Source organism: Solimonas terrae (assembly GCF_011067135.1).
Classification (GTDB): Bacteria; Pseudomonadota; Gammaproteobacteria; order Nevskiales; family Nevskiaceae; genus Solimonas; species Solimonas terrae.
Window position 1 is genome coordinate 230687 of record NZ_JAAMOW010000006.1, and the last position, 55917, is coordinate 286603.

Consider the following 55917-nt stretch of genomic DNA (forward strand, 5'->3'; position numbering starts at 1 on the left):
CGGTCCGAATTCGCGTATCGCCGCGAGCGCCTTGTGCAGCGTCTGCCGATAGCGCTCGGCGGTGATCGTCTCGGGCAAGGGCAGATTGAGATTGGCGCCCTCGCCCGCCAGCTGGCCGCGTTCATCGGCAAAGCCCGAGCAGTGCGGATACGCCGCCGGCGGTGCGCCGTGGATCGACACCGTGAACACGTCGGCGCGCTCGTAGAAGATGTCCTGCTGACCGTTGCCGTGATGAAAGTCGAGATCGAGGATCGCGACGCGCCCGTACTGGCTCAGATACTCGGCCGCGATCGCGGCGTTGTTCAAATAGCAGAAGCCGCCGAACACGCGGCGCTCGGCGTGATGACCGGGCGGGCGCACCAGCGCATAGGCCAGATCAAAGCCCTCGAACAGCAGCTCCGCCCCGGTCAGCGCGCAATCGACGGCGCCGCGCGCCGCTCGGTAGACGTTGGCATTGAGCGGCGTGAAGGTGTCCGTGCAGTAATAGCCGATCTGCAGTTCCAGATCCTTGGGCGGGCGCTGCAGATTGCGCACCGGAAAGATCACCGGATAGATCGACTTGCCCGGCGGCAGCTGGATGCAGGCATCACGCAGGTAATCGAGATAGGCGCGCGTGTGCACCTTCAGCAGCAAGGCCTGCGGCGCGTGCCGGGCCTCGACGCGTTTGAACAGCCCGGTCTTGTCGAGTTCTTCGAGGATCAGCGGAATGCGCACCGGCGCCTCGACATAGCCGCGATCACGAATGTGGTGGATGTCGTGATCGGCGTTGACCAGCAGGGCGATGCGACCCGGCCCTTCGGCTGGCGTGGCCGGCGCGCTGGCGACGCGACGCTGGTAGCGCGGCGGCCGCAGCTCGGCGATGTCGCTTTTGAAGGATTCCGCGACCTTGGCAATGTCGGCCGCCGGGATCAGATGCGCGTACTTGCGCTCGAGGATCGCGCTGACGATCGGCTGCAGCACCTCGCGTCGCAAGGGCTGCGTGCTGCCGAGCGCGTCGTACATCAGGTAATACAGATCCTGATCGCCCTCGAACACCGGCGTGTCGTAGGCGTTGTCGGCAATCGGCCGCGCGCCGAAACGCTCGTAGAACTTCAGGCGCTGCCGGTTCTGCGCCAGCTTGTCCGGATCGCGGATGACGGCCGGATCGTCGACCGAACATTCGAAGAACAGACCGAGCGCGCCGCGCGCGGCCGCTTCCTCGCGCACGCGCTCGTACAGCCCGCCTCCGAGACCGCCGCCGGTCACGTCGGCCCCGGTCGAGATCAGTTCGAGGAAGACCGCCTGCACGTCCGGCATGTGCAGCAGCATGGCGAAGCCCTTGACCTTGCCGAGTGCACTTTCGGCCACTAGCAGCACCGACTGATAGCGGTACTGGAACGGATCGCGCAGCTGCAGCGGAATCTTGTCGACATCGCGGTTTTGCGCGCCGGGAAACTGCGCCCGCAGGATCTCCTGCACCTGCGCGATGACGTCGCGGTTGGCGACACTGTGGTCATCGTGAATCTTGCGTATGCGCAGCATCGACACACTCCGCAGCGGATGGCCTTACGTTACGGCCTGTTAACGCTATGGACGATCGCTGCGTTGCTGCCAGCAATCGCGCCAGGCAAGGCAGGAGCCGCAGGGCTTGGTGGCGCCAAGCGCAAGGCTCGTAACGTCGCATGGCGCGATTGCTGGCGCAACCCGAATGGGGCGGGGCCGTTTTGGCGCAGCGATTGCCATCGCGTTAACAGGCCCTAGCGCAACGGCCGCGATTCCGGATGCCGTCCTGCCAGCTGCCGGACGCCATTTTCCGGGCGTTTGCCGGCGAGCGGCGGCTTCGGCGAGACTCGGCGTCCCGATAATCAGAAAGCAGGAGAACGCAACATGGCAGCAGTGGGATATGTGTGCATCGGCACCAACGATTTCGACCGCGCGACCGCCTTCTACGATGCCCTGCTCGGCGAGTTCGGCGGCAAGCGTTTGATGCCGACACCGAAGGGTCTGATTTACCAGCTCGGCGGCGGCGCGATGGTCATGATCACCCGACCGTACAACGATCAGCCGGCGACGATCGGCAACGGCAACATGGTCGCGTTCAAGGCCGACGACAAGGAACAGGTCGCCAAGTGGCATGCCAAGGCGCTCTCGCTCGGCGCGACCTGCGACGGCGCTCCCGGCGCGCGCGGCGGCTTCGGCGAGTTCGCGTATTTTCGCGATCTGGATGGCAACAAGCTGGCGGCGTTCTGCCTGGGTTGATGCGGCAGCCGCTTGAAAGGCGCCAGGCGCGCAGCCAGGACGCTGCGCGCCGTGCGCATTCGGGGCACTGCCGTCTGCGGGTGCGGAATGACTACCGCGCCTTGCGCCCCGCCTTCGCCATTTTCGTGATCAGGCGTCGCGCGTTCTCCGCGCAATCGATGTCCGCGGGCTTGGCCTGAATTTCACGGAGCAATCGCCGCAGGTCCTTCTTGTTGCGCGCGAGCTGCCGCTCCGCCGCTTCGATGTTCGCGATCTTCGCTTCCAGCGCGCCGATCAGTTCATCGTGCCGCCAGCCCGTCAGGTCGGTCGGCAAGACGCGCTGCACCTCGTCGAGAGAAAACCCCGCCAGCTGCGCCGAGCTGATGATCTTCAAGACCAGCGGCGCGTCCGGCGCGTACTCGCGGTAGCCATTGGGCTGGCGCGATATTCTGCCCAGCAGGCCCTTCGCCTCGTAGAAGCGAATCGTCGAGGGCGCCAGACCCGTCTGTTCTGCCAGCTCGCCGATTTTCATGTTTTCCGTCTCTTGACCTTGAAGCTGACTTTAAGGCTAATGTTTCAGTGATCCCTGCATCAAGAGCCCCGAATGAAACTGCTGGCGCCGCTCGAACTTCCCAACGGCACGATCATCCCCAACCGCCTCGCAAAAGCCGCGATGGAGGAAAACATGGCGGACGCCGATCACGCGCCATCGGACGCCCTGATCGCGCTTTACCGGGCCTGGGCCGAGGGCGGCGCCGGTCTGATCATCACCGGCAACGTGATGGTCGATCGCCACGCGATGACCGGGCCCGGAGGCGTCGTCCTCGAGAATGACCGCCATCTGGACCGCTTCCGGCGATGGTCGGCGACCGCGCGCGCCGGCGGCGCGCAGGTCTGGATGCAGATCAATCATCCGGGCCGGCAGATGGCGGCGGCGCTGGGTCAACAGACCCTCGCGCCTTCAGCCGTGCCGCTCGATCTGGGTTCCTTTTCCAGGCGCTTTTCGGTTCCGCGGGCGATGTCCGGGCGCGACATCGCGTCGACACGATCGCATTTCGTCGCGAGTGCGCTGCTGGCCGAGCAGGCCGGCTTCGATGGCGTGCAGATTCATGCGGCTCACGGATATCTGCTCAGCCAGTTTCTGTCGCCGCTGACGAATCTCCGCAGCGACGACTGGGGCGGCAGTGCCTGCAGCCGCGCACGCCTGCTGGTCGACATCGTTCGCGACGTACGTGCGGCCGTGCGGCCGAAGTTCTCGGTGTCCGTGAAGCTCAACTCGGCCGACTTCCAGCGCGGTGGCTTCAGCCCGGACGACGCCAAGGAAGTCGTTCAATATCTGAACGCGCTGAAAGTCGACCTCATCGAACTGTCGGGCGGCAGCTACGAGGCGCCGGCGATGCAGGGACAGGCGAGAGACGGCAGAACCCTCGCGCGCGAGGCGTACTTCCTCGAATTCGCCGAAGACATCGCCTCCGTCGCGCGCATGCCGATCATGGTGACCGGCGGCATCCGCCGCCCGCAGATCGCCGAGCAGGTTTTGAACAGCGGGATTTCCGTCGTCGGCATGGCGACGGCGCTGGCGCTGGACCCGCACCTGCCCTCGGAATGGATGGCGGGCCGCGACCTGGCCCCGACCCTGCGCCCGATCGAATGGAAGAACAAGCCGCTCGCCGCGACGGCGTACATGGCTGTGGTCAAGCATCAATTGCGCCGAATGAGCCTGGGCCGCCCGACGGCACCGGAGGTTCATCCGGTTTGGGCACTGGTGCAGCAGCAGGCACTGACGGCAATGCAGACCAGGCGATATCGCCGCTGGACGCAGTCGCTGGCCGAGGCACGGCAGAAGTCCCAATAGGGTCCGGCTCCGTTCTTCCGGGGAACACCGGCGATTCGGCGTCAGGGTATCCAACTGCGCGACGGGAGCAGCCCGGAATGACGGAGCGCATGATGCTGGCGATCGCCACGCTCACTCCAGCTACCGGTCCCGGCGGTCACTTGCCTTGGCGATCGTCGTGCGCAGTCTCGGCGCTCTCCAGCCTGACCTTGTCGCCCTCGACGAGCTTGCGGACCACGACAAAGAACACGGGCACGAAGAACACGGCGAGCACCGTTGCCGTCAGCATGCCGCCGATCACGCCGGTGCCGATCGCGTTCTGGCCACCGGAGCCGGCGCCGGTGGAAATGGCGAGCGGCATGACGCCGAGAATGAACGCGAGCGAGGTCATCAGGATCGGGCGCAGGCGCTGGTGGGCGGCATGCACGGTCGCTTCGATCAGGCCCATGCCGCCGTCGTAATTGGCCTTGGCGAATTCGACGATGAGGATGGCGTTCTTCGCGGACAGGCCGATCGTCGTCAGCAGACCGACCTGGAAGTAGACGTCATTGCCGAGGCCACGCAGCAGCGTGGCGAGCACGGCGCCGATCACGCCGAGCGGCACGACCAGCATCACCGACACCGGAATCGACCAGCTCTCGTACAGCGCGGCGAGACAGAGGAACACGATCAGCAGCGAGATCGCGTACAGCGCCGGGGCCTGCGCGCCGGAACGGCGCTCCTCGAATGACAGGCCGGTCCATTCGTGGCCGATGCCGGCAGGCAGTTGCTTGAGCAGGTCTTCCACTTCCGCCATCGCCTCGCCAGTGCTCAGGCCCGGCGCGGGTTGACCGAGGATCTCGGTCGCGGAGATGCCGTTGAAGCGTTCGAGCTTGGGCGGACCGTAGGTCCAGTGGCCGCTGGCAAACGCGGAGAACGGCACCATCTCGCCGCTGGCGTTGCGCACGTACCACTGACCGAAATCATCCGGCGTCATGCGGGACGGCGCGTCGCCCTGCACGAACACGCGCTTGACGCGGCCACGATCGATGAACTGGTTGACGTAGGCCGAGCCCCAGGCGGCGGACAGCGTCTCGTTGATGTCGCTGGTGGCAAGGCCGAACGCGCGCGCCTTCTCCCAGTCGATGTCGACCTTGTACTGCGGCTCGTCGGACAGACCGTTGGGGCGCACGCCCACCAGCTTCTTGCTCTTGGCGGCGAGGCCGAGGAACTGGTTGCGCGCCTCCATCAGCCTGGCGTGGCCGAGGCCGGCGCGATCCTGCAGCTCGAAGTCGAAGCCGGTGGCGTTGCCGAGTTCGGTGACGGCCGGCGGTGCGACGGCGAAGATCTGCGCGTCGCGATACGACGCGAAGTGCTTCATGACACGGCCCGCGAGCGTCTGCACCTTGTTCTGCTTGCCGGAGCGTTCCGCCCAGTCCTTGAGGCTGACGAAGGCCATGCCGGAATTCTGGCCGCGGCCGCTGAAGTTGAAGCCGCTGATCGTGAAGATCGACTTCACCGCCTGCTTCTCGTCGTTGAGCAGGTATTCGCGCACCTGACGCAGTGCTTCGTCGGTGCGTGCGACGGTCGCGCCGGGCGGCGCGGTGACCTGCACGAACATGATGCCCTGGTCCTCGTCCGGCAGGAACGCGCGCGGAATGCGCGTGAACAGCACGCCCATGACGACGATGATCGCCAGATAGATCAGCAGCACGCGGCCGCTGCGCTTGAGGAAGCGCTGCACGCCGCTTTCATAGCGGCGATTGCCGGCATCGAACTTCTGGTTGAACCAGCCGAAGAAGCCGTGCCGCTCGTGCGTCTCGCCCGCCTCGACGGGCTTGAGTATCGTCGCGCACAGGGCCGGCGTGAAGATCAGCGCCACGAGCACCGACAGGCTCATTGCCGAGACGATGGTGATCGAGAACTGCCGGTAGATAACGCCGGTGGAGCCGCCGAAGAACGCCATCGGCAGGAACACCGCCGACAGCACCAGCGCGATGCCGACCAGCGCGCCGGTGATCTGCGTCATCGAGCGTCGCGTCGCTTCCTTCGGCGAGACGCCTTCCTCGGCCATCACGCGTTCGACGTTCTCGACGACGACGATGGCATCGTCGACGAGCAGGCCGATCGCCAGCACCATGCCGAACATGGTCAGCGTGTTGATCGAAAATCCGGCCGCCGACAACACGGCAAACGTGCCCAGCAGCACGACCGGCACGGCGATGGTCGGGATGAAGGTCGCGCGCAGGTTCTGCAGGAACAGATACATGACGAGGAAGACCAGGACGATGGCCTCGAACAGCGTCTTGATCACTTCCTCGATCGACAGGCGCACGAACGGCGTGGTGTCGTACGGATAGACCGCTTCCAGACCCGGCGGAAACTGAGGCCGCAGGCTGTCGATCGTCGCACGCACATTGTCGGCGGTGTCGAGCGCGTTCGCGCCGCTCGCCAGCTTGATGGCGATGCCCGACGCCGGCTTGCCGTTGAACTGCGCGTTGATCGCCTCGCTTTCGCCGCCCAGCGCGACGCGCGCGACATCTTCAAGCCGCACCTGCGAGCCATCGGCATTGACGCGCAGCAGGATCTTCCTGAAGTCGTCGATCGAGGTCAGGCGCGTCGGGCCGATCACCGTCGCATTGAGCTGCTGGCCCTTCACCGCCGGCAGGCCGCCGAGTTCGCCCGACGAGATCTGCACGTTCTGCGCGGCGATCGCGTTTTCCACGTCGACCGGCGTCAGCTGGAAGCTCTCGAGCCTGGCCGGGTCGAGCCAGATGCGCATCGCGTACTGCGTGCCGAAGACCTGGTAGTCGCCGACGCCGGCGGTGCGGCTGATCGGGTCCTGCACATGCGAGACGATGAAGTCGCCGATGTCGGTGCGGCTCATGCTGCCGTCGGTGGAAACGAAGCCGACGACCAGCAGGAAGTTCTTGGTCGCCTTGGCGACACGGATGCCCTGCAGCTGCACTTCGGTCGGCAGCTGCGGCGTCGCCAGCGACAGCTTGTTCTGCACCTGCACCTGCGCGATGTCCGGATCGGTGCCCTGCGAGAACGTCAGCGTGATCGTCATGCTGCCGTCCTTGTTGCTCTCGGACGAGAAGTACATCAGGCGATCGATGCCGGACAGCTGCTGCTCGATGACCTGCGTCACCGTGTTCTGCACGGTCTCCGCGGACGCGCCGGGATAGCTGACGCTGATCGAGATGGACGGCGGCGCGATCGCCGGATACTGCGCGACCGGCAGCGTGCGGATCGACAGCGCGCCGGCCAGCATCAGGATGATCGCCACCACCCACGCGAAGATCGGGCGGTCGATGAAGAAGTTGACCATTGCCGCTTACGGCTTCCCGGCTGGCGCAGCGTCCGGACCGGCCGCGTCTTCGCTGCCGCGCTCGACCGGTCGCACTTCGGCGCCCGGCTTCACCTTCTGCAGGCCTTCGACGATCACCTTGTCGCCGGCCTGCACGCCGTCGGTCACCAGCCACTGATCGCCGACCGTGCGCGCGGTCGTCAGCGTACGCAATTCGACCTTGTTGCCGTCACCGACCACCAGCGCCGTCGCCTTGCCGGTCGGATCGCGCGTCACGCCCTGCTGCGGCACCAGCAGCGCGTCCGGCGACACGCCTTCCTGGATCGTTTCCTTGACGAACATGCCGGGCAGCAGCAGGCCGTCGCCGTTCGGAAAGATCGAACGCAAGGTGACGGAACCGGTGCTCGGATCGACGGTGACTTCGCTGAACTGCAAGGTGCCGGCGCTGGCGTAGTCGCTGCCGTCTTCGAGTTGCAGATGCACCTCGGCCTGCCGGTCGCCGGCTTTCTTCAACTGGCCGCTCGCGAATTCGCGTTGCAGGCGCAGCAGCATCGTGCTCGGCTGCGGCACATCGACATAGATCGGATCGAGCTGCTGGATCGTGGCCAGCGCCGTACTCTGCCCGGCACTGACCAGCGCCCCTTCGGTGACACCGGAGCGCCCGATGCGGCCACTGATCGGCGCCAGCACGCGCGTGTAGACGAGTTTTATGCGCGCGGTTTCGACCGCCGCCTTCGCCGACGCCACGTCGGCCTTCGCGGCATCGCGCGCGGCGACCGCGTCCTCATTGCTCTGTTCGCTGACCGCCCTGGCGTCGAGCAGAGCCTGGCTGCGCGTGGCGGCGGACTCGGCCGACTTCGCCGTCGCCTCGGCGCGCGCAAGCGCGGCACGCGCGCTGTCGTACTGTGCCTGATAGGGCGCCGGATCGATCAGATAGAGCGGCTCGCCGGCCTTGACCATGCCGCCTTCGGTGAACGTGCGCTTGCGGATCACGCCATCGACCTGCGGACGGACTTCGGCCGTGCGATAGGCGCTGGTACGCCCGGACAGCACGGTGGTCAGCGGCACCGCCTGCGGCTTGAGCGTGACGACCGTGACCTGGGTCGGCGCGGGCGGCGGCGCGTCGGCCTTCTTGCCGCACGCGCCGAGCAGCAGGGCGACGCTCAGGGCGCCGGCCAGCGACGCCAGACGACCGCGACGCGCCAGTGGGAAATCGATGATGGGCATGGCCTCGTGCGTCTGACTGGGAGGCGTCGAAACGAGACGGCGTCGTACGCGCGCGCGCTTCACCGGCTCACGAACCGCAGTCAGTGTGCCGACGCGACGGCCAGACGGCAAATTTGATTAGCCGGCACCGTTCGGCACGGCGTTTCGGCGAATCGCGGCGACGAAGGTCCGACCCGCCGGCGGCTGCCGGACGGCACGGGTGGATTCGCGGCTAGTCGCGCTCGGAAACGAAGGCCGCGCCGTGCGGCAGCGGTGCGCCACGCCAGACCTTGTAGAACGGCGGCAGTTCGAGGATGAAGGTCGCGAGCACGCCGATCGCCGTCAGCGTCAGCGCGATCTGGTCGGCGAGATAGCGCAACTGCAGGGTTGCCAGCAGCAAGGCGACGACGACGAGGCTGGCGACATAGCCGCCCACCGACATCGCCAGAAACTGGCGACGGTCGTTCTGGTCGACGTCGAAACGGAACAGGAAGACCGCAACCGCATTGCGGGGGAAATGCACGCGGCTGCCGCTGGCGAGCGCGCCGCTCAGATGCCCCCACTCGTGGACGAAGTACGCCGACACCGGCAGCAGCAGGCCGGCAACGATCGCGACCGCCATCGCGGACGCCGCGCCCGCATCGTGCAGCGCGTGGCTCCATTGCCAGAGGAAGATGCTGAGCGCGATCACCAACAGATCGCGGAGCACGAGCGAGACCGGCATGCGGGAATCGTCTGCGTTCATCGCGTCATCCTCCGACGAGGTTTCAGGCCGGCGGCAGCTTCTTGCCGTGCTTGGCCAGGTAGTGCGCCGTGATGTTGGGCGGCTCGGTGAACGGCGTGACGATCTCGAACACGCGTTCGTAGGTCGCACGCTTGATCTTCCACTGGCCGTTCTGCTTGACGTAGGTGTCGCGGTAGAACGAGGTGCCGTCGGTGTAGATCTTGTTGCGCAGATCGCAGAACCAGTCCTTGAGATACCAGACGCCGGTCGCCTCGGTCGGTGACTGGAAATCGATCTCCGGATGATTGACGTGATGCACGGCGATCGCATCGGCATGGAACGCGTTCGACAGCGCTTCGATGATGGTGTCGCGGCCCTGCGCCTCGAACACGTAGCTGCCGCCGACATAGCGCACGCTGGCGTCTTCGGTGAACAGATCGCGGATTTCGGTGAAGTTGGCGGTGTCGATGCAGCGGCAGTACGCGTACTTCAGGCGCTTGATCAGTTCGATATCTTCGAGCGGCAGGGACATCGTGACTCCTCGTCTTGTGTTGTTCGGCTGAGGGCGACTGTCGCGCGAAGCCGGATGCGCAGCCTCATGCGTCCGGACGAACCGTTGTCGGCCATTCCAGGCCGCAAGAGCGGCGCTCGTCTAGACGCCGAAGCCGCCCGACACGTTGATCTGCTGGCCGGTCACGTAGTCCGCCGTCGCCAGATAGACCGCGGCGTTGCCGATGTCCTCAGGCTGGCCCCAGCGCTTCAGGCACAGCAGCTTGTGGGTTTCGTCGATCCAGGCCTGATCGAACACGCCGCGCTTCGTCAGCTCGAGGAACATGCCGGCCTCGATGACGCCGACCAGCACCGAATTCGCACGAATGTTGTGGCGGCCTTCTTCCTTGGCGATGCCCTTGATGAAGGCCTCGTTCGCCGCCTTCGGCACCACCGACAGGCCATCGCGCGGCGGAAACCAGACGTGGCCGGCCGAACCCAGGTGCACGTAGGAGCCGCCGCCGGCTTCACGCATTGCCGGCAGCGTCGCCTGCACCGCGTGATAGAAACCGTGAACCTCGATGTCGATCGAGCGCTTCCACAGCGCCTCGTTGGCTTCCGCCAACGGCACCTGCTCGACGACCGGGCCGGCTGCCCAGACGACGGTGTGGATGCGGCCGTGCGCCTTCAGCACGTCGGCGACCGTCGCCTTGACCTGCGCGGCCTCGGTCACGTCGGTGGCATGCGTCGTCACCTTGCGACCCAGCGCGGCGATCTCGCCGGCAACGCGCTCGGCGACCTCCTTTTTCGAGCGATAGGCGATCGCGACATCGGCGCCGGCCTCGGCAAAGGTCTTCGCCACGCCCTGGCCGATGCCCCCGCTGCCGCCGAACACCAGTACCGCACCGTTCGCGAACTTCGCCATGCCGCTCTCCTTTATCCGTTCATGCAATGGCGCCGATCATGCGCAGGCCGGTGCCGGCAGGGCCTCCCCCATAGGGACGAGCGCGGGGTACCTCTGCAAGCGGACGAAGCGCGCGGCGGTACAGCGGTCGACAGTGGCGTTCCGCTCGCGGCGAGCGCCGCGCAGCGTGACGCTCAGAACCGCAGCCAACGACACCGGACCCCGAGGAGCCTGCCGTGCAGGAATTGCAGAACAAGGTCGCCATCATCACCGGCGCCGCCAGCGGCATCGGCCGCGCCGCCGCAATGCGCTTTGCCGAGGAAGGCGCGAAGCTGGCGCTCGCCGATCTCGATGCCGCGGCCGGCGCCGCCCTGGTTGCGGAACTGCGGTCGTGCGGCAACGACGTCTTTTTCCAGCGCACCGATGTTGCCGACGCCGCGCAATGCCAGGCGCTGGTCGATGCCGCCGTGACGCATTACGGCCGGCTCGACTGTGCGTTCAACAACGCCGGCATTTCCGACGGCCCGATCCCGCCGGGCACGATCGACTACCCGCTGGCGCTCTGGGACCGCATGATCGCGGTCAACCTGTCCGGCGTGTTCTACGGCCTGCGTGCGCAGATCCGCGCGATGCTCGCCAACGGCGGCGGCGCGATCGTCAACACCGCGTCGATCGCCGGACAGATCGGGCTCGCCGGCATTCCCGGCTACGTCGCCGGCAAGCACGGCGTCGTCGGCCTGACCAAGACCATCGCCGTCGAATACGGCGCGCAGAACATCCGCTGCAACGCCGTCGCCCCCGGCTTCATCGAAACGCCGATGATCGAGCAGGTGATGGCCGTACCGGCGTTTCGCGACATGGCCGCCAGCACGGTGCCGGCGGGTCGCGTGGGCAGCGCCGAGGAGATCGCCAACGTCGTGGTCTGGGCGTGCTCGGATCGCGCGTCGTACGTGAATGGCGCGGTGCTGGCTGCCGACGGCGGCTTCCTCGCGCGCTGAGCTTTTTGCGTCAGGCGCGCGGACGCGCTTCAATCGAGGCCCGGTTTCCGAACGAGGCTCGCCGATGACACCCGTTGCCCAGCGATCACGCGGACAGATTCTGCGCAGCCGCGGCATCGGCACCCGCATCGGCACCCTGATCGGCGTCGGCTGGCTGGCTTACGGCTTGAGTCTGCTCGGCGGTGTCGCGCGCATTCCGATCGCGATCGTCGGTCTCGTGATCGCCGCCGTGCTGCTGCAGCGCGCGCGCCGCCTGCTTGCCGCAAGCCGCGGCCTGCCGGCGCCGGACGCGGCGCAGCGGATGGCGAACCGCAGGGTCTGGGTCCGCTTCTGGATCAACTTCGTGTTCGAGATCGTGCTGCTGAATCTGGCGATCAACCTGCTCGCAGCGCCGTCGCTGCACGTCTACTGGATACCGGCGATCTCGCTGGTGGTCGGCCTGCATTTCCTGCCGATGGCGCGCTTCCTCGACGTGCCGTCGTACTGGGCCTGCGGCGGCGCCATGATGCTGCTCGCCGCCGCCACCGCGCTGGCGCTGCACCGGGACTGGATGGCACCGAACCTGCTGGTGGCAACCGAAGCGATGCTCAACGCCGCCATCCTCTGGGCCACTGCCCTGCACGGGCTGCGCGCGATCGCGGCCGGGCGCCCGCCGGCGACGGCGGACTGACGCGCGCACGCCGCCGTGCGCTAAGCTGCTCGCGGGCATCCACGGCCGGAACTTTCATGGAGATTCGGGTCGACGATCTGCGCGGTTCCGAGATCATCCAGCTGCTGCTCGATCATCGCCAGAGCATGACGCTGCACTCGCCGCCGGAAAGCATTCATGCCCTCGATCTCGACGGGCTGCGCCAGCCGGAAATCACATTCTGGAGCGTCTGGCGCGACGGTGCCCTGCTCGGTTGCGGCGCGCTCAAGCAGCTCGACGCGGCGCACGGCGAGATCAAGTCGATGCGCACCGTCAGCGCCCATCTGCGCCAGGGCGTCGCGGCGCGGCTGATGGAGCACCTGCTCGACGAAGCGCGGCGCCGCGCCTATCGGCGCCTCAGTCTCGAAACCGGCAGCGCCGCGGCGTTCCGGCCGGCCCATGCGCTGTACGCGCGTTTCGGCTTCAGCTTCTGCGGGCCGTTCGCGAACTACATCGAAGATCCGTACAGCGTGTTCATGACGCGCAGCCTGTGATCGTCGCTGGCACAAGGACGCGCCATTTGCGGTTAAATGATTGTCCCCATCGAATCCCGACAGCGAGAGCCCGCGTGAGCAGCGATACCGACAGCAAGGTCAAGGCCACCGCCGAGCGCATCATCGAACTCGGCAAGGAAGTCGAAGCGCCGGGTCAGGCCGTGACCGGCGACACGTCCATGCAGCGTGCGCGCACGGTGCTGGGCGCCTGGCTCGACGGCATGCGCGGCATCGTCGTCAATCCGGCGCTCGGTCGCGTCACGGTGATCCATGAAAACGGCGACGCCTCGTCGATCGCGTCCGCCGAGCTGGCGTTCCGCCTGAGCGCCGCCGGCATCACGCAGCTGGGTTGAGCCGGTGCCGCATCCCTTGCGCCAAATGACCCGCTGCGGCTGACAGCCGGGTCCTTGCCGATCCCGAGGTCCAGCGCGTGTCGAACAACAGTCCCATCTCTGCCGCCGTTGCCGCCGCGATCCAGAGCGGCAATCCGATCGAGGCGATCAAACGCGTGCGCGAAGAAACCGGGCTCGGCCTGCAGGAAGCCAGGGCGCTCGTCGACGCCCATGTCGCCGGTCGAGCCATGCCGTCGCCGTCGGCGGCAGCACCCGCATCGGACTTGCCGCTGCAGGCGATCCTGGCACTGCGACAGGGCCGGCGCATCGACGCGATCCGCGCCGTCCGCGAGCAACGGCGCATCGGTCTGAAGGACGCGAAGCAGATCGTCGACGCCTACGTCGACGAGCATCCGGAACTGCTCGCCGGACTCGGCGCCATGCGCGGCACGCTGTGGCGAAAGTTCCTGTTCGCGATCATCGCAACGGCCCTCGCGATCGCGTGCTATTGGCGGTTCGCAACCTAGGCGACGCGCCATGCCTGCCCGCCTGCCGGAATTCGCCGCGTTCGTACTCGATCAGCTGTCGCCGATCCCGTCGCTCAGTCATTCGCGCATGTTCGGCGGCATCGGCTTGCGTGCCGGCGAAACCTTCTTCGCGATCCTGATGAGCGGCGAACTGTATTTCGTGGTCGACGAACAGACACGGCGCGAATACGAGGCGCTCGGCAGCGGAGCTTTCACCTACCAGAAGAAGACCGGCCTCGGCATCAGCCGGCGCTACTACCGGGTGCCGGCCGAAGTGCTCGATGAGCCCGAACGCCTCCTGGCATTTGCCAGCGCGTCGATCGCCGCGGTCCGCCGTGGCAAGGCGCCCGCTGCCCGGCGCAGCCGTCGCAAGACCTGAGAAACTTCCGAACGGGTCCGTCGTCGCGAGATCGCGAAGCGACCGTGGCGATCCGGAAGCATCGTTCGCGCCGGGCGCCGCGGGATTGCGTCGTCGCCTTCGTCTTCCCGCAACGACGAAGCCGGCGTGATTCAGCCCTTCCCTGCCGCGCATCGTGGCGCGAGCCGACCGTCATGCCGGCACGCGCGCAAGGCACGGTATCTCGCACCGTGCCTTGCGCGCGATGCTCAGTGTCCGTGTCGTGACGCCGCGTCCGGCGAGAACATGTCGGCGCTCAGGCCGCCCTGGTTCAGCTGCCACCACTGCTTCGATTCGTTGACGAGACGATCGACGTAGTACGCGTTCGCAGTCAGGTCGTGATAGATCGCGATACCGGCCTGGAAGCCCTCGATCGCCGGCGAGTAGAAGTAGTTGACCATGCTCGCGCGCCAGAGCTGGCCGCGCGCGTCGTAGTTGTCGACCCACAGCGCGTGCCAGCTGTCTTCGTCGACGTAGAAGCGGCGCTTCGCGTAGATGTGTCGATAGCCCTGCTTGACGGTCGCCTCCAGCACCCAGACCCGGTGCAGCTCGTAGCGCATGTATTGCGGATTGACGCTGCTCGGCGGCAGCAGCTGGTCGTAGCGGACCGCCGGATCGTTCTGCTTGAAGCTGTCGTACGGCACGTAGATTTCCTTCTTGCCGAGCAGCTGCCAGTCGTAGCGTTCGGGCGAGCCGTTGAACAGGCGATCGTCGTCGACCGTGCGGAAGCCGCCGGCACCCTGCGGCGTGTCGAAGCCGAACTCCGGCGCCTGCCGCACACGACGTGTGCCCGGGCTGTAGAACCAGGCCTGACGGTCGATGCTGTTGTCGTTCGGCGTCCAGCCGAGCGTGATCGCACCCTTGTCGCGCTCCGGCAGCAAGGTTTCCGAATAGAAGTACGAATTCACTTCGTCCTGATTGCTGCCGCGATGTTTCGGGTCGTTCCAGACCGACAGGATCTTGTAGACGACGCGGCCCGGTGCGCGATTGCCGTTCGGATAGACGACGAACTGGTCGAGGATGCCCTGCTCGGTCCAGGCGCGATGCGGGTTCTGCATGTTGGTCTGCGCTTCGAGCCCGTCACTGGGGAACGGAAACGGAATGCCACCGGTCGTGCCGGTGAAGCCGAGACCGTCGTGCACCAGCTCGGCGCTCGTCGCGTTTTTCCTGACCGCGTCACAAACCCAGTCCGGATAGCGGAAGTCGCGATGGCTGGCGTAGACCGGCATCGTGAAGGCTTTCGGATAGCGCTTGAGCAGCGCCTTCTGACCCTCGGTCAGCCGCTCGGCATACTGCGCGAGATTGTCGCTGTCGATCGTGAACAGCGGCTTTTCGTCCGCATAAGGCCCGGGGTTGTAGCCGTTCTGCGTGGCGCCCGGCCACGCGGCGCCGAGCCACTTGCCGCTGTACGCGGGAATCGAGCCGTCGGCATTGCCGGCGCGCTCGGCACCCATGCAGGTCAGCTTGTCGCCGCCGAGTTGTGCGGCCTGCTCGGCCGATACCTTCGCGAATGCGCTCTGCGCAGCCAGCGTGCCGAGCACGATCGCGGCCAGCGTGTACATCATTTTCCTGGTCATGCTGTTCATCTCCGGGCGATCAGAAGCTGTACTTGAGGTTGATCGCCATGTAGTCGCGATCGGCGTACGGACGCTTGGCCGCGTTCGCCGAACCGAGGAAGGCGTTGTAGCTGGCGCCGATCTGCAGGTTCTGCAGGTAGGTGAAATTGCCGGCGACGCTGGCGCGCATGTCGCCGTCGCCGTACAGGCTGCCGAAGGCTCCGGCCAGCGCCGGCGTGCCATGCAGCAGCGAGAACGTCAGTGGCAGCGCCAGATCCCACTGCGAAAAGACATTGCGATAGTTCAGCGTCGCGATGCCCGACACCGCCCAGGCGTCGCGGTCATTGCTGAGCGTCTTGCTGCCGGACGCCGCGTCGACACCGGCCAGATGCAGATAGCCGGCTTCGCCGACCAGATCGATCTGCTGCGACAGCGCATTCGGACTCATCGTGTAGATCGACGAGACCAGCGTCTGCACCAGCTTGCCGCGCGTCGCGGTCGGGCCGAGCGCGGTGTCGACCAGCACGGTCGCACCGTCGCGCCAGTTCACTTCGCCGGCGACATTCGCCGCGCCGAGCCGCGTCGAGAAGCTCGCCGCCGCCATGTCGATGCCGTCGAAGTAGCGGATGTGGTACGACACCGGCGCATAGCTGCCGGGCGCGACTTCGGCGACATCCAGCAGCACGGCGGGATTGGTGTCGTGATAGCGCAACCAGTACAGACCGAGATTGGTGGCGCCGGTCAGCTGGGCCTTGAGGCTGAGACCGTATTGGCCGCCATCGCTCGGTCGCTGGTCGTGACCGCGCGGGATGTCGTAGCCATAGGCGACATGCAGCAGCCGTGCGCCGGGACCGACCACATCGCTGGTCGAGAAGTATGCGCCGGCCGGTTCCAGTTCGGTCGGCTGATATTCGAGGTGGTAGTACGCGGCGAGGCTCAGGCCACCGGCGAAGCTGATCTGCGTGAAAACCTGATCGACCGGCAGCAGGATGTTCTTGACCTCGACGCCCGGCACGTTGGCCTTGGTCGCGTCGGCCGGCCCCTGCGCGGACGCGATGCCGGAGAAGAACAGGCTTTCGCCCCAGGCGACGACCTGACGGCCGACGCGAAGATCGACGCCGGTGCTGCCGAAACGGTGATCGGCCCAGGCATAGGCGTCGAGCAGCCGCACGCGACCGCCGTCGTACTTTCGCGCCTGTTGCGTGTAGCGATCGTGCTCGCCGTCCTTGTTGACCGTGTCCGGTGAATCGTTGTCGTTGCGGCGATGGTAGACATCGTCGTAGAACGCGTCGCCGCGCAACACGGCGCCGACATTGCCGTGCGTGAGGAACAGCTCGCCAAGCGCGCTGACGCGGTCGTTGATCAGGCTGCCGGCCTTGAAGTTGCGATCGCCGTCATCGCCATTGGCTGTCGTCGGAATGCCGGTGGCCGGATCGACCGGCCCGTCGATCAGCGCCGGGGCGCGACCCCCGGTACGCATCGCCAGCGCATAGCCCAGCGTCAGCGTGTACTGCGCGTCGGTGTCGCCCGGCAGATCGAACGATCCGGCCTGTGCCGCGTCGATGCCGGCGACGGCGATCAGCGACGCGGCGAGCCGCGCGATGATCGTGCGTGACGACACCGGCGGATGTTTCATGATCATGATTTTCTCCTCCTGCCCTGTTGGCGCCGCGAGCATAGGAGCGGGCTTTGCGACGCATCCTCGTCTGAACTGAGATATGTGAAGTGACGAGCGGCGGCGCGCCGTCGCCATGTCTGCACTCGGACGAGGACGCCGCGCAGCACGCCGCGCAAGCTGCCCGACAGACCTGCCGCGGGAGCGCGCAATGAATGTCGACGCTGTGCTGATTCCGGTTCCGGCCCTGGGCCCGGCACTGGCCGTGCTGCAGGAGGTGCTGGCGCTGCCGCTGCGGTTTCGCGACGGCGATCGTTATGCCGCGCTCGACGCCCGGCTGAAGCTCGCGCTCGCGACCGGCGACGAGTGCATGGGCAAGGCGGCGGCGCTGGTCGTGCGCGTCGCCGATGTCGACGCCGCACTGCAGCGCCTGCTCGACGCAGGCGCGCGACTGCGTCGGCACGCGGAACAGGGGCCGCACGAGCGCCGCGCGGCCGTGTCGCTGGCCGGTCTCGACATCGTGCTCAGCCAGCCGGCCTCCCGGCCGCAGGTCACGGGAGCATGAGCATGGGAACGGCATCCGGCTTCGACGCCCGCGCATTCCGCAGCGCGCTCGGCAGCTTCACCACCGGCGTCACCATCGTCACGACGCGCGATCGCGACGGCGCGCCGGTCGGCATCACCGCCAACAGCTTCAATTCGGTTTCGCTCGATCCGCCGATGGTGCTGTGGAGCCTCGCCCGGTCGGCGCGCAGCCTCGCGAGCTTCGCGAATGCGACGCACTGGGCGGTGCACATCCTGTCGGCGCAGCAGGAAGCGCTGTCGAATCGCTTCGCGAAAAGCGGCAGCGACAAGTTCGCCGGGCTTGCTGTCGAAGCAGGTCACGGCGGCGCGCCGCTGCTCGCCGGCTGCGCCGCGCGCCTGCAATGCCGCAGTGCGTTCCAGTACGAAGGCGGCGACCATCTGATCTTAGTCGGCGAGGTACTCGACTTCGACAGCTGCGAGCTGCCGCCGCTGGTGTTCCAGTCCGGTCGCTACGCCTTCGCCGCACGTCGCGCCGGTCAGCTCAGCGCCGCCGCCGATGCGTCGCCGGCGATCTGGCGCGAGGATCATCTCGGCTATCTGCTCGGCCGCGCCTGGTTCCAGTTCTACGGTCGCATCCGCGCGCGCCTCGACGCGCACGGCCTCTCGGACGCCGACTACTTCGCGCTGACGACACTGGTGCTGCAGGACGGCGCCAGCCTGGAAGGACTCAACGAGGTGTTCGCCTATTCCGGCGTGGCCGCGTCACGCGAGCGTCTGCAGGACCTGGCTGTCCGCGGTCTGCTGGAGACGCGCGGCGCACACGACGCACCGCGTTTCCACATGACCGAGGCCGGACGCCGGCTGACGCTGGAACTGATCGCCGCCGCCGACGCGATCGAAGCCGACGCATTGCAGGCCTGTGGCAGCCTGGAAGCCGAGGCACTGCGGCATTCGCTGCGGCATCTGATCCGCAGCACCGATCCCGGCCTGCCCGATCTCTGGACGCCCGACTCGCAGCGAGCCGCGCCATGAACGACGAGCCCCTGCAGATCGACGGCGGCGTTGCCGTCATCACCGGCGCGGCCAGCGGCATCGGTGCCGGCCTGGTCCGCCACGCGCTGTCGCTCGGCATGCGCGTGGTCGCCGCCGACGTGGTCGCCGACAAATTGCGTGCGTCGGTCGCCGGCCTCGACGGCGAGGTGATCGCGGTGCCGACCGATGTCACGCGGCCGGCGTCGGTCGATGCACTCGCCGACGCGGCATGGCGCGCCTTCGGTCAGGTCGACCTGCTGTTCAACAACGCCGGCATCATGGCCACCGGCTTTTCCTGGCAGATCGAAGCGGCGCGCTGGCAGCGCCTGCTCGACGTCAACATCGGCGGCACTGTCAACGGCATCCGCAGTTTCGTGCCGCATCTGCTCGGCGCCGGACGCGCCGCGCAGATCATCAATACCTCGTCGGTCGGCGGCTTTCTCGCCAGCCCGCTGATGGCGCCGTACTCGGCGACCAAGTTCGCGATCGTCGCGCTGACCGAGTCGCTGCGCAGCGAGATGGAAATGCTGCAGGCGCCGATCGGCGTGTCGCTGCTCGCGCCCGGCCCGGTCATCACCGGCATCTTCGACGATCCGTTCGGCGCCACCGTCGATGCAGCCAGCGAGGGCTTCGTCGCGCAGATGCGGACCATGACACAGCAATACGGGGTGACACCGGACGTGTTCGCCGCACGCGTGTTCACGTCGCTGCGCAGACGCGAGTTCTGGATCGTGCCGCAGCCGGAGGCGCTCGACGACGCACTGCGAGCGAAGACCGACGGCATTCTTGCGCGCCGCAATCCGACGCTGCCGGCGTGGTGAGCGTCAGGCCGGCACGAACAGCACGCTGACATCGCCCGGCATCGGCAGCTCGACTTCGCGATCGCGCTTCAGGCCGAGACGGCGCAGCAGGCGCATCGAACGTTCGTTGTCCGGCATGGTCAACGCGAGCACGCGCGTGATGCGGAGCCGGGCGCGGGCATCGGCGAGCACGGCGGCGGCGGCCTCGAACGCATAGCCCTGCCCTTCGTATCCGTGAAGAAAGGCAAAGCCGATATCCGGTGCATCCAGCGCCTCGCGCCTGAGCAGCCCGCAGATGCCGATCGGCGCCGCGCTGTCGTCGAGCACCACGACATACAGGCCGTAGCCGTGCCGCCAGTAATGATCGCGAAGCTTGCCGATGTAGCCGCGCGCGTCCTCCGGCGTACGCACCCTGCGGTCGCCGATGTAGCGGATGAAGCCGGGCTCGTTGAGCAGCGCGATGATGAAGTCGGCGTCGCCGTCGGCCGCCTCGCGCAAGTGCAGGCGCGCGCTGCGGATGATGCTTTTCGGCGGGGTTGCGGAGCGCTCGGTCATGGCGCGTCAGCATGCCTGAGACGTGGACGCCCGCCCAGCGAGCGGTTCAGCGGGTGATGATCTTGATCCGCTCCAGCCGCGTGGAGGCGATGCGCCAGCCGTCGGCCGTGCGCCGGTAGCGGTCGTGATAGCAGCCCCAGCCCTGCAGCTGCGCGAACGGCAGCGACGAGCGCGCGCGGTCCTCGACCCAGATCCGGTCGGTCATGCTCCAGCGCGCATGCGCTTCGTCCGCCGAATCGACGACGATCTCCGGCATGCTGCCGGCGTGCGCGGTGACGCAACCGTCGAGCACGCCCAGGGCGTTGCGCACGAACGCATCCGGATCACGCTGCAGCAGCCGCTCGTCGCCGTCGGGCGACTCGCTGCGGAAATCGGTGACGGCATCGTCGGTGAAGACACTGCGCAGCAATGCGGCGTCCTTGCTGTCGACGCCGCGGAAGTAGCGTGCCTTGAGCTGGCGGATGGCCTCGATCGCGACCAGTCGTTCGCTGTCATTCATCGGCTTCTCCCGGTTCAGGCGGCTTCGATCATCTGCTGCGCCTGCATCACGGCAGCGATGATCGCCGGCCGCACGTCATGTCGGCGATAGCCGAGCAGGGCCTGCTCGCCGGCGTCCGGCTCGTAATAGAACAGCGTGCCGCGGCCGGCATAGAGCATCGAGTCCGGCAGCAGGGGGTGTTCCTGATCGAGCGACGGCACGATTCGCGGCTTGCCGACGGTCTCGAAGAACAGGGACAGGTAATCGGCGAACGTCCAGTTCTCGTCGCCGACCAGATACGCCTTGCCCGATTCGCCGCGCAGGAGTGCGCCGGCGATCGCTTCCGACAGCGAAGCGGTGGAAATGAAGTTGACGCCGCCGGCCGGCGCATAGACCGGCATCGGGTCCATCTGGCCGAGCGCGTAACGCGTGTAGTAGTCGAACATGCCGACATGCAGGCCCGGCACCGAACCGACCACGAACGGCGCGTTGACCGAGCATACGGCGAAGTCGCCGGTCGCCAGCGCGCGCGCGCCTTCGTCGGCGAGATGCCGCGAGCGCACGTACGGAATGCGATCGACAAGTTCCGGTTTCACCTGCGGATAGAAGCTGCCGACCAGCACCGCGCGACGGACGCCGGCCTCGCGCGCGAGCTTGAAGAAGCGCGGCACGCCGTCGATGTTGGCGCGCTGCCAGTGCGCGGCTTCGTCGGCGTTCTTGTCGAGATGACGGATGTCGTTGCCGGCAGCGAACACCAGTGCATCGAAGCCGGCCAGTTGCTCGCGCGTGAAGTCGCCGGCGACGTAATCGCCGAGCAGGATCGGCAGTGCGGCGAGTGCACTTTGCGCTTGAGCGGATTTGCGTGCCGCAATCGTCACGTCGTGACCAAGGCTTTGCAGATGCAGCGCGGCATGGCCACCGATCAGGCCGGTGCCACCGACGACGAGAATCTTCATGGCAGTCTCTCCTTCGTGCTTCGCAGCTCAAAAGCTTCAGCCGTTCGTCCCGAGTGCCGCGCCGCAAGGCGCGGTGTATAGAGGGCGCGCGCACGCCCCTCGATACGTTTCGCTACGCGAAACACTCGGGACGAACGGGTTCGTATGTCGCATTGGAGGCGCGCTGCTATACGCGCTGCTGCGCCGCGTTCAGACCCGCCTGACGGCCGAAGAAGGTCGCGTCGGCGAGCGACATGCCGGAGCTGTAGCCGGCACCCCAGCGCGGCAGGCCGCTGGTCGTGCGGCCTGCGGCGTAGAGGCCGGCGATCGGTTCACGGCTGGCGTCGAGCACTTCGCCGCTCGGCAGGGTTTCGAGGCCACCGAGCGTGAATGTGAAATAGGTGCAGTAGTCGATGCGGCAGTCGAGCGCGACGAACGGCGGCTTGTTCAGCGGCTTGAGCCATTTCGCGCCCTTGCGGAACAGCGGGTCCTCGCCGTTCGCGGCATGGCGGTTGTACAGCTCGACCGTTGCCATCAGCGCGCCTGCCGGTAGTTCCAGTTCCTTTTCGATTTCCTGCCAGCTGTCGCCGGCTGCGCCGATGCCGATCTTGGCGAACTCGCCGAACTCCGGCTCCCCGTAGGTTTCCTGATCGGCGAGCACGTAGAAGCGCGTGCCGCGCTGCTGCAGGATCATTTGCGCGGTGCGGCCGTGATAACAGTCCTCGTTGATGAAGCGCTGGCCCTGCTCGTTGATGAAGATGCCCTTGATCAGCGATTCCGGCGGATACCAGGGCAGGGTCACGAAGCCTTCGTTCATGTGGATCGCATGTGCACCGACGCTCTGGCCGAGCTGGATGCCGGAGCCGTCATCGACGGTGCCGATCGGCGTGTTGGCGCGCGCCAGATGCGGCGCGTGCTGCTGCACGAGGTGCCTGTTCATGATGAAGCCGCCGGCGCAGAGAATGACCCCCTTCATGGCGCGCACGAACTGGTCGCGACCTTCGCTGCGGATCACCAGGCCGACGACGCAATGACTCGCATCGACGATCAGCGCAACGGCGCGCGCGTCGAAGCGCACGTCGACCTCGAGATCGGCGACGCGCTTGGCAAGCACGTCCATCAGGTACTTGCCGCCGCCGAGGCCCATCCATTGCGGCGTGTGGCCGCGCGGGCAGGGCTTCGCGCTTTCGCAGAACGGCCAGGCTTCCTCGCTGCCGCTCCAGATCAGGCAGTCGTCGGTGAACGGCTCGACGACGCGGGTCGGAATGAACGAGTTCTTGTAGACGACGCCCTGCGCGACCAGCCACTCGAAATGCGCGAGGCTGTGGTCGGCATAGAGGCGGCACTTGGCGGCATCGGCATCGGGGCCGCCAGCCATGCGCAGGTATTCGTAGAGATCATCGCTGCTGTCCGTGAAGCCGGCGCTGCGCTGGATCGGCGTGCCGCCGTTGCCGCCCATGTAGATCTCGCCGCCGGACAACGCCGAGGTGCCGCCGTGCCCCGAAGTCGCCTCGAACAGCGTGACTTTCGCGCCGGCATTCGCCGCCTCGATCGCGGCGCTGGCGCCGGCGGCGCCGAAGCCGACGATCGCGACCTCGGTCTGCAGGTCCCAATGTGCGACGTCGCTGGCGCGGCAGGGACGATGGCGCGAATAGCCTGCGCTGGATGCCTCGGTCATGCGGCTCTCTCCTCGGTGTCCGCACGTGTTGCCGCGGCGGATCGTGCATCGCAGCCTAATCGCCCGGCACGCCGCAAAAATCGCTCATGCGGATGAGGTCGTCGCTTTTGCGGGGGCGGCGCGCGCCGCGACCCGCTCCGGACTTCGGCTTCGCGACTTGCGTCGCTCCTGCACGAGCGGTTCGGCAACGGCGCGGGCCTGTCGGAGCGGCGCGAGCCACACCCCCCGCGCTTCGGCGTCGCCGATCGCCGGCGACGAATTCGCTACAGTCGTCGGTGCGCGGGCGGATCGCCGCGCGTCGTCACCCTGAAGGAGAAAGCGCACATGAGCCTGCTGCTGTCCGGTCTGCACACGCTGATCGGCCTGGTCGTGATCGTCAATCCGCTGCTCGGGGTGTCGGCGATCGCCGCGCTGACGGCCGGCGACAGCCGAGCGCATCGCGCCGTCACTGCGCGCTACGCGGCGATGACCATCGCGATCGTGCTGATCGCCTCGGCGCTCGCCGGCGAATTCCTGCTGTCGCTGTTCGGCATCGGCATTCCCGAATTCAAGGTCGGCGGCGGTATCCTGATCCTGCTGATGGCGATCTCCATGCTCAATGCGCGCATGGGCAATACCCGTCACACGCCGGAGGAAGCCGACGAGGCGGCCGACAAGAATCAGGTCGGCGTCGTACCGCTCGGCATTCCGCTGCTGGCCGGCCCCGGCGCGATCAGCTCGGCGATCATCTACGCGCAGAAGGCCGGCAGCATCTGGGGCATGGGCGTGCTGTTGCTCGACATCGTCGTGGTCGCCCTGCTGACCTGGCTGGTGATGCGCTCCAGCGATCAGCTGACCCGCGTGATCGGCCAGACCGGCATCAACATCGCGACCCGCATCATGGGCCTGATCCTGTCGGCGATCGCGATCAGCTTCATGGCCGCCGGCCTGAAAACCCTGTTTCCGATACTCGGCCAGTCCGGCGCCCCGCTCTGAAGGGACCTGCGCGGATGCGTCGCGAAGGCCACGGCGATCCGGACAGGCGCCGTGCAAACGACGCCTGCGGATCACCCCGGCCGGCTCGCCGAGCCGCTACGGTGCGTAGGCGTAGAAGTCGGCGATCGCGCTGCCGTTGTCGACCACGACATGGAAAGCCGCGTTCGACGCGTCCGGATCGAGGTAGGCAATGCCGTCGTAGTCGCCGTCGGCCGGACCGCCGCTCGCGGCGCAGCCGCTGAAGTTCAGCGCCGCCTCCGCAGCAGCAGCGAGATCGGCACCGGCGATCGTGCCGCCGACCCGGCAACCGTCGGCCGCCGCGGTCAGCTTGCCATCCGGTGCCAGCGTGAAACTCGTCACCGCCGTGCCGAGCAGCGCGCGGTACGCGGTCGCGGCGGCCGGCATCGTCCAGGCAGCGATCGTCAGCGGCGCATCGAGCGCGCCGGCAAGCTGCAGATCGCCGGTCGCCCGCGGCACGCGCTGCCACGCCGACGCCCCGTCGCGGCGACGGTAGATGACATTCGCCGCCGCGTTCGAATCGTCGGCGAACACCACGTAGGCCGCGCCCTTGCTGCCGACGAACTCGGTGCCGTCATGCGCTGCGCTGTCGCCGTCGACGACGATCGCGTGCGCGCCGGCTGCCAGCGCCGGCAGCTCGGTGCGGAAAGCGGGCGCGTGCCGGTCCTGGCTGCAGGCGATCAGCACAAGCGGCAGCAGCGCCGGCACGGCGCGCCGTGCGAGAACAGTCGGGTTCATGGCAGTCCCCTTCAGTTCGCGCTGTCGAGCAGCGACTGCAGGCGGATCCTGACCGGATCCTCGTTGCTGCGCCGCGCCTGCGGCACGCCTTCGAAGACGGTGACCGGGATCGCGCCGTCGGCCAGCACGTTGGCCTCGGAACTCGCAGCGGTGTCGTCCGGCAGCACGACGCCGCTCGGCGGCGTGACGTTGCGGGTGACGATCGACACGCCCGGATACGGCGCTCCGGCACCGTACTGCACGGCGTTCGGGCTGTCGGCGAGGCTGGCGTAGAACACCGGCTGGTAGTCGGTCGCCAGACCCATGCGCGCGAACCGGAACTTCAGGCTCGATGCAGTGCCGGCGGCGAAGTTCGGCACATTGACGTTGAGGCCGACGCCGGGCGGCAGCAGGCGGCCGTCGCTGCCCTTGCCGGCGTCGAGCTGCGCGACCAGCCTGACGACCACGTCGGCCAGTTCGTACTCGCTGGCATCGTCGGTCAACGCGGTATACGAACGGCCATTGGTGCTCGCGGCGCTGACGGCGATCGCCGGGATGCCGCGGTTCACCGCATAGACGGCGTTGTTGAAGGTGCCGGAAGACGGATTGATCATGCCGAGGTTGCCGCCCTCGTTCGGCCCCGAGATCACCAGGTCCGGCTGCCCGCCCCAGCGCTGCGGCGCGACCACATCGAGGCCGTACAGCAGCGCCATCACCGGCGTGCCGTCGACGTAATGGATGTCGGCATCGTCGGCTTCGCTGCCGACGCCGGGCGCGCCGGCCTTGACCGTGCCGAAGCGCGTGTCCCGGGTCAGCGGCGTGATCGGCTGCAGGAAGTTCATCGCGCCACCCTTGCCGCTGTTGTTCTGCGCCGGCGCGGACACCACCACGTCGTAGCCGGCGGCCTTGAGCTTCGCGTACAGCGCATGGATGTTGGCGCTCTCGAAACCGTCGTCGTTCGACAGCACGATGTTCAGTGCCCAGCTCGGCGCCGACAGCGTGGTGCCGAGCAGCAGGGCGGCGGCAGCCAGCCAGCGCGAGGCGCGCGGATGGCGAATGGAATCTCCCGGCATGTCTCTCTCCCGTTCTTTTTGATGGAGACGGCCGTGCTCCGGCCGTCGGTCACTACCTTACGTCTGCGGCATCGGACGTCCCTGTCGAATGCCGGCCATGACCCGGGCCGATGCGGCCAGCGGCGCGCGCCGCTGGCCGATTGCACCCGGCGCGGGCCCGTTTCAGGCGGCGCGCCGCGTGCCCGGCTGCTTGCGGAAATGCGGAATCACGTGCGTGCCGATGTTCTTCAGCGTTTCGAGCTGCGCCCATTGCGGCACGCTGCCCATCTGGCAGATGAAGAGGATCTCGTCGGCACCGGCATCGATCAGGCGCTGCACGTAGCCGATGCAGTCCTCGACCTTGCCGTAGGCGTGGTTCGGATTGAGCAGCATCATGGTCGGATCGGAGAAGTCGATCTCGACTTTCTCGGACGCGAAGCTGGTCCTGATCACGGCCTTGCCGGCCGCGTCGTGCGCGGTGATGTCGTCGCTCCACTGCGCCGGGTCCGGACGCGGCGCGCCGGTGTACCAGTGCGCGAGCGACTCCATGAAATAGCGCTGACCCTTGATGCCGATCTGTCGCGCCTTGACGCCGTCGTCGAGCACGATCGTCGGACACAGCGCGGCAAGATGCCGGTGCGGGCGAAAGCCGACCTGATCTTCCGGCTTGCGCGTGTTCCAGGCGCTTCGATAGACCTCGTTCTTCTTCGCCACGTCATCGGGCCCGCCGAAGCCGAGCACCAGCGCGCCCATGCCGCGCTGGCCGGCGCGCGTCAGCGTGTCGGTGTTGGTGCAGGCCAGATACATCGGCGGATGCGGGTCCTGGTAGGGCTTGGGATGCACCGGCCGCTTCGGAATCTTCACGAACTCGCCGTCGTGCTCGATCTCGTCCTGCGTCATGATCTTCGGGATCAGGTACATCGCCTCGTCGATCTGCGGATTCAGCGTCGCGAGGTCGTAGCCGAAGGTGCCGGATTCCTGCTGCGTGCCGCCTTTGCCGACACCGAAATGCACGCGGCCGTGACTGAGCAGGTCGAGTGTCGCAATGCGTTCGGCAACCTTGACCGGATGATTCATCGCCGGCGGCAGGCAGATCACACCATGCCCGAGATGGATGCGGCTGGTCTTGCCGGCGAGAAACGCCAGCATCGTCTCCGGCGCACTCATGTGCGAATAGTTCGTCAGCGCCGTGTGCTCGACGCACCAGACCACGTCGAAGCCCATCTGCTCGGCCAGCAACACCTGTTCGACGGTGTCGTCGAACACCTTGCGATCGCCGGCGCGGGTGGCGTCGGTGGTCTGCGCTTCGTAAATCAGTGAAAACTTCATGGCGGGCTCCTCCGGGAATTCGGCGCCAGTGTGAAGAGCCCTCGGCTCGCAAACTTCGTCCGCCGCCATATCTGCATCCGGACGAGACGCGCGCCGCCGACGCGCCGCGACAATCGCCGCTCCCGTCACCGGAAGCCGCTCATGTCGTCCGCATCGCAACCCGATCCCCAGGTCCAGGCCCTGCTTGCCGCGACGGCCGGCATGCCCGAGCCCGACTACGCGACGCTGACCGCGCCGCAGCTGCGCGCGGCGCTGGCGGCGAGCCCGGCGATGTTCGCGCCCGGCGATGACGTGGCCGAGATCCGCGATCGCACGATCCGCGTCGCGAATGGCGATCTGCGCCTGCGCTTCTATCGCCCGCACGGCGATGCGCGCTTGCCGGCCGTGCTGTATTTCCACGGCGGCGGCTTCGTCAGCTGCGGCCTCGACACGCACGACAACATCTGCCGCACGCTCGCCGCGCGCAGTAAGGCCTTGGTGGTTTCCGTCGATTACGCACTGGCGCCGGAAGCGCCGTTTCCGGCGGCCGTCGAGGATGCCTTGTTCGCGCTCGACTGGCTCGATGCGAACGCGGCGAGCCTCGGCGTCGATGCCGCGCGTATCGCCGTTGCCGGCGACAGCGCCGGCGGCAATCTCGCGGCCGTGCTCGCCCAGCTCGCGCTACGCAGTGGCGCGCGGCTGCGTCATCAGCTGTTGCTGTATCCGGTGACGGATTGCGTGGCCGAAAGCGAGACCTACGCGCGCTACGCCAGCGGCTATTTCCTGACGCGCGATGCGATGCGCTGGTATCGCCGCCAGTATCTGGTCGACGCGAAGAACGCACATGATCCGCGCGCCTCGCCGCTGCATGCCGGCGATGTCACGGGGGTCACAGCCGCGACCATCGTCACCGCCGAGTTCGATCCGCTGCGCGGCGAAGGCGAAGCCTATGCGCGCAAACTCGAAGCCGCGGGTGTCGCCGTCGACTATCGCTGCTGGCCGGGCATGGTGCACGGCTTTGCCAGCATGCTCGGCGTGATCGACGCGGCCGACGCCGCGTTGACGCATGCCGCGCAGCGTCTGCGCGCCGCATGGCGTTGAGGACAATCGCCGCGCCGCGACGTCGGGGCGCCGGAACGGCCCGCGGCGAGGGCTTCGTGGCGCACCGTCTCCCCATCGCACGGCGATGGGGAGACGTTTCCACTTCAGCGCCGGAGGCCGGGCACTGGCAGCAGGCACATCCGAATCAATAGCGGCCGGGCTGGCGCGCCATCGACACGAGACTGTCGCCGATGTCGGCAAACAGCGCGGCTCCGGTTGCGGCGATCAACAGCGAGTAGAGGATGGTCATGGCGGAACTCCGTTCGGGGAAAAGCTGACGGACGTTAGTATCTCCAATATTGAGTTATTCGTCAATATTGATTTGAACGCCACTATAGAAAGAGACGGCAATATTGACTGGCGTGCCAGCCCACCCGAAGATCGCGCCTCGCATACGGAGAATTCGCGATGGCGGAATCGCTGACGCGCGGGCACAAGAAGCGGGCCCGGACACTGGAAGAACTGCTCGAGGCGGCGACGCGCGTGTTTTCGCGCAAGGAGGCGATCCTGACGACGTTCATGGAGATCGCCGACGAGGCGCGTGTCGCCAGCGGCACGGTGCACAACTATTTCAAGAGCAAGGAAGAGCTGATCGAGGCAGCGGCGGTCAAGCTGGTCGATCGCATCAACGGCCCGGCCTGGCGCGATTGCGAGCGCATCGAGGACCCTGCCGCGCGACTCGCCACCATCGTCAAATCGACTTTCCAGCTGATGGCCGACGACCCGGACTGGGGCGCCGCGGTGCTGCGGCTGGTCGACGCCACGCATCGCACCACCGAAAAGCTGACCAACCTGATCCCGGATCTGCTCGCCGAGGGCCGCCGCAGCGGTCGCATGACGTTCCGCGATCCGGCGGCAGCACTGAACGTGGTCGCCGGCTCGATCCTCGCCGGCATGCGCAGCGTTCACGCCGGAGCCGCACCCGGCCCGCTGGGCGAACACCTGACCGAACACGTCCTGCTCGCGCTCGGCCTCAAGGCCCGCGACGCCCTGCGCATCGCACAGGACACGCGCGCGGCGGGCGCCACCGTCGACGCGCGTCCGGCCAGCCGGAAAGGACGCTAGGGCCTGTTGACGCCCTGGCAGCACCCCGCCGCCGGACCGTTCGGCGGCTTATCTCCATTCGGACGAGGAGGCGCCGGCGGCGCCCGCTATGCTCGGTCGGGTGGGCGTTCCGGGACTGGCGCGCCCGGCAGGCACCGGCCGACGCAGCCGGCGCGAGGAGATGAAGATGGTGCAGATGACAGCGGCGGCGAAGGCCGGCAAAGCACGGATCGAGGCGATACCCGGCATGCCCGTGCCGCAGGCGCAGCAGCTGGTCGAGTTCGAGCGGCTCAACAGCGTGTTCACGGCGATCTATGACGGCGCCAGCGAGGACCCGCCGCTGCACAGCTCGCTGCAGACCCTGCGCGAAGTGTTCGATGCCAAGCACACGACCCTGATCCTGCGACCGGCCACCGCGCAGAACGCCGGCGCCATCATCAATACCGATACCGTCAATGCCCACGCGTCGGAGTCCTATCGCACGCATTTCTACGCGCTGGACCCGTTCGTCGGCCTGCCCGACGGCGAGGTCGTGACGCCCGAAGAGCTGATGGGGCCGCGCTGGTCGAAGTCCACGTTCTATCGTCAGTTCATGGAACCGGTCGCGGTCGGTCATCTGCTCGGCGCGGACCTGCGCATGGGCGGCGGCAGCGAGTGCCGCTTCCGCGTCTCGCGCGGCATCGACGCTCTGGCGTTCACCGACGACGACAAGCGCTTCTGCCGCGTGCTGCTGCCGCACCTGAAACGCGCGATCCAGCTGCACACGCGCATCGACGATCTGGAAAGCGAGCGACAGCTGTTCGCCGGCACGCTGAACCGCATGCAGCTCGGCACCATCAGCATCACGCGCGACGGCACGGTGCTCGACCTCAACCCCGAAGCGCGGCGCATCCTCGAACAGCGCGACGGCCTGCTGCTCAGCGCCCAGCACCTGAGCACGGAAGGCGCGACCGAACGCCGCGAACTGCAACGCGTGCTGCGGACCGCGCTCGCCGACCAGAACGATGAAGGACCGGCTGTGATCGACGCGATCTCGGTGACGCGGCCGTCCGGTCAGGCCAAGCTGTGTCTGGTGATCCGCCGCGTGCCGCAGGGCATCAGCCCGGAAAGCCGGCAGCGGCCGGCGGCGATCGTGTTCGTGCGCGATCCGGAAGCCACGCGCCTGAACGGCGCCAACGAGGTCGTCCGTCGTCTGTTCAATTTCACGCGCATGGAAGCGGCGCTGGCCCTGCATCTGGCCGACGGCCTGACGCTCGACGAGGCTGCCGAGAAACTCGGCGTGCGGCGCAATACCGCACGCACCTATCTGCGCTTCATCTTCTGCAAGACCGGCGCGACGCGACAGACGACGCTGGTGCGGATGATGCTGAACAGCGTCGTGTCGCTGGCCTGAGCCGGGCGGGCGCGATCGAGGCGCGGCGGCGGTGGCCGAGCCGGCATGTCGATTTCATTTTGTCATTGCGACCCGCCGGCAGCGGCGAAGCGATCCAGGTACGTCACTCGATCCGGCGGAGCGGCCGGATTGCGTCGGTGCGATGCACCTCGCCATGACGGTGCATGGGGTTCTGCGGCGGCGCGCTACGGCGCAGCACTGATCGTGCGAAAGCCGATGTGCACCGTCGGCAGGTCGGCCTCCTGGCCCTGTCGCGACGACGCGCGTGCGCGTACGCAGTAGTTGTCGGCGCACAGATACGAGCCCCCCTTGATGACGCGCCGCGGCGCCGTACCGCGCGCCGGCATCGCCGCCATCGCCGCGGTCTCGTCCGCCGTCGCATGGCCGTCGCGATAGACGTCGGTGGTCCATTCCCAGACGTTGCCGATCATGTCGTACAGCCCGTCCGGGTTGGCGGCGAAGCAGCCGACCGGCGCGCGGCCGGTGTAGCCGTCCTCGCCGCGGTTGTCGAGCGGAAACAGACCCTGCCAGAAGTTGGCGAGCGGATGGCCCCGCGCGTCGCGCAGCGCACGGTCGGCGTGTTCGTTGTCGCGGCCGGCCTTGGCGGCGAATTCCCATTGCGCCTCGCTCGGCAGTGCGCGCCCGAGCCAGTGCGCGTAGGCGAGCGCATCGGCATACGTGATATCGACGACCGGCTCGTTCGGCGCGCCGGCTTTCACGCCGTCAGGTCGGTGCCAGTTCGCATCGCGGCGCAGTTGCCACCAGCGGCCCGCATTCAGCGCATCGGCATCGTTCGCATCGGGTATGGCAAACACCACGGCACCGTCGCGCCGCTCGGCGTCGCTGACATAGCCGGTCGCCACGACGAAGCGCGCGAACTGCGCATTCGTGACCTCGGTGCGATCGATCCAGAAGGGCGCCAGCCCGGTCGCGACCAGCGGCCGTTCCTCGGCATAACCGCGAAGGCTGCCGAGTTCGAAGCGGCCACCGGCGATGTATTGCATGCCGGCATGCGGTCCGTCGCCGGGGGGCAGGCCGTCATAGGCGGCGCAGCGCTGCGGCGTGCCGAGTGCCGCCGCCGGCGGGGCGGATGGTGATGCCTCGTGCCGGGCGCGCAGTGCGGCGACGGCGGCGAACATCACGGCGGCGAGCGCCGCCAGCACGCGCCACTTCATTGGCCGATCGGGATGAGCTGCGGCGGAACGGTCGGGTTGATCGCATCGACGCGCTCGACGTATTGCGCCCAGGCCTGCGTCAGCTTCTGGACCTCTTCGGGATTGTCCGCGGCGACATCGGTGGTCTCGCCGCGATCGGTGTCGATGTTGTACAGCTGCCATTGCCGCGGCAGCAGCAGCGCGGCGCTCGGGAAGAACGCGTTGGCGATCCGCGTCATCTTCCATGGACCCTGCCGCACATAGCGCTGCGCCGCGACTTCGTCGGCAAACACCGCGTCGTCCGTGTGCGCGGCGCTCGCGCGGCCCGTCAGCAACGGCAGCAGCGACGTGCCCTCGATCGGCGAGAGGCTGCGGCCGTCGTATTCGCTGTCCGGTGGCGCGACGCCGGTGAGTGCCAGCACGGTCGGCACGATATCCGTCAGCTGTGCATAGGCGCCACTCGGCGCCAGCGATTGACCGCCGGGCATCTTGACGATGGTCGGCACCGAGATACCGCCTTCGGACGGAAAGGACTTGAACAGGCGGAACGGCGCCGTGCCGACTTCCGCCCAGCGCGTCGAGCGGAAGATGAAGGAACCCTGCCGGCCGTAGTTGGCCAGCGAGTTGTCGATGTCGAGGTTCAGGTTGCTGTCGACGAACGGGATGAAGCCGTAGCCCATGCCGTCGGCGCCATTGTCGGAGAAGAACACGATCATCGTGTTGTCGTATTCGCCGATCGACTTCAGGTAAGCGATGAGGCGGCCGACGTTGTCATCGAGATTGGTCAGCATCGCCGCATAGACTTCCATGAGGCGCGCCTCGCTGGTCTGCTGGGCGGCCGTCAGTGCCGACCACGGCGTATTGGTCAGCACGCCCGGCTGGCCGAAGCGGGTCATCGTCACTTCATCGCCGGGGCTGGGCTTGAAGTCCTGCGGGATGATGCCGAGATCCTTCATGCGCTGGAGGCGCGCGTCGCGGATGGCGTCATACCCGGCGTCGTAGACGCTCTTGTAGCACTTGGGCGTGCCTTGCGTGCAGTCGAGATACTTTGCCGGCGCCTGCAGCGGGAAGTGCGTCGCCTGAAACGGCAGGTAGGCGAAGAACGGCTTGCCGTCGCCATGCGCGGCGCCGATGTACTGCATCAGCTTGTCGGCGTAGTAATCGCTGGAGAAATAGTCGTCGGGCAGGCTGACTTCCTGTCCGTCTTCGTAGTGCGGCTCGTAGACCGGATAGGGCGGATTGGTCGCAAGGCCCGGCTTGTAGCCGGCCGGGGGCGCGAAATTGCTGGCGTAATCGGCGTTTGGATCGAGGTAGAAGGCGTGCTCGAATCCCTCGCCCTGCGGGCCCACGCCACCGATGCCCCACTTGCCCGCCATGTACGTGTGATAGCCGGCGTCCTTGAGCATCTGCGCGATCGACAGACCGCGCGGATCGAACTGGCCCGCATAGTTCGGATTGCTCGCACCCGTGTACAGCAGCTTCATGCTGCCCATCTCGCCCATCCCGACCAGGTGATGATCGGCGCCGGTCAGCAGTTCGACGCGCGAGGTCGCACACAGCGGCGTGGTGTGGAAATTGGTCAGGATCTGGCCGGCGCGCGCCAGCGCATCGAGATTCGGCGTCTGGATCTCGCTGCCGAAGGCGCTGATGTCGGAATACCCGACATCGTCGGCGAGGATCACGACCACATTCGGTCGCGCGTTCGCGCTGCCGCCATGGCCGCTGCCGGCATCGTCACCGATGCTGCTGGATTGCCCGCAGGCGGCCAGCAGCAGACAGGCCGCGATCGGCAGCAGCTGACGCCACGCGGCGCGGACTCGTGAAATTTCCCTCATCGCTCTCCCCCGGACCCGTCGTCGCGCCGCCGATTCACGGCCGCTCGCAACGGATATCTGTTGATCCATCGTCCTGCGCGCTTTCGCGTCCGCCAATCTACGGCTGTACTGGCCACGCACGGAAGGGGCGCGGCGACGAACCCGCCGGGGGCAAAGCGGCCATCAGGCCGGCATCGCCCGGCCGCGCGGCGCAGACCCGGTCCAGCGCTTGTACGCGCGGCGCAGTTCGCGCTCGTCGCTGTAGCCCAGTTCGAGCGCCGCCGCGGCAACGCTGCAGCGCGGATCGCCGAGCAGCACCTGTGCGCGCTCGGCGCGCAACTCGTCGTGCAGCGCGCGGAAGCTGCTGTGTGCGTCGGCAAGACGCCGTCGCAGGGTGCGCTCGCCGATCCGCAATTCGCGTGCGGCGTCGGCGATGCGCGGGTTCCGGCCGAGCCGCGGCCGCAGCCATGCGCGCAGCGCTTCGACGACATCGTCGTGCTCGGACGGCGGCGGCAGCCGCGCCTGCAAGAGACGCAGGCTCTCGGCGTGCGCGCTCGCGCTGTGCGTCGCGATCCGGCGACGCAGGATGGCCGGGTCCGAATACAGGCGATCGGCCGGCGCGTTGAAGCGGATCGGACAAGCGAAATAGCGGTGGTAGTCGGCGACGCAACTCGGTTCGCCGTAGCGCAGTTCAAGGCGCAGCGGCCGGTAGTCGGCACCGGCCAGCGCGCGCACCACGACCAGTGCGCTGCCGAACAGCTTCTCGCAGAGAAAACGTTGCAGGGCCGGCTCGGCGAAGCGTTCGATGCCTTCGAGGACCAGCTCGCCGTTGCGGACGAAGCAGCGCACGTCGGTCAACGCGCCGGCCGCTGGGTAATATTGTTCGCCGACGCGCGCGGCGGCCGTCAGGTCCGGCGCCGCCATCAACGAAAAGCCGAGCACGCCGAGCGACGGCAGCGTCAGCCGCGCGGCGGCTTCCAGGCCGAGCGGCGCGTCGGGAAATTCGCGCAGCGCTTCCTGCACGATCGCGACGACATTGGCGTACGACAGGCGCCCGTCGGGATCGGCGCAGATCGCGGTGCGCAGGCCGGCGGCGGCAAACCAGCGTTCGGGATCGGTGCCGCGTGCGCGCGCCGCTTCGATCAGGCCGGCGAGATTCGCGGCTCGGATGTTGGCGACCCGGTACGCCGGCTGGCCGCCCAGTTGCCCCCGCCATTCCGCCGCGCCGGCCATCACGCTTTCAGCCCTTGTTGACGGTCGCGGCGTCGAGAAAGGCCGGGCGCTCGCCGCCGCCGTGCAGCAGCAGATTGCTGCCGGACAGGTAAGCCGCAGCCGCGGACGATACCCAGACGCAGGCGGCACCGACGTCGGCCGGCATCGCCATGCGCCGCATGGGGATCGTTCTCTCGACGGCAGCGATGCCCGCTGCATCGCCATAGTGAAGCTCGGCCTGTTCGGTCAGCACCGGTCCCGGGCTGACGGCGACGACGCGCACCTTCGGCGCCCATTCGACCGCGAGTGACTGCACTAGGCTCAAGGTCGCCGCCTTGGCCGCGCCATAGGCCGCCGTACCCGGCGACGGGCGCAGCGCGCTGACGCTGCCGATGAACACGATGGTGCCGCCGTCGCGCGCCTGCATCAGTGCATTGGCTTTCTGTGCGAGATGAAATGGCGCCAGCAGATTCAGTGCAAAGATCTTCTCGTGGAAGCGCGGCGAGGCCTTGTCGGCCATCGCGAACGGCGCACCGCCGGCATTGTTGACGAGCACATCGAGCCGGCCATAGCGCTCGGTGATCTGCGTAAACAGAGCATCGACAGCTGCCGTGTCGCGAATGTCGACCGCAAGAAATTCCGCTTTTCGGTCGCCGACCGCCGGCAATGTTTCGGGCGCCTCGCGCCCGCAAACCAGCACCTGATCGCCATTGGCGAGAAAGCTTTCGCTGATACCGCGGCCGACGCCCTTGGCGCCGCCGGTGACGAGGATGATGCGTTGCGGGTTCGACACGGGATTCCGTCCTCTGGCTCACCGCGATTGTCGCCCAGATGGCGCGCGGCGGAAGTCGTCAGCTTGGACGAGCCGCGGCGGCTCGCGCGGGTCAGGCCGAGCGCGTGAGGCGATGCCCCGATGTCATGGCTTCATGCGCTCACCCAAAAGGACGAAGAGTCGCAGGGGGCCGCTGCGGGACCATGCACGCCTGCGCCAACGCGCCCCGCCGAAGAACGCCCCGAACATGAGCAAACCCGTTCCCGAAGGGAAATACGCCACGCTGCCGAATGGCTACCGCATCCACTATCTCGACGAGGGCCAGGGTCCGGTCGTGGTCTTTCTGCATGGCTCCGGTTCCGGCGCCTGCGGTTACTCGAATTTCAAGGGCAACTATCCTGCGCTGGTGAAGGCCGGTTATCGCGTGATCCTGCCGGACCTGATCGGTTACGGGTATTCCGACAAGCCGGCCGACGTCGAATACCCGCTGTCGTTCTTCATCGAATGCGTGAAGCAGACACTCGATGCGATCGGCGTTTCCAAGTACACGCTGATCGGTAATTCTCTGGGCGGCGCGATCGCGCTCGGTTTTGCGCTGGCGCATCCGCAGAACGTCGAGAAGCTGGTGCTGATGGCGCCGGGCGGCGTCGAGGACCAGCCGGACTATTTCAAGATGCCGGGCATGGCGGTCATGAAGGAAATCTTCATGTCGGCCGAACCGGTGACGCCGGCACGCCTGCGCTATTTCATGGAAAACGCGCTGGTGTACGACAAGGCGCACATCGATGACGAACTGGTCGCCGAGCGGCACGCGCTGATGCTGACGCAGAACCCGCAGGTCGTGAAGACCATGGTCGTGCCGAACATGACCTCGCGCCTGCCGGAGATCCAGTGCCCGGCACTCGGCTTCTGGGGCATCAACGAAAAGATGATGCCGGAGACCGGCATCCTCAAGCTCGCCAAGGGCGTGCCGAATCTTCGCATGATCACGGTGCCGAACTGCGGCCACTGGGTGATGGTCGAACATCGCGAGATGTTCAACCGCGCCGTCATCGATTTCCTGAAAAATGACTGAGCCGATGCGCATTGCAACCCTGCCCGTTCGTCCCGAGTGCGCCGCGCAGCGGCGTGTATCGAGGGACGCACCCCGGCCCCTCGATACACCGCGCCTGCGGTACGGCACGCGGGGCGAACGCGGCCGGCCGGGCGATGCGACCGTGGGGACAGCATGAGCCTTCCCCAGACCCGCATCGTCGAACTTGGTGACGAGTTGTTCGATGCGCTGCGCGCGCGCCGTACGCTGGCACCGCTGATCGAGCGCGTCGCCGGCATCGACATCGACGATGCCTACAACATCTCGCTGCGTTTCCTCGAGCGGCGGACGGCCGACGGCGAACGCGTGATCGGCAAGAAGATCGGCGTCACGTCGAAACCCGTGCAGGACATGCTCGGCGTGCATCAGCCGGATTTCGGCTTTCTCACCGATCGCATGCAGGTGGGCAACGGCAAGGTCATCAGCATTGCCGGCAGCGGCCTGATCCAGCCGCGCGCCGAAGGCGAGATCGCCTTCGTGCTGAAGAAGGATCTGAAAGGTCCGGGCGTGACCGAGGACCAGGTGCTCGATGCCACCGACTACGTGCTGCCGTGCTTCGAGATCGTCGACTCGCGCATCCACGACTGGAAGATCAGGATCCAGGACACGGTGTCAGACAATGCATCCTGCGGCGTGTTCGTCATCGGCGACGATCGCGTCAAGCCGCACGCGCTCGACCTGGCCACCGTGAAGATGGACATCAGCAAGAACGGCGTGCATATGGCCTCCGGTCTCGGCTCGGCCGTGCAGGGTCATCCAGCGACGGCGGTTGCCTGGCTCGCCAATACGCTCGGTCGCTACGGCATTCCGTTTCTGAAGGGCGAAATCATCCTGTCCGGTTCGCTGGCGCCGCTGCTGCCGGCGGTGCCGGGCGACCGTTTCCACATGACGCTGGCCGACATCGGCGAAGCGTCGATCGGCTTCGAGGCTTAATCGTGTCCAAGATCAAGTGCGCCATCATCGGTCCCGGCAACATCGGCACCGACCTGCTCTACAAGCTGCAGCGCTCCAAGGTGCTCGAACCGGTGTGGATGGTCGGCGTCGATCCGACGTCCGAAGGTCTGGCGCGGGCGCGCGAACACGGCCTGAAGACCACCGACAAGGGCGTCGACGGCATGCTGGCGCACGTCAAGGCCGATGGCGTGCAGATCGCCTTCGACGCGACCAGTGCCTACGTGCACAAGGAAAACTCCGACAAGCTCAACGCACTCGGCGTGATGATGATCGATCTCACGCCGGCCGCCATCGGTCCGTACTGCGTGCCGCCGATCAATCTGAAAGAACACGCCGGCAAGCGCGAGATGAACGTCAACATGGTCACCTGCGGCGGCCAGGCGACGATCCCGATGGTCTACGCCGTCTCGCGCGTGCAGAAGGTGAAATATGCCGAGATCGTCGCGACCGTGGCGTCGAAGTCGGTCGGCCCGGGGACGCGCAAGAACATCGACGAGTTCACGCGCACGACAGCCGGCGCGGTCGCCAGGGTCGGCGGCGCCGATGAAGGCAAGGCGATCATCGTCATCAATCCGGCCGAGCCGCCGATGATCATGCGCGACACGATCCACTGCCTGACCGTCGACGCCCCGAAGCAGAAGGAGATCGAGCAGTCCGTGCAGGACATGCTCGCCGAGGTGCAGAAGTACGTGCCGGGCTATCGGCTCGTCAACGGCCCGGTGTTCGACGGCAACCGCGTGACGACATTCATGCAGGTCGAGGGGCTCGGCGATTTCCTGCCGAAGTACGCCGGCAATCTCGACATCATGACGGCCAGCGCGACCCGCACCGCGGAAATGTTCGCCGAGGAAATCCTCGCCGGCCGGCTGACGCTCGAAGCGGTTGCGGCCTGAGATGAACGCATCGATCGAAGCGGACCTGGCCGCGCGCATGCTCGAAGCCGAAGCGCTGTGGCGGCAGGGCGATGCCCGGGTCACCGCCGGCGAGGGTGCCGAGGCATACCGGCTCTACACGCAGGCGCATGACCTGATCATGGACTGCCCGTCGCTGCACGAGCGGGCGCATCGCAAGCTCGCCCGCGTCTCGGCGCGGCATGGACACCGCGGCGAGATCATCATCGACAAGTTGCTCGTCTGGCTGGCGCCGCTCGGTGTCTTCGAGGCGATCGCCGCCGCCCAGCGTTCGACGGTCGCCGGACTTGCGGCCTGCCGTCGTCGCATTGCTGCCACTCACTGAAGAAACCGACATGAGCACTCATCTCGAAGGCATCCAGATCAAGGTTCACGACATGTCGTTGCGCGACGGCATGCATCCGAAGCGCCACCAGATCACGATCGAACAGATGAAGTCGATCGCCCGCGGTCTCGACGAGGCGGGCTGCCCGCTGATCGAGGTCACGCACGGCGACGGCCTCGGCGGCGCGTCCGTCAACTACGGCTTCCCGGCGGCGACCGACGAGGAATATCTGCGCGCGGTCATCCCGCTGCTGAAGAAGGCCAAGGTTTCGGCACTGCTGCTGCCGGGCATCGGCACTGTCGATCACCTGCGCATGGCGGCCGATTGCGGCGTGACGACGATTCGTGTCGCCACGCACTGCACCGAAGCCGACGTCTCCGAGCAGCACATCAATCTCGGCCGCAAGATGGGCCTCGACACCGTCGGCTTCCTGATGATGGCGCACATGATCGAGCCGGCGCAGCTCGTCGAACAGGCGCTGCTGATGGAAAGCTACGGCGCGAACTGCATCTACGCGACCGACTCGGCCGGCTACATGCTGCCGGACGACGTCACGGCGCGGATCGCCCTGCTGCGCGAGAAGCTCAAGCCGGAAACCGAAATCGGTTTCCACGGCCATCACAACCTGTCGATGGGTGTCGCCAATTCGATCGCGGCGGTCGCCGCCGGTGCGCGTCGCATCGACTGCGCCTGCGGCGGTATGGGCGCCGGTGCCGGCAACACGCCGATGGAAGTGTTCGTCGCGGTCTGCAATCGCATGGGGATCGAGACCGGCGTCGACGTGTTCAAGATCAGCGATGTCGCCGAAGATCTCGTCACGCCGATCATGGATTTTCCGGTGCGCATCGACCGCAACTCGCTGACGCTGGGCTACGCCGGCGTCTATTCGAGCTTCCTGCTGTTCGCGCGCCGCGCCGAAGCCAAGTACGGCATCCCGGCGCGCGAGATCCTGCTCGAGCTCGGCCGCCAGAAGATGGTCGGCGGCCAGGAAGACATGATCGAGGACACCGCCCTGACGATGGCGCGCGAGCGCGGCCTGCTGAAAGCCAGCGCCGCCTGAATCGGCACGAAGTCGCCCGTCCACGAACCGGTGGGGCCGTCCCCCGGCAACGTTCGTCGCCCGTTTGCGCCCCCCGGCCTGCGGGTCGCCTACGGTGGCCGCTCGAACTTTCCGAGTCAGGCCCATGCGTCCCGTTCCGCTGTTTGCCGCGCTGTTCTGCACCACCGTTCTGCTGACCGCCTGCGGCGGCGGCGGCCCGAGCGCAACGGCCGAGGGTGACGTCGGCGGCGGCGGCACCACGGGAAGCACCGCGGGCGGATCGACGACCGGTGGCGACACCGGTGGCAGCACCGCGGGTGGTGACACGACCGGCGGGGCGACCACCGGCGGCAGCACGACCGGTGGCGACACCGGCGGAACCACCACCGGGGGCACAACGACGGGTGGCAGCACGGCCGGCGGCGATACGACTGGCGGCACGACAACTGGTGGCAACAGCACGGGCGGCGATACGGCCGGTGGCGCGACCACGGGTGGATCGACGACCGGCGGCGATACCACCGGCGGGACCACGACCGGCGGTTCGACGACCGGCGGCAGCACGACCGGCGGCGACACGACGGGTGGCACCACCACCGGCGGAACCACCACGGGTGGCGATCCCGGCACGCCGCCGAGCTACGACTGGTCGGCGCTCGGCGCGACACTCGACGGCTATGTCAGCAGCGGCCAGATCCAGGGCTACAGCTTTGCACTCGACGTCGGTGGCGAGACGGTCTACACGCGCGGCGGCGGCAACCTGCCAGCCAATGCGATCATCCCGATCGCGTCGGCCGCCAAGGCACCGTCGGCGGCAATCATCCTGTCGCTGGTCGACGACGGCCTGCTCGATCTCGACACGCCGGTCGCACAATATTTCGGCGCGACGTTCGACTGGCCCGCCGACAAGGCGGCGATCACGCTGCGCATGCTGCTCAATCACACGTCGGGGTTGCCGTTCAGCTCGCCCTGTCTCGACGACGACAGCACCACACTGGAAGCCTGTGCGCAGGAGATCGCCCATACCGATCTCAATTTCCGGCCGGGCGCGTTCTTCGGCTACAGCGGCGCCGGCTATCAGCTTGCCGGCTATCTGGCGACGGTAGTCAGCGGCAAGTCCTGGGGCACGCTGGTCGACGAGCGTCTCGCAACGCCGCTGCACATGCGCTATTTCAGCTACGGCACCAGCGACAATCCGCGCATTGCCGGCGGCTTGATCACCTGCGCCGCCGATTACCTGAAGTTCACCCAGCTCTACCTCGACGGCGGCGGCGCGGCGGTATCGGCAGCGCAGACCGCCCTGGTCCAGGACGATCAGGCGGCCGGCCTGCCGGTCTACTACAAGCCGGTGCCGGCGAGCAGCGGCCTCAACGGCTACAGCTTCGGCTGGTGGATTGCCGATCCCGGCAATCATCCGGGCAGCGCCGGACCGGAGCTCGGCGATCCCGGCCTGTTCGGCACGACGCCGTGGCTGGACTTCGACCAGCGCTACACGGCGATCATCCTGATCACCAGCTCCACCGATACCGGCATCGCCATGTGGAACGACGCGCGCCGCGACATCCTCGCGCAGCTCACCTCACCATAGCCGCGCGCACGGCGGCGGTTCAGCTGACGCTGGCTACAGTCCGGCGAAACCCGACTCGTGTTTCGCCATGCGCCCACGCCTGCTGCTGTCCGCTTCGATCGCGCTCGCCGTTTCCGTCCTGTCCGCCTGCAGCGGCAACCAGGACGGCGAGCCCCAGCCGGTCTATGACTGGTCCGCGCTGGCGACGACGCTCGACAGCTTCATCGGCAACCGCAATGACGAGGTCAGCGGCTACAGCTTCGCCCTGCGGGTCGGCGGTCAGACCGTGTTCACGGATGCCGGCGGCGATCTGACGAGCGATTCGGTGGTGGCGATCGCCTCGGCGAGCAAGGCCCCTTCGGCCGCCGTCATCCTGAGCCTGGTGCGCGACGGCAAGATCGATCTCGACGTACCGGTCGGCAACTACATCGGCAATGCGATCAGCTGGCCCGCCGACAAGGCCGCGATCACGATGCGCATGCTGCTGAACCACACCTCCGGCATCCCGTTCAACTCGCCGTGCATGGACGATGACAGCACGACACTGAGCGCCTGTGCCCAGGAGATCGCCGATACGGATCTGAACTTCACGCCGGGCACGAAGTTCGGCTACAGCGGCGCGGCGTACCAGATCGCCGGACTCGTCGCCGAGCAGGTCAGCGGCCAGTCATGGGCGACACTGGTGCAGCAACGCCTGACGACGCCGCTCGACATGCCGAGCTTCACCTACGGCGATACCGGAAATCCGCGTCTCGCCGGCGGCGCGCTCTGCAATGCGGCCGACTACCTGAAGTTCACGCAAATGATTCTGGACGGCGGCAAGGTCGGCAAGACCCGGATTCTCGATTCGTCACAGATTGCCGCCATGCAGGTCAACCAGGTCCAGAATCTGCCGGTGTTCTATTCGCCGGTGCCGTCCGACAGCGGCCTCAATGGCTACAGCTTCGGCTGGTGGATTTCCGACGATGCGAATCACCCGGGCAGCGCCGGCCCCGAGCTCAGCGATCCCGGCATGTTCGGCAGCACGCCGTGGCTGGACTTCGATCAGCGCTACACGGCGATCATCCTGATCACGAGCTCGACCGACACCGGCATTGCCATGTGGAATGCCGTGCGGCCGGACATCCTCGACCAGCTCAACGGCACCGGCAGCAGCGGCGGCTGAGGCCGACGGCTCCGATCCTCGATCGGGGCCGTCGTGTCGCCGATTACCAGCGTGTCGGTTTCGGATTGCGCGTGTCGAAGCCTGTCTGGTGCCAGTACGGATAGACCGGTTCGCGACGACTGGCGGCATCGAGCGTGGCGATCTGTTCGGCGCTCAGCTGCCAGCCCAGAGCGCCGAGATTCTGCTGCAGCTGCGCCTCGTTGCGCGCACCGATGACGATGTTCGACACCGTCGGCCGCTGCAGCAGCCAGTTCAGCGCGACCTGCGCCACGGTCTTGCCGATCTCGCCGGCAACTGCATCGAGCGCATCGACCACCGTGTACAGGTATTCGTCATCGACCGGCGGACCACCGGCCGCGCCGCCCTGCGCGATGCGACCGTCGCCGGTCGTCTGACCGCGCCGGAGCTTGCCGGTCAGACGTCCCCAGCCGAGCGGGCTCCAGACCATCGTGCCGATGCCCTGGTCGAGTGCCAGCGGCATCAGCTCCCACTCGTAGTCGCGACCGATCAGCGAGTAGTAGCCCTGATAGCTGACATAGCGCCCCAGACCGTAACGCTCCGATGTCGCCAGCGACTTCATCAGATGCCAGCCCGAGAAATTCGACGCACCGATGTAGCGGATCTTGCCGTCGCGCATCAGGTCGTCGAGCGCGCGCAGCGTTTCCTCGACGGGTGTCATGGCATCGAAGCCGTGCATGAAGTACAGATCGATGTGATCGGTGCCGAGCCGCCGCAGACTGTCTTCGCAGGCGCGGATCAGATGATGCCGCGACGACCCGACATCATTGACGCCGTCGCCGGTCGCGAAGCTCGCCTTGGTCGCGATCAGACTGTCGTGGCGACGCCCCTTGATCGCCTGGCCGAGAATTTCTTCGGACGCGCCGGCCGAGTAGATGTCGGCGGTGTCGAAGAAGTTGAGCCCGGCAGCAAGGCTGATGTCGACGAGGCGACGCGCACCGGCGACATCGGTCGCCCCCCATTTGGCGAACATCTCGCCGACACCGCCGAACGTACCCGTGCCGAGACTGAACACCGGGACCTGCAGGCCGGAACGGCCGAGCTGTCTGTATTCCATCGTGCTTCCTTTGCGGATTTCCGGGGGATGGCGTTGCGCAACGCAACGCTGTACCGATCGGTAACATCGACAGTGTACGCGCAGTCGCGACGAATTTCAGCGGCGTCCGCCAGCCAGCGCGGATGCCACGATCGGCGCCCGTCGTGCACTGCGTGAAGGCGCTGCGCGCCGGACGTCACCGCAGGCGGCGCGGCGCGCCAGAAGTCAGCTGAATCAGCCGAACCTGCCAGGGCAGCAATGCGTCGCCGATCTTCGGCTGCCCGCAATGTCGGCCGTCAATGCGGGCGCAGGTGCGGAGCCGTCACGCGGCAGCCGCGCGACAAGCGGCACCTGCCTGCGGCGAGGTCACGGCATGGAGCCGGCGACCTCGCCGCCCCCGCCCCTCAATGCACCTGCGCGTGCTCGCGCCATTCTCGGATCTGCCCGTGATGACGCTGCGCTTCGGCGTACTGGCGCTCGAGCAGTGCATGAATCGCCGGCGGTGTTTCCTCGTGCACCGCCGTGGCGAGGCGATACTCGGCTTCATCCTCGTCACGCTCGGTTTCGTCGAGGATCACCTGCTCGTCACGCCCCAGCGCCGTCGCCTTGAGATGCATCCAGGTGCGGTGCAGGGTATGCCCGAAAGTGCCGATCTCCTTCGGATGACCGCCAAGGTCGCGCACTGCCTGTTGCAGTTCGCCGGCCGCTTCGCCGAAGAAGCGTGCGTAGTCGAACAGCGCCGCCTTCAATTCGGCATGGTGGGCTTCCTCGGCGGCCGCGCGCAGGCCGCGCTCGCCGTCCTTGGACGTGACGATCAGCTTGTTCAGCAATTCGATGGTATCGACCGTGTTCATGGCGTTTCTCCTCATGCAGCCGGACAGATGCCGGGCCTGACGGATGCCATGACGAGCCGCGATGCACCGGAGGCGTTGCGGAAGGGTCCGGCATCGCAGGGGCGGCACCCCCAGCCTAGCGCGATCGTCGTTCGCTGCAAGGTCATTTCATCGGCTGGTCCGGGCATACTCGGCAACGATCATGCAAGTGGCCGACGACACGGTGAAAATTCCGGCGATGCGCGATGGCGTCGGCGCCAGTTCGGTGCGCCTGCCACCCGGCCGCTGGCTGCGGCTGATCGATTTTCTCGATCAGCACTTTGCCGACGTCGGACGCGAGGCCTGGCAGTCGCGCATGCGGCGCGGTCTGGTGCTGAGCGCATCCGGCGCCGCGCTGTCGGCGGATACGCCTTACGTGCCGGGCGACATCGTTCACTACTACCGCGAACTCGAGCACGAGCCGGAAATCCCGTTCGAGGCGGATGTCCTCTACCGCAACGCGCACCTGCTGATCGCCGACAAGCCGCATTTCCTGCCGGTCGTGCCGTCCGGCCGTTTTCTGCAACAGAGCCTGCTGGTGCGTCTGCGCCGGTTGACGGGGCTCGACGGACTTTCGCCTCTGCATCGCATCGATCGCGGGACTGCCGGACTCGTGGCGTTTTCGGTCGATCCCGACACCCGCGGTCGTTACCAGGCCCTGTTCGCGACGCGTCGCATCGAGAAAGTCTACGAGGCGCTGGCCCCCGCGAACGAGACCCTGGCACTTCCGTTCATGCGGCAGACACGCATCGTGCGCGGCGATCCGTTCTTCCTGTCGCAGGAGGTCGATGGGGCACCGAACAGCGAAACCGTATTCGAGTCCGCGACGCCGTACGCTGCTTCGTGGCTGTATCGGCTGCGGCCGCTGACCGGCAAGAAACACCAGCTGCGCCTGCACATGGCCGCAGTCGGCGTACCGATCGACAACGATCCGCTGTACCCACAACTGCGTGACGATCTCGCCGACGACTACAGCCGTCCGCTGAAGTTGCTGGCGCGATCGCTGGTGTTTGTCGATCCGCTGAGCGGCAAGCGATGCGTGTTCGAGAGTCGACGAAATCTTTAGCGCGGCAGTGATGCGCTGTGGTGTGCTGTGGTGAATGAGGTTTTTGTTTTTTGATCGGGCTTTTTGTTTCGCGCTGTGGCGCGACTTACTTTTCTTTGCGTGCCCAAAGAGAAGGAACCAAGAGAAAGGGCATCCTGGCTCACGCGTCCCGGCCCTCGCCAGAGGCTCGGGCGTTCGTCGGGGCGGATTGCCATTTAGGCAATCCGCTTGTTCCCGACTCACCCCTGCGATGCTCGAACGGCAGGCCGTGCCTGAAACTCGCGGCTGCGCCGCTCAGACAGTCAGGCCCGGACAGCCCCTGCCGTCCTGCGCTTCTCGGCGCTTCGCAAAGGGCCGGGAACGTCAACAGCGGGAGCGAACGCACGCTGTTGCGGTTCGCTTTCGGGGTCCCCTTAGGGCCGCACCGAGCAGCGCAGCGCGCGCAGTGGGGCGGCGCGCCAGGACGGCGCGCCGAGTCGTCGTCGCGGCAGGGACGCCGCGTCGGCGACGACCCCGAGCACGGGAGCAGCGCAGGCTCCGCTCGCATAGCGAGCGGTGCGGTACTCAGGGGTGTGCTTTCTTTTGCGTACTTTGCTTTGCACAAGCAAAGAAAAGTACGTCGCGCCGCAGCGCGAACCCAAAGGCCGGATCGAGAACGGCCCCGGGTGCAGAGGCCCTTGGTCCGGGCAACCGACGCAGACCCGACAAAAAACCGGCGGCGCTTCGGCAAGCGCCGCCGGTCAAGACTGCCTACTACTTGCTCAGCGCGCGCAGCTCGTCGAGCCCGGGTACTGCGTCTCGTCGGCATGCACGACGTTCTGGATCCACTGCTGGATCAGCGCGTGGCCTTCCTCGTCGACAACGCTGCGCGCCAGCGGCGGCATGCGCGCGGCCGGTGTGGTCGCGGTCGGGCCGATGCGGAACTCCATGATCGAATCAGCAGAGTCGCCCGGGTGGATGTCGTAGCGGCGGTTGTCGCTGCCTTCCTCGCCCGTCGCGGTCGGCCGCTTGCAGACGCCGTAGGTGGTGTCGACCTTGCGCAGCGAGTCGAGATAGAAGCCCGTGCTCGCAGCGAAGCCGCTGACGTTGTGGCAATGCTGGCAGTTGGCTTCCAGCCACGACCGCGCACGCGCCTCGATGTCCTGCGGCGAACCGGCCGGGAAGCCGGCGTCGCCAGGCTTGTTGAAGGTCGGTACGCGCTCGATCTTGGTCGCGATCTGGGTGACCGGATCGACGCCGAGATCGCCGGGGCAGCCGATCATCAGACCGTGCGTGCACCAGTACTGGATCTGGTTGACGCCGGCGACCGCGCTCTTGCTCTGTGCCGTCACACGCGTCGATTCCGTGTGATAGGCCTTGTTGAGATTGCGGATGCGCGGGCCGATCGGCGCCGTGCCGGCTTCCTGGTCGGCTCGCGAATGGCAGCTCAGGCACTGGTTCGCGTTCGGCACCAGGTAGCTGTCGGTCGACCCGGTGTGGACGATGCCGGAATCGACGTCGGTGGTCTGCCAGTGCGTCGACACCGTGGCACCGCCGAGCGTGAGCTTGGCGACGTGCTTGCCGTTCTCGGTGCTCCACACGTAGGCGAGGCCATCCCAGCGTGCGACGCCCTTGTTGTTGACGCGCTTGATCAGCAGGCGCGTTTCGACCGGCGTCTCCGTGTCGTTGCCTTCGTCGCGGAACGAGAAGGTCTTGGCGATGATCGTGCCGCTCGGGAACACGACGACCGCATTGGTGCCGTCGGTCTTGGCGTCGCGATAGACCGCCTTGGTGCCGGTCGGCAGGAACAGCACGCGGTACTTCACGGCGTAGTCGGAGAACAGCTTGGTGTTCAGCGAGTACGGCAGGCCATCGCCGTTCGGCGCGCTGGTCGGATCTTCCGCGTCGGCGAACAGATGGTACTGATCGAGCGTCGGGCAGTTGACCTTGGCCGCCTCGAAGTTGACTTCGCCCTGCTTCACGCTGGCACCGCAGAGCTTGGCAATCTGATCGGCGGTCGGCGCCGGATCGTAGTCACCGCTGCGGTGGAACGGCGGAATCACCACGTCCGGCAGCGGCGGCAGATTCTTGCCGTACTGCTGCACGCACTTGTGCGACGACATGTCGAAGTCCGACGGGAACTGCGCGAGCGCAGCCGGATCGAGATTGCTGGAGATGATCAGCTCCAGGCCCTTGGTGCCGTGGAAGTTGGCGTAGGTGATGCTGTCGTTGCTGAACGTGTTGTCGTCGTCGATGCACGAGTACCAATCCGGCAGGATGCGCGGCTTGTCGGACTTGGTCTGGTCGAACTTGTACTGGTTGTAGTGGCAGGACGGATCCGGCACTTCGTTGGTCATGATCGGCTTGCCGCGCTCGTCGTGCGGCACGTCTTCGCCATTGGCGTCCTTCGGATACGGACAGTCCGGGTCGTTCACGTCGAGCAGGCCGTCCCAGAGGATGTGCGCGCCGCGGATATTGAGCAGCGCCGGCGGGCTTGCCTGCAGCAGGGGCGCCGGGCACTTCAGCAGGTTCTGCGGCAGCAGGCAGCCGGCCTGGTTCTTGAGGCCGACGATCGCCGGCAGCAGCTTGGAGATTTCCTGCGACGTGATGTTCTGGATGGTCGGCAGCGTCAGCTGGTTGCCGTTGTTCTTGAAGGTGTTGTGCCAGATGTGCAGACCTTCGGTGTACCAGTCGATGCGGTGTTCGCTCGGCCGGCCGGCGCCGACCGGGAAGATCTCGTAGCTGGTGTGGATGATGCCGGCGGTGTTGTTGTCCTCGAACACGTTGTCGTGCACATCGATGCGATCGTACGCGAGCGTGATCATGCCGCTGCCGGCCGGCACGTTGCCGACGATGCCGCCGGACGTGAAGTTGTAGGTGTTGTTCATCCGCGAGATGTTGTTCTTCATCACGGAGCGGTCGCCGTACTGGCGCAGATTGTCGAGGTCGTAGATCAGGAAGCCACCGGTGTTGCATTCGGCGGTGTTGCTGTCGTACTCGCCACCGCGCACGTTCTCGATCTCGAAGCCGAACACGTTGTAGCGCGAGAGGCTGTTCTTGATGATCGCGGTATTGGTCTGGCCGACGTAGATGCCGGCGTCGGACGCGCCGATCGAGATCGCGTCGTCGATCAGGATGTTCTCGGACGAGACCGGATAGATGCCGTAGCGACCGGACAGCTTGCTGACGGTGTAGTCCGGCGAGCTGGTGTCGCCGAGAATGTTCTGCGGATCGTCCGGGTCCTGCGTTGCCGGATCGGTGCACGGCACATTGAGCAGGCGCGCGTCGTTGCTGAACGCGTTGTCGGCGGTGATCGGCGTCGCGCTCTGGCGACCACCGCCCGACGACCAGATCGCCCGCACGTGCTGCAGGGTGCCGTGATCGACGCCGCGCAGCTCGATGCCGTTGCCGCCGGTGTCGAGCACCGTCAGATCCTGCACGGTCAGGCCCTGCACGTTGACGGCGAGAATGCCTTCCGGCGAATTGTTGTGCTTGAACGACAGCACGGTCTTGTCGCGGCCGCAGCCCTTGACCAGCACGTCTTCGGTATTGGTCAGCTGCAGCGACGACGTCAGCTCGAAATAGCCGCAGCCGAACTCGATGGTGTCGCCGGGTGCGGCCTGCACCATCGCCGCGACCATCTCGCCGGTGGCCGAATCGCCCGGTTCGACCTTGAACACGCGGCCGGTCGGCCCGGTCTGTCCGTCACCGCCACCGTCGCTGCCGGACGGTGACTTGGCCTTGCCGCTGCTGCCGCCGCAGGCGGCGAGCACCAGTGAGAGCGCCGCGCACAGCGCAGCGAGCCTGATCTGTCGAAATGACATGAACCCTTCTCCAACAGCCGCGCTGCGGCTGCCTCTATATTTATGGAAATCCCCGCGCCAGTATATCGGTGCCGCGCGTAGGGCCGCCCGGCCCGGACAGGTAAATTCTGCCCAGAGGGAAACCCGCAGAAACGCACGCCCCTTCACCCGGACGGACTAAGACGAAGCAGGGACTTGCGGCGACCATACCGCTCACGCTCAGGCCGGCAGCCGGGCGGTCTCATCCCTGTTTTCTGGAGGCGGGTCGCAATGGGTGATCAAATCAATCTCAAGGTTCTGCTCGAGTCGCAGACGCTGGAACGCTGCCCGTTCCCGATTCCGACCGGCTGGTACTTCGTCGACTACGCGGACACGCTGAAGGCCGGCGAGATGCGCAATGTCACCTTGTTCGGACAGGAGTGGGTGTTGTTCCGCACCGAATCCGGCAAGCCCGGCATGTCCGATCCGTACTGCCCGCATCTGGGCGCGCACATGGGCCACGGCGGCAAGGTCTGTGGCGAACACATCCGCTGCCCGTTCCATCACTGGGAGTACGACACCGCCGGCTGGTGCAAGAACATCCCGTACGCCAAGGTCACGCCGCCGATCGTCAAGAAGCAGGCGATCCTGCGCACGCTGCCGATGGTCGAGAAGTACGGAATGATGTGGGCCTGGTATCACCCGCTGTGCGAAGCGCCGAGCTTCGAGCTGCCCTACATCCCCGAGATCGAGGACGCCACCGGCTACACCGGTTCGCGTCGCGGCTCGTGGACGGCCGACACCTGCATCCAGGAAATCGCCGAGAACGGCGTCGACGTCGCACATCTGAAGTTCCTGCACGGCGCGCCGGGCATCCCGCCGGTCAGCGCCAGCTACGACGGCCCGGTGATGAAGCTCGACATCGGCCAGGGGTACATCGTCGGCACCGCCTACGGCCCGGGCCTCAACGTCATGCGCTTCAACCAGCACGGCATCACCGCGACGATGATCTCGTACACGCAGCCGATCAGCGCCGAGCAGAGCCGCATGAACATGAGCTTCCGCCATGTCGACTACGCGGAAGGCACGCCGGAGCTGCACGCCTCGAAGAAGGTCATCGATCACATGATCGGTGCCGCCGAAGGCGAGGAAAGCGCCGGCTTCGAAAGCGTCGACTTCATCGTCTGGAACAACAAGAAGTACCGTCCGAACCCGCTGCTCTGCGACGGCGACGGCCCGGTGCTGCAGTTCCGCAAATGGTTCAAGCAGTTCTATCCGGCTGCCGACGCGGCGACGCTCGCCAAGATCTGAGGAAACGCCGGGCGAGCTGCTGCACTCGGCCTCTCGCACAAGGCGGTGCTCAATGTCCTCGCGTACTGCCGTGTACGCTGCGGCTTCTGCTCTGCTCCTCGTGCGGCCTGCCTTCGCTCGCGACGCTTGCTCGGTGTTTCCCAGGGACAATACGCTGCACGCCCCGGTCGCAGGACCGGGGCATTTTTTTGATGGAGTGGTTTGATGACGGCAGTACGGGTAAAAGGCCGCGACGGCACCGAACAGACGGTCGATGCAACGGACGGCATGGCGCTGATGGAATCGCTGCGCGACGCCGGCCTTGGCGTTGAAGGCACCTGTGGCGGGGCGATGTCCTGCGGCACCTGCCATGTCTACGTTGCCGCAGCCTGGGCGGACCGGCTGCCGGCCCGCAGCCAGGACGAAGCCGACATGATCGAAGCGCTCGCCGACTTCGTCGAACTGCGCCCGACCTCGCGCCTGTCATGCCAGATTCCGGTCGACGCCGGCGTTGAAGGTCTGAGCGTCGAAATCGCGCCGCAGGTCTGAATCTTCATCACCCGCCGCGATCGCGATCCGTCGCGATTTCGCGGGCTTGCATGCCGGACCATTGCCGCGCACCGCGCGCTGGTCTCCAATACGCGGCGCCGATGCCGCCCCTTCCCGCCCCTGCCGAGCTGCATGCCACGCTGGTCAGAGAAGGCCATGTCTTCCTGCGCCGCAGCGACATGCTGCAGCAGCTCGCGCCGCATGGTCCGCCGGGCGACTGGACGGCGTTTGCCGCCAGCTGGAACGACATGCCGCTCGACGCCTACATGGCCGACGGTGGCCGCTACCGGCGGCGGCGCTACGGCGTGTTCAGCGCGTACGCCGACGGCAGCATCGTCCGCGAGGCACATCAGCCGCACTGGCAGAGCATCGACTACAACCCGCTGAACGGCGATGTCGCGCGCTGGTTCGAGCCGATCCCCGACGCGGTCGGCGACAGCCTGCAGACCGTGCTGCGCTTTTGCCACGCGACATTCTCGGCGCTGGCACCGGACGTGGCGCACTGGCACGTCGAGGCCCATCAATTCCGCATCGAGGCGGCACCCGATCTCGCCGGTCAGCCAACGCCCGAAGGCGTGCATCGCGACGGCGTCGACTACGTGCTGGTGCTGCTGATCCGGCGCGACAACATCGCCAGCGGCACGACCACGATCCACACGCCGGACGGCAGCCTGCTCGGCAGCTTCACGCTGACCGAGCCCGGCGATGCGACCCTGCTCGACGACGCGCGCGTGTTCCACGGCGTGACGCCGGTCGTCCCGGTCGACGCACGCGAGCCCGCCTATCGCGACGTGCTGGTCCTCACGTTCCGCCGCACCCGCCCGCTGTAGCCGCGCGCCCGGCACGCGCCACCCGCCGGATCCGTTGGCCGGCCGCCCGCGCGCAGTCGCGCTCAGGGTTCGCGGCCGTCGATCTGCCGCACGCCGGGCAACGCCTGCAGGCGCGCGAGGATTTCGGCGGACTCGCGGGCACCGGCCCCGGCCAGCACGATCGTCGCGTCGCCGTGATCGCGCGCCTTGTCGCTCGGCGTGACGATGTATTGCCGGATGTACTTGGCGCGGCCGCCGAGCCGCGCGGTGACGTTGTCGTAGCACAGGCTGGCCTGCGGCCCGCGCAGCTGCAGCAGGCGCGTGCCGCGCCGCTCGAGATAGCGCCGCTCCAGAGGCTTCAGCGCCAGAAGGATGAACAGCATGATCAGCGTCGCCGCACTCGCCGCGCCATAGAGCCCGCCGCCGACCGCCAGACCGAGCGCCGCGACCGCCCACAGACTGGCCGCCGTGGTCAGGCCGCGCACGACCCCGCGCCGCATCAGGATCGCGCCGGCACCGAGGAAGCCGATACCGGAGGCGACTTGGGCGGCGACCCGCGACGGATCGAATGAAGCATGCGGCTGCTGCAGCGCGTCGGCGAAACCCTCGGTCGAGACGATCATGAACAGTGCCGCGCCGACGCAGACCAGCATGTGCGTGCGCAGCCCCGCCCATGACAGGCGTTCCCGCTCGAAGCCGATGACGCCGCCGAACAGGGCCGCCGCCAACAGGCGGACGACGATTTCCATTTCATCGAGCATCGTGGCCTCCTACTCTGCCTTCGGCGCCGCAATGCACCCGTTCGGACGAGGCTGGATCGCGGCCCGACGTTCAGCCTAGAACCTTCCGGGTGTATGCCCGCTTTCTCGGCCAATCCATGGATCTCCCACAAGCCACGACCGCCAGGGTCTTCACACCGCTGCAGATCGGGCCGCTCAGGCTGCGCAACCGCTTCATCAAGTCGGCGACCAACGAGGGCATGGCCAAGGGCGGCGTGCCGTCGAAGATGCTGGTCGAACATCACCGCCGCATCGCTGCCGGCGGCGTCGGCATGACCACGGTCGCCTATTGCGCGGTCAGTCCGGACGGCCGCACCTTCGAAGACCAGGTGTCGCTGAATCGCGAGAGCCTGCCGCACCTGCGCGCGCTGACCGACGCCGTGCATCGCGAAGGCGCGGCGATCTGCGCGCAGATCACGCACGGCGGCGCGTTCACCTTCGTGCCGAAACTGACGACGAAATATCCGCGCTCGGCATCGGGCGGCTTCAATGCCGCCGGCGTGCTCAGCGGCCGCCTGTTCCGTACGGCGATGACACGTCTCGAGATGGAGGCGGTGATCGGTGAGTTCGCCGCCGCCGCCCGGCTGGCGCGCGAAGCCGGCTTCGACGCCGTCGAAATCCACATGGGCCACGGCTATCTGCTCAGCCAGTTCCTGTCGCCGATGTACAACAAGCGCCGCGATGCCTGGGGCGGCACGACCGAGAAACGCGCGCGCTTCCCGGCCGAGGTGCTGCGCGCCGTGCTCGACGCCGTCGGCAACGATCTGGCCGTGACCTGCAAGATCTGCGTGACCGAAGGTGTGAAGAAGGGCGCGAGCGCCGAGGACGCGGCGATCGTCGCCCGCGTGCTGGAAAGCACGGGCGCGCATCTGCTGGTGCTGAGCGGTGGCATGAACGTCGAGTCGCCGTGGGCAATCTTCGGCAGCAAGATGCCGGACGAAGCGGTATCGAGCATCCAGAACACGGTGGTCCGCGTCGCGACCAGGCTGATGCGGCTGTTCGAGCCGAAGATCGAGTTCCGCGAACTGTACTTCCGCGAGCACTCGCAGAAGGTGCGCGCGGCAGTGACGATGCCGCTGGCCTACCTGGGCGGCGCCAAGTCACTGGCCGGCGTCGGGACGGTGATGGCCGACGGCTTCGATGCCGTGGTCATGGGCCGCGCACTGATCCACGACGCCGGGCTGGTCAACAAGTTCCGCGACGGCAGCACCACCGTGTCCGGCTGCACGGCCTGCAATCATTGCGTGGTGATGATGTACACGGCCGGCGGCACCAGCTGCGTGCTGTTCCCGCCGAACGATCCGGAGCTGAACCGCACGCCGGCCGCGGCCTGAGCGCGCCGCCGGCCGGGTTTGCCGCAGCAGACCGCGGCAGAACCGGCCAGTCTCCTACATAGGGGTGAGGCGTCGCCCGGCTCAGGCCGCACAATCTGCCGTGCTTGGGCAAGAGATCGCCACGCCGCGCAGCGGCAGAGGCGATCCGGGGATGACGGCGACGCCCGTCGGGGGGAACGTGCAATGAAGTTCAGATGGATGCTGGCGGTGCTGGCCGCCGTCGCCGCGCTGGCGGGGCTGGGGTATCTGCTGCGCATGACGCAGGGCCTCGACACCAATCTGCATCGTGACCGCCTGACGATGCTGCGCACGGCCGACAACCTCGACGTCTCGCTGAATCGCGCATTCACGCAGACCCGCGCCAGTTCGCTGACCGACGCGGCTGCCGACCGCTCGAAGATCACGGCCGATCTCGGCGCGACACTCGACGCCATGGACAAGGGCCCGCAATCGCTGCGCGGCCTGACGCCGGATCTCGACAAGAAGCTCGACACCTTCCTCGACACCATCGACTCGAAATTCGAACTGGGTTTCGACTTCGAGGCACGCAGCACGCTGCTGACCCAGCGCGCGATCAACGCGATCGACGCCGTGCCGCCCGACATCGCCGCGGTCCGTGCCGCGCTGCCGAAGGACACGCCCGACGATATCCGCGTCCAGCTCGATCACCTGCAGTCGCAGATCACCAACTACGGGGTCAGTCCGACGCCGACCAACGAGCCGGAAATCCGCGCGACGATGAAGGCGCTCGACGATTTCGCCGCCGGCAAGTCCGAGGCGCTGGTCACCAGCACCCACGATCTCGGCGTGCTGATCGACGACCTGCTCGAAGACAAGGGCGACCTGGTGCGCATGTACCACGAGTTCCTCAACCGGCCGACCGGCGAACAGTTGCAGGCGGTCGAGCAGGCGTATCTGGGCTGGTACGAAAAGCAGCTCGCGGTCATCAATCAGTACCGTCTGTACCTCGGCGCCTATGCGGCGATCCTGCTGCTGATTCTCGGCTGGCTGGGCCTGCGCCTGCGCCGCAGCTTCAGCGAACTCGACCGCGCCCATGCCGACCTGCTGCACGCCAACGAACATCTGGAAGAACAGGTCGAAGCGCGCACGCATGACCTGTCCGCGGCCCTCAACGATCTGCAGGCTTCACAGGCACAGCTGGTGCAATCGGAGAAGATGGCGTCGCTCGGCCAGATGGTCGCGGGCGTCGCACACGAGATCAACACGCCGCTCGGGTATGCGCGCAGCAATGCCGACATCGTGCGCACCTCGCTCGCCGACATCCGCCAGCTGTGCGGCGCGCAGAGCAAGGCGCTGCACCTGCTGACCAGCGAAGAAGCACGGGAAGAAGACGTCGCGCATGCGCTGAGCGCGGCGCAGGCGCTTGGCGAATCGATCAACGCCGAGGAGCTGGCCGGCGATCTCGACGGCCTGCTGGCGGATACCGATCACGGTCTGTCGCAGATCGCCGAACTGGTCGGCAGCCTCAAGGACTTCTCGCGCGTCGACCGCTCGCGCAGCGATCTGTTCAACGTCA

General features: G+C 67.0%; 52 protein-coding genes (2 of these 52 only partly in view). 28 read left to right on the forward strand and 24 right to left on the reverse strand.

All coding sequences use genetic code 11. The features are described 5' to 3' along the window. Positions 1-1521 carry the 5' portion of a histone deacetylase family protein gene (locus tag G7Y85_RS12960; protein ID WP_166257636.1) on the reverse strand. 234 nt of this gene lie to the left of the window's left edge, so the window shows 1521 of its 1755 coding nt (coding positions 1-1521); the start codon lies at positions 1519-1521; its stop codon lies off the left edge, out of view. 345 nt (positions 1522-1866) lie between these two features. Here G7Y85_RS12960 and G7Y85_RS12965 point away from each other — a divergent pair, with 345 nt between their 5' ends. Beyond that, complete coding sequence (locus G7Y85_RS12965) at positions 1867-2238, forward strand: VOC family protein (protein ID WP_166257639.1); 372 nt, start codon at positions 1867-1869, stop codon at positions 2236-2238. Positions 2239-2329: 91 nt separating this feature from the next. Here G7Y85_RS12965 and G7Y85_RS12970 read toward each other — a convergent pair whose 3' ends face one another. Beyond that, positions 2330-2749 (reverse strand): MerR family transcriptional regulator, encoded by a 420-nt coding sequence (locus tag G7Y85_RS12970; protein ID WP_166257642.1) that lies wholly within the window; start codon positions 2747-2749, stop codon positions 2330-2332. A 72-nt stretch (positions 2750-2821) separates the two neighbouring features. On the opposite strand from G7Y85_RS12970, the gene G7Y85_RS12975 reads away from it, so the two are divergent. Then, positions 2822-4072, forward strand: coding sequence for an NADH:flavin oxidoreductase/NADH oxidase family protein (locus G7Y85_RS12975; RefSeq protein ID WP_166257645.1), 1251 nt, complete (start codon positions 2822-2824; stop codon positions 4070-4072). A gap of 136 nt (positions 4073-4208) precedes the next feature. Here the strand turns inward: G7Y85_RS12975 and G7Y85_RS12980 are convergent, their stop codons facing one another. The 5 genes from G7Y85_RS12980 to G7Y85_RS13000 all read right to left on the reverse strand — a co-directional run bounded on the left by G7Y85_RS12980 (position 4209) and on the right by G7Y85_RS13000 (position 10684). Continuing rightward, positions 4209-7361 (reverse strand): efflux RND transporter permease subunit, encoded by a 3153-nt coding sequence (locus G7Y85_RS12980; protein WP_166257648.1) that lies wholly within the window; start codon positions 7359-7361, stop codon positions 4209-4211. 6 nt (positions 7362-7367) lie between these two features. After that, on the reverse strand, positions 7368-8567 hold the full coding sequence (locus G7Y85_RS12985; RefSeq protein ID WP_166257650.1) for an efflux RND transporter periplasmic adaptor subunit: 1200 nt from the start codon (positions 8565-8567) through the stop codon (positions 7368-7370). Between the two features lie 211 nt (positions 8568-8778). Further along, positions 8779-9291: a hypothetical protein gene (locus G7Y85_RS12990; RefSeq protein WP_166257653.1), complete on the reverse strand. Its 513-nt coding sequence runs from the start codon at positions 9289-9291 to the stop codon at positions 8779-8781. 22 nt (positions 9292-9313) lie between these two features. Further along, positions 9314-9802, reverse strand: coding sequence for a nuclear transport factor 2 family protein (locus tag G7Y85_RS12995; protein WP_166257656.1), 489 nt, complete (start codon positions 9800-9802; stop codon positions 9314-9316). A 120-nt stretch (positions 9803-9922) separates the two neighbouring features. After that, a complete protein-coding gene (locus G7Y85_RS13000) occupies positions 9923-10684 on the reverse strand; it encodes an SDR family NAD(P)-dependent oxidoreductase (RefSeq protein ID WP_166257659.1) in 762 nt (253 codons plus the stop codon). 215 nt (positions 10685-10899) lie between these two features. Here G7Y85_RS13000 and G7Y85_RS13005 point away from each other — a divergent pair, with 215 nt between their 5' ends. From G7Y85_RS13005 to G7Y85_RS13030, 6 genes are all read left to right on the forward strand, one after another. Next, entirely contained in the window at positions 10900-11661 is a 762-nt protein-coding gene (locus G7Y85_RS13005; RefSeq protein WP_166257662.1) for an SDR family NAD(P)-dependent oxidoreductase, read from the forward strand. Positions 11662-11725: 64 nt separating this feature from the next. After that, complete coding sequence (locus tag G7Y85_RS13010; RefSeq protein ID WP_166257665.1) at positions 11726-12331, forward strand: hypothetical protein; 606 nt, start codon at positions 11726-11728, stop codon at positions 12329-12331. 56 nt (positions 12332-12387) lie between these two features. Next, positions 12388-12843, forward strand: coding sequence for a GNAT family N-acetyltransferase (locus tag G7Y85_RS13015; RefSeq protein ID WP_166257668.1), 456 nt, complete (start codon positions 12388-12390; stop codon positions 12841-12843). 74 nt (positions 12844-12917) lie between these two features. Then, positions 12918-13196, forward strand: coding sequence for a hypothetical protein (locus G7Y85_RS13020; protein WP_166257671.1), 279 nt, complete (start codon positions 12918-12920; stop codon positions 13194-13196). Positions 13197-13273: 77 nt separating this feature from the next. Beyond that, positions 13274-13702 carry a ribosomal L7/L12 family protein gene (locus tag G7Y85_RS13025; RefSeq protein WP_166257674.1) on the forward strand — a complete coding sequence of 143 codons (429 nt, stop codon included), beginning with the start codon at positions 13274-13276 and terminating at the stop codon, positions 13700-13702. A gap of 10 nt (positions 13703-13712) precedes the next feature. Next, positions 13713-14081, forward strand: a complete 369-nt coding sequence (locus tag G7Y85_RS13030) for a TfoX/Sxy family protein (protein WP_166257677.1) — start codon at positions 13713-13715, stop codon at positions 14079-14081. 227 nt (positions 14082-14308) lie between these two features. Here the strand turns inward: G7Y85_RS13030 and G7Y85_RS13035 are convergent, their stop codons facing one another. Next, positions 14309-15676, reverse strand: coding sequence for a DUF1329 domain-containing protein (locus tag G7Y85_RS13035; RefSeq protein ID WP_241696157.1), 1368 nt, complete (start codon positions 15674-15676; stop codon positions 14309-14311). A 19-nt stretch (positions 15677-15695) separates the two neighbouring features. Further along, positions 15696-17297 carry a DUF1302 domain-containing protein gene (locus tag G7Y85_RS13040; protein ID WP_166257683.1) on the reverse strand — a complete coding sequence of 534 codons (1602 nt, stop codon included), beginning with the start codon at positions 17295-17297 and terminating at the stop codon, positions 15696-15698. 184 nt (positions 17298-17481) lie between these two features. On the opposite strand from G7Y85_RS13040, the gene G7Y85_RS13045 reads away from it, so the two are divergent. The 3 genes from G7Y85_RS13045 to G7Y85_RS13055 are packed head-to-tail and all read left to right on the forward strand — an operon-like array spanning position 17482 to position 19648. Continuing rightward, complete coding sequence (locus tag G7Y85_RS13045; RefSeq protein ID WP_174839776.1) at positions 17482-17835, forward strand: VOC family protein; 354 nt, start codon at positions 17482-17484, stop codon at positions 17833-17835. Positions 17836-17837: 2 nt separating this feature from the next. Then, positions 17838-18827 carry a flavin reductase family protein gene (locus G7Y85_RS13050; RefSeq protein ID WP_166257686.1) on the forward strand — a complete coding sequence of 330 codons (990 nt, stop codon included), beginning with the start codon at positions 17838-17840 and terminating at the stop codon, positions 18825-18827. Beyond that, the gene (locus G7Y85_RS13055) at positions 18824-19648 is read left to right on the forward strand and encodes an SDR family NAD(P)-dependent oxidoreductase (protein ID WP_166257689.1); all 825 of its coding nucleotides are present in this window, start codon (positions 18824-18826) and stop codon (positions 19646-19648) included. Before G7Y85_RS13050 ends, G7Y85_RS13055 begins: the two co-directional genes overlap by 4 nt. Before the next feature lie 3 nt (positions 19649-19651). Here G7Y85_RS13055 and G7Y85_RS13060 read toward each other — a convergent pair whose 3' ends face one another. From G7Y85_RS13060 to G7Y85_RS13075, 4 genes are all read right to left on the reverse strand, one after another. After that, a complete protein-coding gene (locus G7Y85_RS13060; protein WP_166257692.1) occupies positions 19652-20182 on the reverse strand; it encodes a GNAT family N-acetyltransferase in 531 nt (176 codons plus the stop codon). A 46-nt stretch (positions 20183-20228) separates the two neighbouring features. Next, entirely contained in the window at positions 20229-20681 is a 453-nt protein-coding gene (locus G7Y85_RS13065) for a nuclear transport factor 2 family protein (protein WP_166257695.1), read from the reverse strand. A gap of 14 nt (positions 20682-20695) precedes the next feature. Further along, positions 20696-21616 carry an NAD-dependent epimerase/dehydratase family protein gene (locus G7Y85_RS13070; RefSeq protein ID WP_166257698.1) on the reverse strand — a complete coding sequence of 307 codons (921 nt, stop codon included), beginning with the start codon at positions 21614-21616 and terminating at the stop codon, positions 20696-20698. 166 nt (positions 21617-21782) lie between these two features. Then, positions 21783-23273: an FAD-dependent oxidoreductase gene (locus tag G7Y85_RS13075; RefSeq protein WP_166257701.1), complete on the reverse strand. Its 1491-nt coding sequence runs from the start codon at positions 23271-23273 to the stop codon at positions 21783-21785. Between the two features lie 324 nt (positions 23274-23597). On the opposite strand from G7Y85_RS13075, the gene G7Y85_RS13080 reads away from it, so the two are divergent. Continuing rightward, a complete protein-coding gene (locus tag G7Y85_RS13080; RefSeq protein ID WP_166257704.1) occupies positions 23598-24248 on the forward strand; it encodes a MarC family protein in 651 nt (216 codons plus the stop codon). Positions 24249-24344: 96 nt separating this feature from the next. Here G7Y85_RS13080 and G7Y85_RS13085 read toward each other — a convergent pair whose 3' ends face one another. The 3 genes from G7Y85_RS13085 to G7Y85_RS13095 form a co-directional block, all read right to left on the reverse strand. Continuing rightward, complete coding sequence (locus G7Y85_RS13085) at positions 24345-25004, reverse strand: hypothetical protein (RefSeq protein ID WP_166257707.1); 660 nt, start codon at positions 25002-25004, stop codon at positions 24345-24347. Between the two features lie 11 nt (positions 25005-25015). Then, a complete protein-coding gene (locus tag G7Y85_RS13090; protein WP_166257709.1) occupies positions 25016-26056 on the reverse strand; it encodes a 5'/3'-nucleotidase SurE in 1041 nt (346 codons plus the stop codon). Between the two features lie 162 nt (positions 26057-26218). Next, positions 26219-27364 (reverse strand): LLM class flavin-dependent oxidoreductase, encoded by a 1146-nt coding sequence (locus tag G7Y85_RS13095; RefSeq protein WP_166257712.1) that lies wholly within the window; start codon positions 27362-27364, stop codon positions 26219-26221. Between the two features lie 141 nt (positions 27365-27505). Here G7Y85_RS13095 and lipP1 point away from each other — a divergent pair, with 141 nt between their 5' ends. The 3 genes from lipP1 to G7Y85_RS13110 all read left to right on the forward strand — a co-directional run bounded on the left by lipP1 (position 27506) and on the right by G7Y85_RS13110 (position 30881). Beyond that, positions 27506-28444 (forward strand): LipP1 family hormone-sensitive lipase, encoded by a 939-nt coding sequence (gene lipP1 / locus G7Y85_RS13100; protein ID WP_166257715.1) that lies wholly within the window; start codon positions 27506-27508, stop codon positions 28442-28444. 408 nt (positions 28445-28852) lie between these two features. Beyond that, on the forward strand, positions 28853-29509 hold the full coding sequence (locus tag G7Y85_RS13105) for a TetR/AcrR family transcriptional regulator (RefSeq protein ID WP_166257718.1): 657 nt from the start codon (positions 28853-28855) through the stop codon (positions 29507-29509). A gap of 166 nt (positions 29510-29675) precedes the next feature. Next, positions 29676-30881, forward strand: a complete 1206-nt coding sequence (locus tag G7Y85_RS13110) for a helix-turn-helix transcriptional regulator (protein WP_241696158.1) — start codon at positions 29676-29678, stop codon at positions 30879-30881. A 185-nt stretch (positions 30882-31066) separates the two neighbouring features. On the opposite strand, the gene G7Y85_RS13115 is transcribed toward G7Y85_RS13110, so the two are convergent. The 4 genes from G7Y85_RS13115 to G7Y85_RS13130 form a co-directional block, all read right to left on the reverse strand. Continuing rightward, on the reverse strand, positions 31067-32056 hold the full coding sequence (locus G7Y85_RS13115; protein ID WP_166257721.1) for a formylglycine-generating enzyme family protein: 990 nt from the start codon (positions 32054-32056) through the stop codon (positions 31067-31069). Then, positions 32053-33870, reverse strand: a complete 1818-nt coding sequence (locus G7Y85_RS13120; protein ID WP_166257724.1) for an arylsulfatase — start codon at positions 33868-33870, stop codon at positions 32053-32055. The genes G7Y85_RS13115 and G7Y85_RS13120 overlap by 4 nt, the downstream gene beginning before the upstream one ends. A gap of 162 nt (positions 33871-34032) precedes the next feature. Further along, the gene (locus G7Y85_RS13125; RefSeq protein ID WP_166257727.1) at positions 34033-35082 is read right to left on the reverse strand and encodes an AraC family transcriptional regulator; all 1050 of its coding nucleotides are present in this window, start codon (positions 35080-35082) and stop codon (positions 34033-34035) included. A 7-nt stretch (positions 35083-35089) separates the two neighbouring features. Continuing rightward, entirely contained in the window at positions 35090-35854 is a 765-nt protein-coding gene (locus tag G7Y85_RS13130) for an SDR family oxidoreductase (protein WP_366514964.1), read from the reverse strand. 226 nt (positions 35855-36080) lie between these two features. On the opposite strand from G7Y85_RS13130, the gene G7Y85_RS13135 reads away from it, so the two are divergent. From G7Y85_RS13135 to G7Y85_RS13165, 7 genes are all read left to right on the forward strand, one after another. Continuing rightward, entirely contained in the window at positions 36081-36908 is an 828-nt protein-coding gene (locus G7Y85_RS13135; RefSeq protein WP_166257730.1) for an alpha/beta fold hydrolase, read from the forward strand. 153 nt (positions 36909-37061) lie between these two features. After that, positions 37062-37859, forward strand: coding sequence for a fumarylacetoacetate hydrolase family protein (locus G7Y85_RS13140; protein WP_166257733.1), 798 nt, complete (start codon positions 37062-37064; stop codon positions 37857-37859). Between the two features lie 2 nt (positions 37860-37861). Continuing rightward, positions 37862-38773 (forward strand): acetaldehyde dehydrogenase (acetylating), encoded by a 912-nt coding sequence (locus tag G7Y85_RS13145; RefSeq protein WP_166257736.1) that lies wholly within the window; start codon positions 37862-37864, stop codon positions 38771-38773. Position 38774: 1 nt separating this feature from the next. Next, a complete protein-coding gene (locus tag G7Y85_RS13150) occupies positions 38775-39116 on the forward strand; it encodes a hypothetical protein (RefSeq protein WP_166257739.1) in 342 nt (113 codons plus the stop codon). 10 nt (positions 39117-39126) lie between these two features. Next, positions 39127-40176 (forward strand): 4-hydroxy-2-oxovalerate aldolase, encoded by a 1050-nt coding sequence (gene dmpG / locus G7Y85_RS13155; protein WP_166257742.1) that lies wholly within the window; start codon positions 39127-39129, stop codon positions 40174-40176. A gap of 124 nt (positions 40177-40300) precedes the next feature. Further along, entirely contained in the window at positions 40301-41743 is a 1443-nt protein-coding gene (locus tag G7Y85_RS13160; protein WP_166257745.1) for a serine hydrolase domain-containing protein, read from the forward strand. A gap of 67 nt (positions 41744-41810) precedes the next feature. Further along, the gene (locus tag G7Y85_RS13165; RefSeq protein ID WP_166257748.1) at positions 41811-42887 is read left to right on the forward strand and encodes a serine hydrolase domain-containing protein; all 1077 of its coding nucleotides are present in this window, start codon (positions 41811-41813) and stop codon (positions 42885-42887) included. Between the two features lie 43 nt (positions 42888-42930). Here G7Y85_RS13165 and G7Y85_RS13170 read toward each other — a convergent pair whose 3' ends face one another. After that, a complete protein-coding gene (locus G7Y85_RS13170; RefSeq protein ID WP_166257751.1) occupies positions 42931-43962 on the reverse strand; it encodes an aldo/keto reductase in 1032 nt (343 codons plus the stop codon). Between the two features lie 383 nt (positions 43963-44345). Continuing rightward, positions 44346-44795: a PA2169 family four-helix-bundle protein gene (locus G7Y85_RS13175; protein ID WP_166257754.1), complete on the reverse strand. Its 450-nt coding sequence runs from the start codon at positions 44793-44795 to the stop codon at positions 44346-44348. Positions 44796-44976: 181 nt separating this feature from the next. Between G7Y85_RS13175 and G7Y85_RS13180 the strand changes: the two genes are divergently transcribed. Further along, on the forward strand, positions 44977-45879 hold the full coding sequence (locus G7Y85_RS13180; protein WP_241696159.1) for a pseudouridine synthase: 903 nt from the start codon (positions 44977-44979) through the stop codon (positions 45877-45879). Between the two features lie 740 nt (positions 45880-46619). On the opposite strand, the gene G7Y85_RS13185 is transcribed toward G7Y85_RS13180, so the two are convergent. Continuing rightward, positions 46620-49661, reverse strand: coding sequence for a parallel beta-helix domain-containing protein (locus G7Y85_RS13185; protein ID WP_166257757.1), 3042 nt, complete (start codon positions 49659-49661; stop codon positions 46620-46622). Positions 49662-49910: 249 nt separating this feature from the next. Between G7Y85_RS13185 and G7Y85_RS13190 the strand changes: the two genes are divergently transcribed. The 3 genes from G7Y85_RS13190 to G7Y85_RS13200 all read left to right on the forward strand — a co-directional run bounded on the left by G7Y85_RS13190 (position 49911) and on the right by G7Y85_RS13200 (position 52288). Next, a complete protein-coding gene (locus G7Y85_RS13190; protein WP_166257760.1) occupies positions 49911-50930 on the forward strand; it encodes an aromatic ring-hydroxylating oxygenase subunit alpha in 1020 nt (339 codons plus the stop codon). Positions 50931-51134: 204 nt separating this feature from the next. Then, on the forward strand, positions 51135-51458 hold the full coding sequence (locus G7Y85_RS13195; RefSeq protein ID WP_166257763.1) for a 2Fe-2S iron-sulfur cluster-binding protein: 324 nt from the start codon (positions 51135-51137) through the stop codon (positions 51456-51458). A gap of 101 nt (positions 51459-51559) precedes the next feature. Further along, on the forward strand, positions 51560-52288 hold the full coding sequence (locus tag G7Y85_RS13200) for a 2OG-Fe dioxygenase family protein (protein WP_166257766.1): 729 nt from the start codon (positions 51560-51562) through the stop codon (positions 52286-52288). 62 nt (positions 52289-52350) lie between these two features. On the opposite strand, the gene G7Y85_RS13205 is transcribed toward G7Y85_RS13200, so the two are convergent. Further along, positions 52351-53028: an MgtC/SapB family protein gene (locus G7Y85_RS13205; protein ID WP_166257769.1), complete on the reverse strand. Its 678-nt coding sequence runs from the start codon at positions 53026-53028 to the stop codon at positions 52351-52353. Positions 53029-53144: 116 nt separating this feature from the next. On the opposite strand from G7Y85_RS13205, the gene G7Y85_RS13210 reads away from it, so the two are divergent. Next, positions 53145-54380, forward strand: coding sequence for an NADH:flavin oxidoreductase (locus tag G7Y85_RS13210; RefSeq protein ID WP_166257772.1), 1236 nt, complete (start codon positions 53145-53147; stop codon positions 54378-54380). A gap of 183 nt (positions 54381-54563) precedes the next feature. Further along, positions 54564-55917: the 5' portion of a DAHL domain-containing sensor histidine kinase gene (locus tag G7Y85_RS13215; RefSeq protein ID WP_166257775.1), read on the forward strand. The gene runs 497 nt beyond the window's last position; 1354 of the gene's 1851 nt are visible here — the first part of the coding sequence; the start codon lies at positions 54564-54566; the stop codon falls past the right edge of the window.

What these genes read in the sequence shown, in the direction of transcription:
- G7Y85_RS12965 (WP_166257639.1), top strand. Translation starts at nt 1,867, where the DNA reads ATGGCAGCAGTGGGATATGTGTGCATCGGCACCAACGATTTCGACCGC.
- G7Y85_RS12970 (WP_166257642.1), bottom strand. Translation starts at nt 2,749, where the DNA reads ATGAAAATCGGCGAGCTGGCAGAACAGACGGGTCTGGCGCCCTCGACG.
- G7Y85_RS12975 (WP_166257645.1), top strand. Translation starts at nt 2,822, where the DNA reads ATGAAACTGCTGGCGCCGCTCGAACTTCCCAACGGCACGATCATCCCC.
- G7Y85_RS12980 (WP_166257648.1), bottom strand. Translation starts at nt 7,361, where the DNA reads ATGGTCAACTTCTTCATCGACCGCCCGATCTTCGCGTGGGTGGTGGCG.
- G7Y85_RS12985 (WP_166257650.1), bottom strand. Translation starts at nt 8,567, where the DNA reads ATGCCCATCATCGATTTCCCACTGGCGCGTCGCGGTCGTCTGGCGTCG.
- G7Y85_RS12990 (WP_166257653.1), bottom strand. Translation starts at nt 9,291, where the DNA reads ATGAACGCAGACGATTCCCGCATGCCGGTCTCGCTCGTGCTCCGCGAT.
- G7Y85_RS12995 (WP_166257656.1), bottom strand. Translation starts at nt 9,802, where the DNA reads ATGTCCCTGCCGCTCGAAGATATCGAACTGATCAAGCGCCTGAAGTAC.
- G7Y85_RS13000 (WP_166257659.1), bottom strand. Translation starts at nt 10,684, where the DNA reads ATGGCGAAGTTCGCGAACGGTGCGGTACTGGTGTTCGGCGGCAGCGGG.
- G7Y85_RS13010 (WP_166257665.1), top strand. Translation starts at nt 11,726, where the DNA reads ATGACACCCGTTGCCCAGCGATCACGCGGACAGATTCTGCGCAGCCGC.
- G7Y85_RS13015 (WP_166257668.1), top strand. Translation starts at nt 12,388, where the DNA reads ATGGAGATTCGGGTCGACGATCTGCGCGGTTCCGAGATCATCCAGCTG.
- G7Y85_RS13030 (WP_166257677.1), top strand. Translation starts at nt 13,713, where the DNA reads ATGCCTGCCCGCCTGCCGGAATTCGCCGCGTTCGTACTCGATCAGCTG.
- G7Y85_RS13035 (WP_241696157.1), bottom strand. Translation starts at nt 15,676, where the DNA reads ATGACCAGGAAAATGATGTACACGCTGGCCGCGATCGTGCTCGGCACG.
- G7Y85_RS13040 (WP_166257683.1), bottom strand. Translation starts at nt 17,297, where the DNA reads ATGATCATGAAACATCCGCCGGTGTCGTCACGCACGATCATCGCGCGG.
- G7Y85_RS13045 (WP_174839776.1), top strand. Translation starts at nt 17,482, where the DNA reads ATGAATGTCGACGCTGTGCTGATTCCGGTTCCGGCCCTGGGCCCGGCA.
- G7Y85_RS13050 (WP_166257686.1), top strand. Translation starts at nt 17,838, where the DNA reads ATGGGAACGGCATCCGGCTTCGACGCCCGCGCATTCCGCAGCGCGCTC.
- G7Y85_RS13055 (WP_166257689.1), top strand. Translation starts at nt 18,824, where the DNA reads ATGAACGACGAGCCCCTGCAGATCGACGGCGGCGTTGCCGTCATCACC.
- G7Y85_RS13060 (WP_166257692.1), bottom strand. Translation starts at nt 20,182, where the DNA reads ATGACCGAGCGCTCCGCAACCCCGCCGAAAAGCATCATCCGCAGCGCG.
- G7Y85_RS13065 (WP_166257695.1), bottom strand. Translation starts at nt 20,681, where the DNA reads ATGAATGACAGCGAACGACTGGTCGCGATCGAGGCCATCCGCCAGCTC.
- G7Y85_RS13070 (WP_166257698.1), bottom strand. Translation starts at nt 21,616, where the DNA reads ATGAAGATTCTCGTCGTCGGTGGCACCGGCCTGATCGGTGGCCATGCC.
- G7Y85_RS13075 (WP_166257701.1), bottom strand. Translation starts at nt 23,273, where the DNA reads ATGACCGAGGCATCCAGCGCAGGCTATTCGCGCCATCGTCCCTGCCGC.
- G7Y85_RS13080 (WP_166257704.1), top strand. Translation starts at nt 23,598, where the DNA reads ATGAGCCTGCTGCTGTCCGGTCTGCACACGCTGATCGGCCTGGTCGTG.
- G7Y85_RS13085 (WP_166257707.1), bottom strand. Translation starts at nt 25,004, where the DNA reads ATGAACCCGACTGTTCTCGCACGGCGCGCCGTGCCGGCGCTGCTGCCG.
- G7Y85_RS13090 (WP_166257709.1), bottom strand. Translation starts at nt 26,056, where the DNA reads ATGCCGGGAGATTCCATTCGCCATCCGCGCGCCTCGCGCTGGCTGGCT.
- G7Y85_RS13095 (WP_166257712.1), bottom strand. Translation starts at nt 27,364, where the DNA reads ATGAAGTTTTCACTGATTTACGAAGCGCAGACCACCGACGCCACCCGC.
- lipP1 (WP_166257715.1), top strand. Translation starts at nt 27,506, where the DNA reads ATGTCGTCCGCATCGCAACCCGATCCCCAGGTCCAGGCCCTGCTTGCC.
- G7Y85_RS13105 (WP_166257718.1), top strand. Translation starts at nt 28,853, where the DNA reads ATGGCGGAATCGCTGACGCGCGGGCACAAGAAGCGGGCCCGGACACTG.
- G7Y85_RS13110 (WP_241696158.1), top strand. Translation starts at nt 29,676, where the DNA reads ATGGTGCAGATGACAGCGGCGGCGAAGGCCGGCAAAGCACGGATCGAG.
- G7Y85_RS13115 (WP_166257721.1), bottom strand. Translation starts at nt 32,056, where the DNA reads ATGAAGTGGCGCGTGCTGGCGGCGCTCGCCGCCGTGATGTTCGCCGCC.
- G7Y85_RS13120 (WP_166257724.1), bottom strand. Translation starts at nt 33,870, where the DNA reads ATGAGGGAAATTTCACGAGTCCGCGCCGCGTGGCGTCAGCTGCTGCCG.
- G7Y85_RS13125 (WP_166257727.1), bottom strand. Translation starts at nt 35,082, where the DNA reads ATGGCCGGCGCGGCGGAATGGCGGGGGCAACTGGGCGGCCAGCCGGCG.
- G7Y85_RS13135 (WP_166257730.1), top strand. Translation starts at nt 36,081, where the DNA reads ATGAGCAAACCCGTTCCCGAAGGGAAATACGCCACGCTGCCGAATGGC.
- G7Y85_RS13140 (WP_166257733.1), top strand. Translation starts at nt 37,062, where the DNA reads ATGAGCCTTCCCCAGACCCGCATCGTCGAACTTGGTGACGAGTTGTTC.
- G7Y85_RS13150 (WP_166257739.1), top strand. Translation starts at nt 38,775, where the DNA reads ATGAACGCATCGATCGAAGCGGACCTGGCCGCGCGCATGCTCGAAGCC.
- dmpG (WP_166257742.1), top strand. Translation starts at nt 39,127, where the DNA reads ATGAGCACTCATCTCGAAGGCATCCAGATCAAGGTTCACGACATGTCG.
- G7Y85_RS13160 (WP_166257745.1), top strand. Translation starts at nt 40,301, where the DNA reads ATGCGTCCCGTTCCGCTGTTTGCCGCGCTGTTCTGCACCACCGTTCTG.
- G7Y85_RS13165 (WP_166257748.1), top strand. Translation starts at nt 41,811, where the DNA reads ATGCGCCCACGCCTGCTGCTGTCCGCTTCGATCGCGCTCGCCGTTTCC.
- G7Y85_RS13170 (WP_166257751.1), bottom strand. Translation starts at nt 43,962, where the DNA reads ATGGAATACAGACAGCTCGGCCGTTCCGGCCTGCAGGTCCCGGTGTTC.
- G7Y85_RS13175 (WP_166257754.1), bottom strand. Translation starts at nt 44,795, where the DNA reads ATGAACACGGTCGATACCATCGAATTGCTGAACAAGCTGATCGTCACG.
- G7Y85_RS13180 (WP_241696159.1), top strand. Translation starts at nt 44,977, where the DNA reads ATGCAAGTGGCCGACGACACGGTGAAAATTCCGGCGATGCGCGATGGC.
- G7Y85_RS13185 (WP_166257757.1), bottom strand. Translation starts at nt 49,661, where the DNA reads ATGTCATTTCGACAGATCAGGCTCGCTGCGCTGTGCGCGGCGCTCTCA.
- G7Y85_RS13190 (WP_166257760.1), top strand. Translation starts at nt 49,911, where the DNA reads ATGGGTGATCAAATCAATCTCAAGGTTCTGCTCGAGTCGCAGACGCTG.
- G7Y85_RS13195 (WP_166257763.1), top strand. Translation starts at nt 51,135, where the DNA reads ATGACGGCAGTACGGGTAAAAGGCCGCGACGGCACCGAACAGACGGTC.
- G7Y85_RS13200 (WP_166257766.1), top strand. Translation starts at nt 51,560, where the DNA reads ATGCCGCCCCTTCCCGCCCCTGCCGAGCTGCATGCCACGCTGGTCAGA.
- G7Y85_RS13205 (WP_166257769.1), bottom strand. Translation starts at nt 53,028, where the DNA reads ATGCTCGATGAAATGGAAATCGTCGTCCGCCTGTTGGCGGCGGCCCTG.
- G7Y85_RS13210 (WP_166257772.1), top strand. Translation starts at nt 53,145, where the DNA reads ATGGATCTCCCACAAGCCACGACCGCCAGGGTCTTCACACCGCTGCAG.